Consider the following 57671-nt stretch of genomic DNA (forward strand, 5'->3'; position numbering starts at 1 on the left):
GGGCCCCCCCCGGCGGCGCGGGGCCCCCCCCCCCCCGCCCCGCGCCCCCCGGTCCTGCCGTGAGCGGTATGACACATATCCGACCCGTGAAAGCGCATTGCCCCGAACGCCCGGCTTCGGATTCACATGTTGTAGGCGTTGCCTCATGAGGCGACGACAGGAGAGCCCAATATCGATTCAATGAATCGATCCGATGTTTACTTCTTGACGTACGGAGCGTCACGAGAGTTGACTCGCCTGCACCCGGGTCGCGGTGTTGCGGCCCAGTCAGGGAGGGGCAACCGCGCATGAAGGCAATGACGCGACGGCTCATCGTCGGAACCGCCGCCGTTTCGCTCGCGCTCACCACCGTGGCCGCCTGCGGCAAAACCCATGACAAGTCGTCAGGCGGCGGCAAGGACAAGACGATCGGCCTGCTGCTCCCGGACACCACGACCACCCGGTACGCCAAATTCGACCGTCCCCTGATCGAGGCCAAGATCAAGGAACTGTGCTCGGACTGCAAGGTCAGCTACGACAACGCCTCGGCCGACCCGGCGAAGCAGGCGCAGCAGGTCAGCAGCATGATCGCCAAGGGCGTCAAGGTGCTCATCCTGGACGCGCAGGACTCGGTGGGCATCCAGTCCTCGGTGCAGGCCGCGGTCGACAAGGGCATCAAGGTCGTCGCGTACGACCGCCTCGCGCAGGGTCCGGTGTCCGCCTACGTCTCCTACGACAACGAGAAGGTCGGCGAGTTGCAGGGGCAGGCGCTGCTGGACGCCATGGGTCCCAAGGCCGTTCCCACCTCGAAGATCGTGATGATCGACGGCGACCCGGCCGACCCGAACGCCGCCGCCTTCAAGGAAGGCGCGCACAAGATCCTCGACGGCAAGGTGAACATCGCCTACGAGCAGTCGGGTCTGTGGAAGGACACCGTCGCCAACCAGAAGGTCACCGCGGCGATCACCCAGCTCGGCAAAGCCGCCATCGCCGGTGTCTACTCCGCCAACGACGCCATGGCGGGCGGTATCGCCACCGCCCTCAAGGGTGCGGGCATCAACCCGCCGCTGACCGGTCAGGACGCCGAACTCACCGCGATCCAGCGGATTCTGGCGGGCACTCAGACCAGCACCGTCTACAAGGCGTACAAGCCGGAGGCGGACGCCACCGCGCAGATCGCGATCGACCTGCTGAACGGCAAGGATGTCAAGTCCGTGGCCGACGGCACCGCCAAGAGCGGTTCCGGCCAGGACGTCCCGGCGAAGCTGCTGGACGCCATATCGGTGACCAAGGAGAACATCAAGGACACGGTCATCAAGGACGGTCTCTACACCACCGCCCAGATCTGCACCGCCGAATTCGCCCAGGCGTGCAAGGACGCCGGCATTCAGTAGGAGACGCTTCGAGCGGGACGCGCATCCGACGGATGACGCGTCCGGCGAGAAACCTCCGGCAGCGGTTTCGACCGGCCGGGTCAGGGGCGCGTACCGCGTACGCCGTATCCCTCGGCCCGGCCGGTGGTCACACCGCCGAACCCTTCGGGGGCAGCGCGCCGCCGCGCGGACCGTCGGACTCCCAGCTCACGAAGCGCCCCGACTCGCGGACCAGACCGGTCATGAACCACAGCACCACCGCCGAGTCGTCCGTCCACCCGAGAACCGGGATGACGTCCGGGATCGCGTCCAGCGGCGAGACCACGTAGATCGCCGCCAGGACCGTGAAGGCCAGCAGCTTGGCGCGCGACAGGCCCGGATAACGGCGGTGCAGAACCGCGCTGACCAGACGCGGTGTCGCCACCAGCCGCCGGAACAAGCCCGGTTCGCCCGGGCGGCGCGTCTCGCGGTACAGGCCCCACGCGGAGCGGCCGGTGCGCAGCGGCACGGGCGCCCTGCTCGGCTTGCGGTCGCTTCTGGCCATGGCGGCGGCTCCTTCGGCGTACGGACGGACATGGATACGGGGCGAGGCCGAGTGGAGACCTGACGGCCTCCGGTCGGGCGGGGACCTCACGGCCTCCGGTCGGTCGGGAACCTCCCGGCCTCACTGTCACCGCCTACCCCCGATCCGGCCGTGCGTGACGCCGCCACGCCCGACGGGAGGCGTCCGAGAGCGAATCGGGTCATCGGGTTGTCGGATGTCCGTAAGGCTTCGGGCGCCGCCGCCCTCACAAACTCCTCACGTTGAGCGCCGACCGCCTGGGCAGGCGAGTACCCATGGGCCCGGTACGTGGGCCCGACACTCCGCACCCGACGAAAGGCGGTGTCTCCGTGAGCTGGCAACACCAGGCCGCATGCCGCACCGAGGACCCCGAACTCTTCTTCCCCGTGGGCAACGCCGGACCGGCCAAACTCCAGGTGCAGAAGGCCCAACGGGTCTGCGCGGACTGCCCGGTCAGGGAGACCTGCCTGAGCTACGCCCTCGACATGGGCGAAAGCCTCGGCGTGTGGGGCGGCACCAGCGAGGAGGAACGCCGCACCCTGAAACGTCGGAGGTCTCGGCAGCAGGCCGCGGTGGCCCGCGCGTCGGCGGGCACCGCGGAGCCGCATGTCACGCACCGCGCCCCTTGACCGGCGTCAGCAGATCCCGCTCCAGGACGACGGACAGCGACAGGGTCCGGTATCCGGCGGATTCGAAGAGCACGGTGACCGTGTCGTCCGCGACGCCCATCACCTCGCCCTGACCCCATTTGTCGTGCAGGACCCGGACGCCGGGCGCGTACCGACCGTGCGAAGCGGCCGCGGCCCCGGCGTCCGGCCGTCCGCGGTCGCGGCGCCAGATACGTGCCCGGCTCCCGCCCCGCGCGGCTGCCGCGGCTGACTCCCGGCCGCCGGAACCGGACTCCGCGTCCTGTCGGGAGTCGCCCCGCGAGCCCGTACCGCGCAGGACACCCGCGTGACGGTCCCTTTCGGGGGCCGGGGCGCCGGGTCCGGCCGCCGAACCGCACGTGTCGCAGTTGCCGCAGCCTCCGGGGAGCGCCTCGCCGAAGTAACCCAGCAGGAACGCCCGCCGACAGCCGTCGGTCTCCGCGAAGCCGCGCATCATGTCCACGCGGGACTGCTCCAACTGCCGGTGGCTGTCGGCGGTTTCCAGCGCCCGCTCCACCGCGGCCTTCCGCGCCGCGGCCGTCGCGCACTCCGGCGTCAGCGACACCTTCCCGTCCGCCGCCGTACGGACCGCGCCCGCCTGCCCCAGCAGATTGAGGACACCCGTCAACCGGCTCGCCGTCAGGCCGGTGTCGCCGCGCAACGCCGTCACGGAGACCGCGGCGGGCTCCTCGGCCGCCTTCTTCCCGGCCGCCTTGCCCGTCGTCCGCTCGGCCGACCGCTCGGCGAGCTGGTCCGCGACCAGGGTGAGGGCGTCGGCGTCCGGGCGGCCGGAGGAGAAGAACCGCCGCAGCCCCAAGTCCTGCGGCCGGTAGGCCATGTACGCCCGCGCCGGTTCCCCGTCGCGGCCCGCGCGGCCGATCTCCTGGTAGTACGCGTCGAGCGATCCCGGCACCGAGGCGTGCACCACGAACCGCACATCGGGCTTGTCTATGCCCATGCCGAACGCCGAGGTGGCCACGACGACCGCCAACTCCCCGCGCTGGAAACGGTCCTGGACGGACGACCGCTCCGCGGCGCGCAACCCCGCGTGGTACGCGGCGGCGGACACCCCCGCCTCCCGCAACTCCTCGGCGTACGACTCGGATTCGCGCCGGGTCGCCGTATAGACGATGCCGGAGCCGGTCTCGGCGCCGACGCGGTCGAGGACCGCGCGCCGCTTGGCCTTCTCCTCCTGGAAGTAGCCGACCGCCAGATGGATGTTGGGCCGGTCGAACCCGGCGATGACCTCCTGGGCGCCGCGCATGCCCAGCAGTTGAAGGATCTCCGCGCGGACCGGCGCCGCCGCGCTCGCGGTGAGTGCCAGGACCGGCGGCCGGCCGATCCGTTCGCGTACGGCGCCCAACCGCAGGTAATCAGGGCGGAAGTCGTGGCCCCAGGAGGAGACGCAGTGCGCCTCGTCCACCACGAACAGCGCGGGACGGGCCTGCTTCAGCCGCAGGATGACGTCCTCCCTGGCCAGTTGCTCGGGCGCGAGGAAGATGAAGTCCAGGTCGCCGCTCTCCACCCGGTCCCAGGTCTGCGCGTTCTCCGCGTCGCGGTGCGTGGAATTGACCGATGCCGCGCCCGGTCCTTCGTGCTTGAGCAGCCCCTCGACCTGGTCGCGCTGGAGGGCGATCAGCGGGGACACCACGACCGTCGGCCCCTTCAGCAGGACGCCCGGCACCTGGTAGACCGCCGACTTCCCGGCACCGGTCGGCATCACGACCATGACGTCCTGGTGCCGCATCACCGCCTTCATCGCCTCCAGTTGCGGCGGGCGCAGGCTCGGCCAGCCGAACACGTCACGTGCGCAACGCCGTAGCCGACGGGCGGTCGATCCGAACATGCTGCTCCCTGCGGTCGTGGTGGTTGAGGCGGTCGGTCGATGAAGGTCGGCCGATGAAGGTCGGTCGATGAAGGTCGGGCGTCGGAGGGGGAGGGCGCCGGGGCGGTGTCGTGGGTGCGGGTGACCGTCGGCGGCGCGATCGGGCAGACGGAAGGCGCCCTTCCCGGGGTCGGGTTCCATGCGGAACTCCTCAAGGAAAGGCGCCTGCGTTCATATCATCCGGATGCCGGGTGTGGCCGGGACCAGGACTCATGGATCACCGACGGCGCGGGCTCGACCTGTCGAGAGCGGCGATGCCGACAGCGGCCAGACCGATCTGGATGAGCCACTCGATCCAGTCGACTCCGCTGGTGTCGTCGACGTTGAGACCGTGGGCGATGGCGGCTCCGATGATGGCCGCCACGATGCCGATCAGGATGGTCCAGATGACGCCGATGTGCTGACGGCCGGGGACCACGAGCCGACCGAGCACGCCAATGATAATGCCGATGATGATGGCGCTGATGATGCCGGAGATCTCCATGACGTCCCTTCTTGTCGTACGTGGCCACCCACGTGCGTTCTCGGGGGTCGTCTGCCCTTGAAGGACGCGAACACGCATTCGGCCCCGGGCGAGGGGGAGTTGGGCCCAAAGGGGTGCTTCACGCGGCCGGGTCCGAGGGGTTCGGGCCCGCGGCCTCCCGGCGTGAAGCGTTCTGGCATGCGGTGTTCCGGAAGGGAGCGTCCCGGCATGGAGCGTCCCGGCCGCCGGCCCTTGCGGGCGGCGACCGGGACGGGGTGCTCAGGAAGCGGTCCGACTACTTGCAGTCGTCCTTGGCCTCGGGGTGCCAGACGTGACCCTCGTGGCCCCAGTGACCCATGCCGTCGTGGTTCGCGCCGTCCCAGTCGGCGCTCTCGTGGTGACCGCCGCCGTTGTAACAGGTGTTGCCGAAGGCGGGGTTCAGCGCGCCGATCAGGTTGATCGAGTTGCCGCAGGCGTTGATCGGCACGTCGATCGGGACCTGGATCAGGTTGCCCGACAGGACGCCGGGCGAGCCGATGGCCGCGCCGGTGGCGTCGGCGTCAGCGGCGGCGACGCCGCCACCGGCAAGCACGATCCCGCCGACGAGCGCGGCCAGGACGGCGCCGTTGCGCATGAGCTTCATGGGTACTCCTTTGGTGCTGGTGGTCTGCACTGAGCCCACCGGCATGCGGAGTGTGATCATCCGCCTTACCGGTGTCCGCACTCAGAGTTCGCCACCCGTCGTCGGCCCGGTGGCTGCCGCGCCCGCAAGTCACTCGTCCGGACGGCAGCGAACACCGCTCCCCGGGTGAGCCCGCGGCCCGACTGCGCCGGACGGCTCTGCCGAACGCCTCTGCCGAACGCCTCTGCCGAACCCCTCGGCCCGGGGCCTCGGCGGTATCGAACGGTCGGAACGCGGGCGGACGGCGACGGTTCAGGAGTCGTCGGGGTGAGGCGGTGTCAGCTGGGCAGACGAGCCGACAGGCCAACCACCGGAGGACACCATGCCGCTGACGTTCCGTAAGTCGTTCCACATATTTCCCGGCGTACGTATCAACGTGAACCGGAAGTCGCTGTCCCTCACGCTCGGACGCAGAGGCGGCGCGCACCGCACCTGGTCGACCACGGGACGGCGGACGACCTCCGCGGACCTGCCGGGCCCCTTCGGCTACCGGCACACCGACCGGCGCAAGTGATCGGCGCGGGCGACCCGCCCCGCCCGTCTCGGAGACCCGTCTCAGAGACCGGAATCCCGCACGAGGGCTCGCGGCGCCTGGCAACGCCAGGCGCCGACGAGCAGCTCCCGCAGCTCGTCCTCGGCGACGGCCTTGAGCCGTACGAGCACGGCGGGGAATCCGTTGTAATGCGGCTCGGTGAAGAACTTCGCCGGGTCTGAGGCGAGGAGCGCCTCCTTCTCCTCCTGGCCCGCGACCCGGACGGCCACCACGTCGGTCCGCGGGACGCGGGCCTGCTTCGGGTCGGTCCGCTCCAGCCACACCCAGGCGAATTTCTTGTGCCTGCCGCCGTTCGGCACCGATACGGACATCCCGTCGTCCGCCGCCACCGCCTCCGGCAGGGTCAACGCGATCCGGCGCACATCGTGATGATCAGCCATCTCCGCATCCTCCATGGAATGCGGGTGCCCGCGCCCGTGGTGGCCATGCCCCGCCGGGAAATCCGCCGGGCGGCGTACCGGCGGCCGGTATGTGAGCGGCATGTGATCCGCGGGCGGGGGCACACGGAGCCTCAGAGGTCGAGGACCTGTCCGGTAGTACCGCCACCGGCCGCGTCCCGTCGTTCGGCGAAAAGAGACTCGATGCCCGACTCCTGCTGCCACACGGTGACGGCGTCGATGCCGCTGCCCAGCGGCCACTGGCTGCGGATTCCGGCGTGGATGGCCTACGACCCGCAGGACTGCCTCGCCGTGCGGATGACCTTCGGCCTCGGCGGCCCCGAGACCGCCACCTGGATCTTCGCCTGGGACCTGCTGGCCAGGGGCCTGACCGGAGCCGTCGGCCTCGGCGACGTCCGGGTCACGCCCTCGGCCGGAACCGGCTCCCGGCTGCTGATCCGCCTCGGCCGTCCCGGCCAGGACGCCCGCGTCGAGCTGGACGCCGCCCCCGTGCGCCGCTTCGTCTCCTTCGCCCGGGAGCGCGCCCCGCTCGACACCCGGACCGTCCGGTCCGCCCTGGACGCCGAGCTCTCCCGCATCGTCGAACGCGCCTAGGGCCTGTCCGGCGGTCAAGTCTGGCGCAGCGGCACGTAGGTGTCGGCGGTCAGGCCGAAAGTCCAGGCCACGCCCTCCTTCGCCGTGCTGGTGCCGGGCGGCACCCGCAGCCAGTACGTACGGCTCGTGCCGTCCGGCTCCGGCGTGGAGTTGACGACCTCGACCATCGTCACGTCCTCGTCCCCGGTCAGCGCGATCCGCCAGAGGATGCCGGTCTCGTCCCGGTGCACGGGGACCGCGCCCGACTCGGTCAGATAGCGGTCGTAGCCGTAGTGCTCCAGCATGACGCGGCGCAGCTCCGCGTTCTCCTCGCCGCGTATCCGCTCAGGCGTGAGGGTGCCCAGCTCACGCAGGAACTCGGCGGGGACCGGCATGCCGCGCCAGGCGTGCAGCGCGAAGCCGTCGGGGAAGGCGAGCGCGGGACCGTCGGCCCGGTCGAGGCGGCCCGCCTCGTCGCGGTGCAGCTCGGCGGGGCGCTCGCAGACGATCGCGACCCGCTCGTACGGCCACCACCAGCCCGCCGAGCGGGCGACCGCCGCCAGCCCGTCCAGCGGGGAGCCCTCCCGCGTGTCGAACGCGCACAGCCAGGCCGCCTCGTGCTGACCGAGGACCGCGTCGAGCAGCAGCAGCCGGATCTCCGGCTCCTCCTTCCGCCCCCGCGCCAACTCCTCGACCACACCGGCCCTGATCCGGCCCGCCAGCGCCTGCGTCCCCTCCCACAGCCGCGCCCCGGTCGCGTTCCACCGCTCGCTCCAGCCCGCGGGGCCGAGCGCCGCGTGCAGCCGGGCCCGCTCCGCGGCCCACGGCCGTCCGCGCACCTCGTCCCGCACGCTGTGGCCCTTGCCGCGCGTCCCCTGAAGCGCGGCCTCCGCGCGCAGCATCGCCACGGCCGCGCGCGGCGATCCGGCCCAGCGGACGCGCTCCGGCTCCGCGAGCCCCGCGCGCCGGTACGCCAGCCGCACCCCCGCCTCGGCCGCCGCGCGGTCCGCGGATCCGGTGGCCACGGCGGCCTGCCTCCACTGCTCGACGGTCGACATGCCGTCCCCTCCCATGAGTTCTGCTCCCTGCCCTCGACGTGCTGTCCTGCCGTGCCCGCGCGCCCGGCCCCCGGGCGCCACCGCGGGAAGCTCAGTCGGCGACCACGCGGACCGAGCCCGGTACGTACTCCCGCTGCCGCACCACGCGGTACCAGCCCTTGGGCAGCGATATCGCCGCGTGCTCCTCGTGCACGACCCGTCCGCCGTCCGGCAGATGCAGCAGCATCGGCGCGAACGGGGCCGGCGGGCTGAAGAGCCGTCCCGGTCCCATGACGGCGTGCGCGTGACCCGTCACCTCGCCCAGCGCGAGGACGAGCCGGCCGCGCGCGTCCCGCGGCTCCTGCGGCGCGTCGTCCATGTGCGGCGGCAGCGCCGCCTCCTCGGTCGGCGCGATGAGGACATCACCCTGCCGGTACATCGCTCTCCCTCCGCGCGGCGCTCCGTGCACCGCGTCGACACCGACCGTAGGCGCGGGGTCTGACAACGGCTCAGAGTCGGCCCGGCCGCAGCCGTTGTCAGTGCGGCTTGGTAGAACTTGCTCACACATCGGCCGGTGATCGCCGCGGCCGAATTCGTACGGCCGTCGAATGTCGAACGTCAGGAGCAGGCGGACATGACCATCGGGAACCACATGCGGGAGCTGCACGGCCTGCCCACCTTCGACTTCCCCGGACCCGACGACAAGGGCACCGACCTGCCGGAAGCGGACGCCGCCGCCTGGCGGATCGGCGTCGACTCCTACGACAGCGAGGAGAAGTGGGAGGACGCCTTCGCCCGGTTCACCCAGGCCGTCGACATCACGCGGGTGCGCGCGCTGATCGTCGGTTCCTGGAGCGAAGCCTACGAGAGCGGACCGGAACCGCTGATCGCGGCCATCTTGTCCGTGAAGGACCGACTGCCCGCGCTGCGGGCCCTGTTCCTCGGCGACATCGTGGGCGAGGAGTGCGAGATCTCCTGGATCAACCAGGGCGATGTTACCCCGCTGCTCGACGGCTTCCCCGAACTGGAGTCGTTCGGGGTACGCGGCGGACAGGACCTGGCCTTCCCCGCCGTGACGCACGCCCGGCTGCGCTCGCTCACCGTCGAGACCGGCGGCATGCCCGCGCAGGCCGTCCGCGGCATCGCCGCCAGCGACCTGCCCGCGCTGGAACACCTCGACCTGTGGCTCGGCACCTCCGAGTACGGCGGGGACAGCGAGATCACCGACCTGGCGCCGTTCCTCACCGGCGCGCTGCTGCCCAAACTCCGCTCGCTGGCCCTGCGCAACAGCGAGATGCAGGACGAGATCGCCGCGGCCCTCGCCTCCGCGCCCGTCGTGGCCCGGCTGGAGACCCTCGACCTGTCGATGGGCGTGCTGACCGACGAGGGCGCCACGGCGCTGCTCGCGGGCCAGCCCCTCACCCACCTCAAGACCCTCGACCTGCACCACAACTACCTCACCTCGCCGGTCGCCCGGCGCCTGCGGGAAGCCCTCGAACCGTCGGGCGTCCACGTCGAACTGGACCGCGACGACGCCGACGAGGAAGTCGATGACGACGACGAGACCGTGTGGCGTTTCGTCGCCGTCGGCGAGTAGCCGGTCGTTCCGTCAGCCGTCCAGCCGGTCGCCGCCCGGCCGATGACCACCGCCGGGCGGCGGACCGGTGACCGGTGACCGTCCATCAGCGCCGGGCACGTGGGCGACCAGGGGAGAGGGGGAAGGTGACGTGAGAGACGAACCGCGCTTCGCGGTCGTCGGCAACCCGGAGAACCGGCGGGTCAGTCTCTTCGCGCGCGCCGCGACCGAGGCCGGGCTGCCCGCGCCCCGCGTTGTGCCCTGGCGCGACGTCCTGCGCGAGGGCGGCGCGACCTTCGCGGCGGACGAGGTCGTACGGCTCGACTCGCCCGGTGAGGACGCCGAAGTGGACCGCGCGCTGCGGGACATGGACGACCCCACGCGGGTGGAGGGCAGCGCCCGCTGGTACGCCCGATTCACCGCCGCCGTCCGCACCCTGGACGGCGGCAGGCGGCTGGACGACCCGGACGAACTGGCGGTGCTGTTCGACAAGCGGCGCTGCCACCGGAGGCTGGCCGAGGCCGGGGTGCCCGTACCCGCCTCGCCCACCTCGGGTGCCGCCGCCCCCGCGGTGCGCGGCTGGGCCGACGTACGGGCGCTGATGCGCGAGCACGCCATGCCGCGCGCCTTCGTCAAACTCGCCCACGGATCGTCGGCCTCCGGGGTGCTCGCCGTGGAGACGGCGGGCGGCGGGCGCGTCCAGGCCACCACGTCCGTCGAGTCGGCGGACGGACGCCTGCACAATTCGCTGCGAGTGCGCCGTATCACCCGCGAGACCGAGATCGCCGCGCTGGTCGACGCGCTCGCACCGGACGGCCTGCACATCGAGCGCTGGCTGCCCAAGGCGTCGCTGCACGGGCGCGTCGCCGACCTGCGGATCGTGGTCGTCGACGGCCGCGCCACGCACGCCGTGGTGCGCACCAGCCGCTCGCCGCTCACCAACCTCCACCTGGGCGGCGCGCGCGGCGACCTCGGCGCCGCGATCGAGGCCGCGGGCGTCCGGTGGGAGCAGGCACTGGAGATCTGCGAGCGGGCCGCCGCCTGCTTCCCCGGCACGCTGTGCGTCGGCGTCGACCTGCTCCCCGCGATCGGCTGGCGGCGCTTCGCGGTCGGCGAGGTCAACGCCTTCGGCGACCTGCTGCCGAGGCTCACCGGACTGCCGGGCAGCGGAGCGGAGGGCGTGGACACCTACGCCGCCCAGATCGCCGCCGTACGCGCCCGCGCCGCGTCGCCGACCGGAGTCCGACCGCCGTACGCACCGGTCGCGTACGAACCGGCCGCCGATGAATCCGCCGCCTCGCCCGAACCGGCGCCGCACGAACAACCCCCACTCGTACCGGCACCGCGCGGCGCGGCACGTACCAGCAGGCCACGAACCGTCGCACCACCAAGCGCCGAGGACCCGACATGCGACCCTCTGACGCTTCCGCGCCCGCCCTCCTGGGCGGCGGAGGCCCGGACATGAACGAGGTGGTGGGCCGCGACGACCTCCTCCTGATCACCCTCGACACGCTCCGCCACGACGTCGCGGCCGAGTTGGCCGCGGCCGGCCGCATCCCGCATCTGGCGCGCCATCTGCCGGGCGGGCGCTGGGAGCAGCGGCACGCGCCCGGCAGCTTCACCTACGCCTCGCACCAGGCGATCTTCGCCGGATTCCTGCCGACCCCGGCGGCGCCCGGACCGCACCCCCGGCTGTTCGCCGCGCGCTTCGCCGGGAGCGAGACCACCGAGGCGGGCACGTACGTCTTCGACACGCCCGACCTGGTGTCCGGGCTCGCGGCGGCCGGATACCGCACCGTATGCATTGGCGGCGTCGGTTTCTTCAACAAGCGCGGCGCGCTGGGCGACGTCCTGCCGGGACTGTTCCAGGAGAGCCACTGGGAGCCGGAGTTCGGCGTCGCCTCGCCCACCTCCTTCGAGGCGCAGGTCGCGCGCGCGGAGCAGGTCGTCGCCGAACTGCCCGCCGACCAGCGGCTGTTCCTCTTCCTCAACGCGTCCGCGCTGCACCAGCCCAACTGGTTCCACACACCGGGCGCCACCCGCGAGGCCGGTGACACCCGCGCCACGCACGCGGCGGCGCTGGAGTACATCGACCGGCACATCGGACGTCTTTTCCACGCCATGGCGGCCCGCCGCCGCTGCTTCGCCATCGTCTGCTCCGACCACGGCACCACCTACGGAGACGACGGCTACACAGGTCACCGCCTCGGCCACGAGGCGGTCTGGACGGTGCCCTACGCCCACTTCTTCCTGGAGCCGTCCTCATGAACGCGCCGATCTCCACGACCACACCGACCACCACGACCGCGCCGACCAGCACGACCGCGCCGACCAGCACGGCCACACCGGTCTCCACGGCCACGCCCGCCGACGCGCCGTCCCCTGACCAGCCCGCGCCCCCCGCCGACAGTCCCTACCAGAGCTACGTCTACGCGTATCCGCACAAGACCGCCTACCGCCCGCTGCCCGACCGGCCCGCGCTGAGCGGCCTGTGGCAGGCGGAGCCCAAGGACGCGCTCTCGCTCTATCTGCACATCCCGTTCTGCGAGGTCCGCTGCGGATTCTGCAACCTCTTCACCCGCATCGGCGCGCCCGGCGAGCTGACCACCCGCTATCTCGACGCGCTCGACCGGCAGGCCACCGCCGTCCGGGACGCGCTCGGCGACAGCGAGCCGCTACGGTTCGCCACCGCGGCCTTCGGCGGCGGCACCCCCACCTTCCTGACGGCCGCCGAACTGGAACGGCTCTGCGACATCGCCGAGCGCCGGATGGGCGCCGACCTGCGCGCGATCCCGCTCTCCGTCGAGGCGTCGCCCGCGACCGCCACCGCCGACCGGCTCGCCGTCCTCGCCGACCGCGGCGCCACCCGGCTCAGCCTCGGTGTTCAGAGCTTCGTGGACGACGAGGCGAAAGCCGCCGTACGGCCCCAGCGCCGCGCCGACGTCGAAGCCGCGCTCGCCCGCGTCCGCGACGCCGGTATCCCGGTCCTCAACATCGACCTCATCTACGGCATCGACGGCCAGACCCCGGCCAGTTGGCGCACCTCGCTGGAGGCCGCGCTGCGCTGGCGGCCGGAGGAGCTGTACCTCTACCCGCTGTACGTACGGCCGAAGACCGGCCTGGAGAGCCGCACCGCCGTCAGCGACCCGGCCTGGGACGAGCAGCGGCTGCGGCTGTACCGACAGGGCCGCGACCACCTCCTGACGCACGGCTACGAGCAGGTCTCCATGCGGATGTTCCGCCGGGCCGACGCCACGCCCCAAGGGCCCGACGACCACGCCTGCCAGACCGACGGCATGATCGGCCTCGGCTGCGGCGCCCGCTCCTACACCTCCACGCTGCACTACTCCTTCGACTACGCCGTCGACATGCGCGAGATCCGCGCGATCATCGACGAGTACACCACCACCGACGACTTCACCCGCGCCGCCCACGGCCGCCGGGTCGACGCCGACGAGGCCCGCCGCAGGCACCTGCTCCAGTCGCTGCTGCAAGCCGACGGCATGCCCCTGGCCGACTACCGCGACCGCTTCGGCACCGACGCCCACGCCGACTTCGCCGCCGAGATCGACCGCTTCGCGGCCCGAGGCTGGCTCGACGACGAGGCCCCCGCGACCGGCCGCATACGGCTGTCCCCCGAAGGACTCGCCCACTCCGACGCCCTCGGCCCCGAACTGTTCTCACCCCGGGTCCGGGCGGCGATGGCCGCGTACGAGCTGAAGTGAGGACGCCGCCATGGATCTGACACTGCTCTACCGCGGCCCGCTCGCCTCCTGCGACTACGACTGCCCGTACTGCCCCTTCGCCAAGCGCCGCGACAGCCCCGCGCAACTGCGCGCCGACCGCGCCGCGCTCGCCCGCTTCGCGCACTGGGCGCGAGAACAGCGGGGCGACCGGCTGTCCGTGCTGTTCACCCCGTGGGGCGAGGGCCTGGTCCGCTCCTGGTACCGGAACACCCTGGCCGAGCTGTCGCACGAGCCGCACATCGACCGGGTCGCCATCCAGACGAATCTGAGCTGCCGCACCGACTGGCTCGCGGACGCCGACCCCGGCACCCTCGCCCTGTGGTGCACCTACCACCCCGGCCAGACCCCGTACGACCGCTTCCTGCGCAAGACGCGCGAAGTGGCCGACCGCGGCGTCCGGTTCAGCGTCGGCGTCGTCGGGCTGCCGGAACACCACGCGGACGCCGCCCGGCTGCGCGCCGCGCTGCCCGGCCACGTCTACCTGTGGGTGAACGCCGCCGAGGGCCACACCTACACCGACGCGGAAGCCGACGCCTGGACGGCCCTCGACCCGCTCTTCCCCTACAGCCGCCACCCGCACCGCTCGGCCGGCCTGCCCTGCCGCACCGGCGAGTCCGTCCTGTCGGTGGACGGCGACGGCACGGTCCGCCGCTGCCACTTCGTCCGCGCCGAACTGGGCAATCTCTACGACGGCTCCTACCGGGCCGCCCTGGCCCCCCGCCCCTGCCCGCTGGCCGTCTGCGACTGCCACATCGGCTATGTCCACCTGGAGTCGCTGCCGCTCTACGACGTCTTCGCGGGCGGAGTCCTGGAGCGCGTCCCCGCGGACCGCACGGCCACCGCGCCGGAAGCGGGCGCCGCGGGCGGCAGGGCCCTGCTGCCGCTGATCTGACCCGCCGTCACCCTCGGAGGCCGCGGGGGACGGCGGCGGACCCACGGGGAGAACGGGCAGGTGGGCCGCGCGCCGGATAGTCTTGGGCGGTGGGCAGCGAACCGAGACCGCAGGCCGGAACGGCCGCTGAGCTGATGAAGGCCATGACCCGGCTCCGGGCCCGGCTGCGGGCCGAGTCGGCGACGGACGACATGCGGTGGACCTGGTCGCAGATCACCACGCTGGGGCGCATCGTGGACGAGGGCCCCACCACGGCGAGTGATCTGGCCGCGGCCGAACACGTACGGCGGCAGTCGATGGCCGAGACGCTCGCGGCGCTGCGCGACGGCGGGCTGATCACCTCGGGCAAGGACCCCGCCGACGGCCGCAAGACGCTCCTGCACGCGACGGCCGAGGGCCGGGCGCTGGTCGAGACCATCCCCGCCGTCCGGGAAGCCTGGCTGGAGGCGGCGGTACGCGATCTGCTCCGGGCCGACGAGCGCAGGACGCTGCTGAAGGCGGCCGAGATCATGAACCGCCTGGCGGACAGCGACCGTTGACCCGCCGCCGGGGTCCGGCCTCCTACAGCACGGCCCCCATGCGCCATGGCACGATCTCCTCGGCCCCGAAGCCGAGCGCCTCGGACTTGCTCGGCGCGCCGGAGGCCATGTCCACCAGCGTCTCGAAGAGCCGGGTGCCGTACCGCACGTGCTCGTCGCGGGACATCGCCGGGCCGGCGTCGAAGTCCATGTCGCCGCTCATGTGCTGGTAGAGCCGACTGGTGGTGCTGATCTTCAGACAGGGCACGGGCCGTGAGCCGAACAGCGAGCCGCGACCGGTGGTGAAGGCCAGCAGATTCGCCCCGCCCGCGACCATGCCGGTGGCCGACACGGGGTCGTATCCGGGCGTGTCCATGAACGTCAGACCGGGCGCCGTGACCGGCTCCGCGTAGCCGACGACTCCGTTGAGCGGGCTGCTCCCGCTCTTGAGCACCGCACCGAGCGACTTCTCCCAGATCGTGGTGATGCCCCCGGCCCTGTTGCCCTTGGAGGGATTGTTGTCCAGCGCGGCGCCGTGCCGGGTGACGTACCGCTGCCACCACGCGATCAACTCGTCGAGCCGCTCGGCGATCGCGGGCGTGGCGGCGCGGTCGCGCAGCAGGTGCTCGGCGCCGTAGATCTCCGGGGTCTCGCCCAGGACGACCCGCCCGCCCGCGGCGGCCAGCAGATCGGCGGCGACGCCCAGCGTCGGATTGGCCGTCAGCCCCGAATAGGCGTCGCTGCCGCCGCACTGGAGTCCGAGGGTGAGTTCGTGCAGGCCGACCGGCTCGCGGGCCAGCGTCGCCAGGGCGCCGACCATCTCGGCGACGCGGTCGAGGGCGGCGTTCACGGTCGCCGCGGTGCCGCCGAGCGCCTGGATGGTGAGCGTGCGCACGGCCGGATCGTCGCCGAAGACGTTCTCCGGCTGGTTCACCTCGCAGCCGAGACTGACCGTCAGCACACCGGCGATGTTCACATGGCGCGCGTAGCCGCGCAGGGTGCGCCGCAGCAGGTCGTCGCCCTCGGTGCCCTCGGCCATGCCGCAGCCGAGGTCGTGGGTCAGGGCGATGACGCCGTCCAGGCCCGGCGCCCCGGCGTGGCGGTCGTTGGCGGCCTGGGCGATCATCCGGGCCACGGTCGCCGAGCAGTTCACCGTCGGGAGCACGGCCAGGTAATTGCGGGTGGCGGCACGGCCGTCGGCGCGCCGGTAACCGAGGAAGTGGTCGCGGGTGGCCTCGGCCGGGGGCCGCCAGGCCGGGGGAGCGGGCCGCGGCGCCCCGGCGCGGGCGGTGGCGTCGCCGAGGCCGAGATTGTGGACGTGTACGTGTTCGCCGGGCCGGATGTCGCGGGCGGCGACACCGATGACCTCCCCGTACTTGCGGACCTCGGCGCCCGCGGCGATGGGGGAGACGGCCACCTTGTGGCCCGCGGGGATGTCGTCGGCGGCGGGGACCACACCCCGCGCGACCCGTACGGGCGTGCCCGCCGCCACGTCCGTCCGCACCAGCCCGATGTTGTCAATGCCGGGCCGTGCGACCAGCGGGACGGCCGGTTCACCGGCCGTCCGCGCGGGCGCCGCCGCGCCGGTGTCCGTTCCGCGCACGTTCGTCATGCGCACACCGGCCGGACGGAGTTCGGAAGGAGACCCGCGCCGGAATCCGGCGGGAGATCCCCGAACACCGAGGGAAAGCTCACCCACTCATCCGCTGTGTGCGCTGATTCAGGGTCCCGTTCCGCGAATCCACCGCGGCGGATTTCCGGCAACACTTCAATTGCGCACAGGGGACTGGAAAGTGGGATGTCCATACCTCAGGACGATACGTGCGCACCGCGGCGACAGTGAAGCGTGGATGTCGGAACAGCCCTATTCGGAAAGCGGATCGGCCCAGTTCAGAGCCGGGAGGCGGGGCACTGCCCGGACAACACCGCCGACCCGTATCGCATATGGGCCCGATCCGATTTCCGGATACCGACTTCACGTCGGGAGCGGGGCTCAAGCCTGCTTGCCGAGCGCGGACAGATCATCGGTGGTGATGACGTCCGCCTGGCTCGGGAACACCTTCTCGGTCAGCACGCGGTGGACCTCCGGATCGGGGTCGCCGGTCGCGTCCTTGAGGACGTAGAGCCGGTAGTCCTCGTCGGCGGCGTGCCGCACGGTCGAGAGCACCACGCCCGAGGTGGAGAGCCCGGCGAGGACGAGGGTGTCGATCTCCTGGCCGAGCAGCGTCGGGTGGAGTCCGGTGGCGGCGGAGAACGCGCCGACCCTGACCTTGCGCACCACGACGTCGCCCTCCCGTACGTCGAGCGCGTCGTGCAGGTCCGCCTCCGGGCTGCCGTCGGCGAGGAACCCCTGCCGGGCGACGGGGGCGAAGGACTTGTTGCGGTCGGGCACGGCGGCGAAGTCCTCCGGCGCGAAGGCGACGCGGACGTGGACGACGCGGATGTCCAGCGAACGTGCCCAGGCCAGGGCCTGTTGGGCGCGGGCGAGCACGGCCTCGCCGTCGGGAACGGCGGCCAGGACCGCGGGCTGGAAGTCCATCAGCAACAGGGCGGTACGGGAGGCGACGACGGGCTGGGCGGGGGTGGTCATGTCGGTACTTTCTGAGAGACGCGGATCACCTGAGCGGTGCGGTTCAGCGGTGTGGTCGTGTGGGGCGGGGGGATCGACCGTCGCCGCGGAGCCCTGTCGGACACCGGCCAGGTGGCGGTCGAAGACGGTCATGAGGAGGACGACGGCGCCGATGGCGACCAGCGACCACGAGATGCGGTGCAGGCCGGTGTCGTCGACGCGGCTGTGGAAGGCGATCCCGGTGATGGCCGCCGAGGCGATCGAGCCGATGTACCCGAAGGTGCGCAGCAGCCCCGAGGCCGTGCCGACGCTCTCGGGCGGGGACTCGCGGTAGAGGACCGTCTGGTTGGCCACGGTGCTCGCCCCCGAGGTGAGGCCGAACAGCGCGGTGACGGCGACGACGGCGGCGACCGGTGTGTGCGCCGTGAGCGGCAGGGCGGCCGCCGCGCCGAGCAGCAGCAGGACCGCGGAGCCGATCAGCACGCCCCGCACCGATGTGCGGCGCGAGGCGATCCGGGCCGTGACGGCCGACAGGGCGCCCATCGGGACGAGGACCAGGCCCGCCTGGTACGCGGACAGCCCGTGCGCGGCCTCCAGCCACTGGGTCAGACCGTAGAGGATCACATAGGTGCCCATCAGCGTCAGCCCGTTGCGCAGATACGTGCGGGTCAGCGCGGGCTTCGAGGCGAGCAGCCGCACATCGAGGAACGGACGGGCGGCCCGCAGTTCCCAGGCGACGAGTGCTCCCGCCAGGACGACCGCGGCCGCCAGCGCGGTCCAGTCCGGCGTGGGCAGCCCGGTCAGGAAGACCAGGAGCGAGGTGAGGGCGCCCGCGAAGCCCGCCATGCCGACGACGTCGATGCGTACGGCCAGCTCGCGCGGTGAGCGGCCCCCGGCGCGGGCGGGGTCCTTGTCGATCCACAGCAGCGCCATCGCGAAGGCGGCACCGGCGGCCGGGACGTTGACCAGGAACGCGGTCTGCCACCCGAGCCCGCCGACGAGCAGCCCGCCCACGGCCGGGCCGATCGCCACGGTGGCCGCACCGGCGACCGCCAGACCGCCGAGGACGTTGCCCGGCGGATCCTGGAGACCGACCGCGGTCGCCCGGCGGCGGATCAGCAGCATCGCGGAGGGGTAGGCGGCGGACGTGCCCGCGCCGATCAGGACGCGGGAGAGCACCAGGACGGGCAGATTCCAGGCGATCGCGCCGATCACGCCCGCGGCGAGCACGATGAGCGTGCCGGTCAGGAACACCCGGCGCGGGCCGAACACCTCCGCCAGCCGTCCGGCCGCGGGCTGCGCTATCGCACTGGTCAGATAGAGGCTCGAAATCAGGATCGCGGTCCGCCCGACCGGTATGTCCAGCGAGGCGGCGATGGGGACCAGAGCCGTCGCGATCACGGAGCTGTTGACCGGATTGAGCGCGGCCCCCGTGTACAGCGGGGTCACGAAGCGCGCGCCGAAGGGCTTTCCCCGCCCGTCGCCGTGCGCCCCGCTGACGGGTACCGGTACGGCACCGCGTGCGATGACCTTCACCGCGTGACTCCTCTCGCTTCCCGCGCCCGCCGGTCCCCTGCCGCCCGCGCTCGGGCGTGGTCCAGGGCGGGTCGCAGCGGCCTCAAATAGGCAGGCTGCCTGTCGAATAGATTAGCAGGTTGCCTGCCTATCTGTGAGGGGTCTCCTTGCAGGGTCCTGCTCGGGGTCCCGTGCGAGGTCCCCGTGTGGGCTCAGGACATGGCGAGGGCCCTGGTGGCATTCCGAACGGCCGCTGGGCGCGGCGGCCCGCGCCGTCATCAGAGCCGTGCTGCACGCACCCCGGCCGGAGGGGACGAACGCCGTGCCACCGCTGTGAATTGGGCCGTGCGCGACCACGGGAAACGGCCCATTCGCAGCCCGGATCCCCGCCATCCGCTATCCGCCGTTGACAGTGGCCACGGCTGCGGGCGAGGTTGTCCGGCAGGGGCCGCCGTGACTGCCCGGAACAGCACGCAGAAGAGGCACGCGGCCGAAGAACACGCGGGAAAACGTGGAAGTCACGCGGAAACGGAGTCGTCATGGGCAGTGTGCGGACCTACACCGATCTGGATGTCGCGGTGCGCAGCGACACCTCCGAGGTGGGGGAGGGCCCTGTCTTCGACCCCAGGACCGGCCGGCTGGTGTGGGTCGACATCTACGGCGGCACGGTCTACGAGGACGACCTGGCCACCGGGCGGCAGACCGTGACGGAGGTCGGTGTCATGGTGGGCGCGGTCGCGCCGCGGGCCCACGACGACGGGTTCGCCGCCGCCGTGGCCGGCGGATTCGGCTTCGTCGTCGACGGCGTGACCACCGTCGTCGACCCGGTCCTGCCGGAGCCGAACCTGCGGATGAACGACGGCAAGGTGGACGTCCGCGGACGGTTCTGGGCGGGCAGCAACGACATGCGGTTCGCCCCCGGCCAGGGACGGCTCCACCGCTGGGACGCAGACGCCCCGAGCGTCGTCGTCGCGGACGGGCTGGTCCTGCCGAACGGACTGGGCTGGAACGCCGACAACACCGTGATGTACCTGGCCGACAGCTACGCCCGACTGCTCTACCGCAGCGCGTTCGACGCCGACTCCGGGGAACTGGGCGGCCTTGAGGTCCTGACGAAGACCGAGGGCTCCGGGGTCCCCGACGGCCTGGCGGTCGACGTCGACGGCTGCTTCTGGACAGCCATGCACGGCGGCGCCGAGGTACGGCGCTACGACCCGGCGGGCCGCGTGATCGGACGCGTACCGGTGCCCGTCCCGCAGCCCACGAGCTGTGCCTTCGGCGCCGACGGCAGGCTGTACGTCACCTCGGCCCGCGAGGGCCTGTCCGCCGAGGATCTGGAGCGCTCCCCGCTGTCCGGCTCCGTCTTCGTCGTCGCCACGGACACGCGCGGCGTCCCCGTGGCGGCCTTCCGCGGCTGAGACGGGAAGGCCGCTCCGGGGGCGTACGGCGGCGGCGTCCGGGCGACCGGCTCAGGCCGTCGGCGGAAGGGGCCGTACGCTCGCCGGGAGCGGCGTGCGGCCCTGCGCGTTGAGGAAGGCGCAGACGGCCGCGTTGCTCGAACGCCGGCGGGGCCAGAACAGCGCGACGTCCCGGTGGGCGGTGGGCGACTCGATACGGCGGACGGTGAGACCGTCCGTCGTCGTTGTCTCCACGGCCAGTTGGTTGATGATCCCGATGCCGAACGCCGACCGGACAAGGGCGATGAGCGTCGCGGGATGATCGGTGAGATAGGCGATGTCCGCCTTCGACTCGTACTCCCCGAGCATGTGCCGCAGGTCGTAGCCGCCGCCCTCCTCCTCGGAACCGGCCGGATTGCCGATGAGGGGCCGGGAGAGGATGTCGTCCACGCGGACGGTCGCCTTGGTCGCCAGCGGATCGTTGTCCCGCATGACCGCGACGATGTCCTCCCGCCAGATCGTGCGGTGGCACAGCGTGGGCTCGCGCATCTTCGGCAGCGTCGGCCGGAAGGCGATGTCGACCGTGCCCGTCGCGACGGCCTCCTCCAACGTGGCCGCGGTCCCTTCCCAGAGCTCGACGGTGAGACCGGGATGGTCGGCCTTGAGGACCTGGAGGAGCGTCGGGAGATAGGTGGAGCTGACCGACGGGTAGCTGGCCACGGTGAGGTGAGCGACGATCTGGTCCTGCGTACTGCGGGCGGCGTCGACACCGCGCTGGAGTTCCTGGAGCGCCGCCCGCGCGTGACCGTAGAAGAGGTCACCCGCCTGCGTGGTGCAGACCGGGCGGGCCTTGCGGTCGAAGAGCGTGACCCCCAGGGCGTGTTCCAGCGCCGCTATGTGCGCGCTGACCCGCGACTGCGAAAGGTGCAGAGTATGCGTGGCGGTGCCGAATCCGCCCCGGTCGGCGACCGCGAGGAAGCTGCGCAGCCACGCTGTCTGCAGCGACATCGCGTCGCGGGGAACCGTGGTCCCCTGCTCGGACGGGACGTCGTTGTCACCTGTGGACAGGGTCACTGACGGTTCCTTTCGTGTGCGGCCAAATTACCCGATCGCCCCCCGGGCCACTACGGGCGTGCAGGACATCAATGCCTGATCAGCGCGGTCCGGCCGGGGACCGGGGCTGCCTCTCGCGGACGGCGTCGTCCGCGAGAGGCGGCCCCGGCGGACCCCGGACCGTCACTCCCCGGCGTACGGCCGGTCCCCTTCCGAGGACGGCTCACGCCGCGGTCAGGCCGCCGTCGACGATCAGCGCCGCGCCGTTGATGAAGCGGCCGTCCGGGCCCGCGACGAAGGCGATCGTGGCGGCGATCTCCTCGGGCGAGCCGAGCCGTCCGTCCAGTTGGCGGGCGGCCATCGCCTGCCGGGCCGCGAGCGGATCGGGGGCGTTCGCGACGATCTTGTCGATCCACTCGGTCGCGACGGTGCCGGGGCAGACCGCGACGCACCGGATGCCGTCCTTGGCGTGGTCCACCGCGATGGCCCGGGTCAGCCCGACCAGCCCCGCCTTGGAGGCGCAGTACGCGGCCCGCCGGGCGAGGCCGACCTGGCCCGCGACCGAGGCGACGTTGACGACCACGCCACCGCCGTTGTCGAGCATGAGCGGCAGCATCGCGCGGGTGGTGAGGAAGGGCCCGGTGAGATTGACCGACAGGACGCGGTCCCAGTCCTCGTCGCTGGTCTCCAGCACCGTCGCGGCGAGTCCGGTGCCCGCGACATTCACCAGCAGCGCGGGCGTCCCCAGCGTGACGGCGACTTCCCTGGTGACCGAGCCGACCGCGTCGGGATCGCGCAGGTCGACAGGGAAGGCGCGGCCCGTACCCCCCGCCTTCTCGATCTCCGCGCAGGTCCGCGCCAGGCCGTCGGCGTCGATGTCCAGCACCGCGAGGTCGTATCCCGTGTCCGCCAACCGGAGCGCCGTGGCCCGGCCGATGCCGGACGCAGCCCCGGTGACCACCGCGACCCGCGGCTCCCGGGCGCTCACGAGTACGCCAATCCGGGAAGCGCGCCGTCCATCGCGTACCCTCCGTCGACGTCGAGACCGGCTCCGGTGGTGTAGCACGCCTCGTCGGACGCCAGGTAGCAGATGGCCGCCGCGATCCACTCGGGCGGCGCGATGCCCAGCGGCACGCGGGACTCCAGCGCCCGCTCGACGGCGGGTGTGTAGATCGGGTCGCTCATGCCGGTACGCACCGGCCCCGGCCGTACGCAGTTGACCGTGATGCCGTGCGGGGCGAGTTCGGACGCCATGGTCCGCGTCATCGCCTCGAGACCGCCCTTGGTCGCGGTGTACGGCGCGGCGCCCGGTTCGGAGACGACGGCGTGCACCGACGAGACGTTGACGACGCGTCCGGGAGTCTTCGTGTCGACCATCATCCGCGCCACCGCCTGGGCGAGGAAGAACGGCGCCGTCAGGTTCACCGCGAGGACGCGGTCCCAGTCGGCGCGGCTCACGTCGAGGAAGGGCGCGATGCGCAGGATGCCCGCCACATTGGCGAGCACGTCGACGCGCCCGAAGCGCGACCGCAGGGTGTCGGTCAGGACGTCGGCGGCGTCCGCCGCCGCGACATCGAGGGTGAGCGTGCTCAGCCGGTCGCGGTCGGGCTCGGGCCACGGTGCGTCATGGCGGAGGTCGACCGCGAGCACCTGGGCGCCTTCGGCCAGCAGCCGTACGGCGGTGGCCCGGCCGATACCGGAGTTGGCGCCGGTGACCACCGCGACTTTGTGGGTGAATCTCATTGATCGCCTGCTTCTTTGTCCATGGGTCGAGTTGTTGAGTGAGGTACGGCGACGGCGACGGCGGCGGTCAGGCGGTGGCCGACCGTGGGCGTACCCAGCGCACCAGACCGTCCCCGCAGGCGGCGACGAAGATGAGCGCGCCGGTCACCATCTGCTGGTCGTAGGAGGCCAGTCCGAGCAGGCTCATGCCGTTGGAGAGGAAGCCGAGGAACAGCACCCCTGTCGCGGTGCGCAGCAGGCTGCCCCGGCCGCCGAACAGACTGGTGCCGCCGAGGACCACGCCGCCGACGATGTTGAGCAGCAGGGGGCTGCCCATGCTCGCTCCCGCCCCGGCCAGTTCCGAGGTCAGCACGACACCGGCCAGCGCCGAGAACAGACCGGCCACCGCGTACACGCTGGTCTTCATGAGGGGGACGTTGACCCCGTTGATCCGGGCGACCTCCTCGCTGGCTCCCAGCAGCAGGACCCGGCGGCCCCACGCCGTGCGCGTCAGGGCGACCTGTGCGACCACGTACAGCCCGACCGCCATCCACACGGCGTACGGCACACCGCCGGGCCCGTCGATGCTGAAGTCGACGAAACCGGTCGGGACGGGGGCGATCGTCCTGCCGTGGCTGAGCAGCGTCGTGGCGCCGCTGACGACGTACAGCGCCGCGAGCGTCACCGCGAACGGCACGACGGGCAGCCTGGCGACCAGCAGTCCGACCAGCACACCGATGGCCGCCCCGGTCAGCAGCGCGAACGTGATGCCCGCCGCGACGCTGTCGGTCGTGGTGATGACCCACGCCCCCGCGACGCCGCTGGCGCCGATCACGCTCCCGGTGGACAGGTCGATGCCGCCGGTGAGGATCACGAAGGTCGCGCCGATGGCGGCGATCGCGACGACGGCCGACTGGCTGAACACATTGGTGATGTTCGACGACGTCAGCAGGCCGTCGGTGGTCAGGCTCAGGACGGCGATCAGCACGGCGAGGGCCGGCAGCATCGACAGATCGCCGAACCAGGCGGGACGACGGGCCGGATCACGCAGCCACGACAGGCGGCCCGGACGCGATCCGGTGTCGGCGGTCTCAGGCACCGCAACCCCACACCTGGGAGCTGACGGCCGCGAAGTTGGCCTGGTTGAGAGTCACGCCCGCGCTCTGGACCGTCTTGGGGTTGACGGTCTGCTTGGCCAGCGCCGTGGCGATCGACGCGACGGCCTCCTTGCCGAACTGGTCGACGCGGGTGGCTATGTCGGCGTCGAGGGTCTTGTCCTTGATGGCCTTGCAGCCGTTCTCGTCACCGTCGATCGTCACCAGGAACACATGCTTGGGGTCGCCGATCGGGGCGAGCCGCTTGGCGGTGGTGAGCGCCGACTGCACCGACGGCAGAAGGAAGTCCGACGGAACGAAGATCGCGTTGATGCCGGAGTCCTTCTGCAGCGCGTTGGAGGTGCCGTCCAGCGCCTGGGACGGGTCCCAGTTGGTGGGGACCCGGCTGACCACCGTGACGTCGGGGTTGCCGTCCAGCGTGTGGTCGAAGCCGTCCCTGCGGCCGATCGCGTTCTGGTCGGTGAGCGCGCCCACCAGCTCCAGCACCTTCAACGGCTTGGACTTGGCCGCCGCGGCGAACTCGTCCGCCGCCAGCTTGCCGTCCGCCTTGGGGTCGCCGGTGATCTGGAACGTGATGTCCTGTTCGTCGGCGACCGCCCGGTCGATGGTCACGAAGGGAACGCGGCGGGCCTTGGCCAGGCTGATCGAGGAGGCGATCTGCTTCCCGTCCTGCGCGATGACGATGAGCGCGTCGACCTTGCGGGTCTGGATCAGATCCTGGATCTGCGACGCCTGCTTCTGCGCGTCCTGGTCCGCGACGGAGAAGACGACCTTGTAACCGGCCGCTGCCGCCGCCTTCTCGATGGAGACCTTCTCCGAGGTGCGGATCGCGTTGAGCAGATCGAAACTGACCCCGATCGTGCCGTGCTTGCCCCCGGACGTCGATCCCGCCCCGGACTTCGAGGACGAGCCACAGGCCGTCAGCGCCAGGCAGGCCACGGCCGCGACGGCCGCGCATCTTGTGATCAGGTTCGGCTTCATCTGAGCTCCTTCAGTTTCGTTGCGCCGGCCTCCGCGGGCACGGTCCGGGGGCCGTCCGACGGAGAGGTACGGGTCGGACCGAACAGCCGGACCGGATTGCGCCACCGGACGGCGGCGGCGAGAACAGCGACGAGCAGAACGGCGCCCCGGACGATGTCGAAGACATAGGGAGAGGCCCCGGAGAACACCAGTCCGGTCTGCGCGGTCGTGAGGACGAGGGCGCCCAGGACGGTGCCGGTGATGCTGCCGCGGCCACCGAACAGACTCGTCCCGCCGAGGACGACGGCCGTGATGACCGTCAGTTCGTAGCCCTGGCCGATGGACGGCTGAACGGCGCCGAGGCGGCCGGTCTGGGTGAGGGACGCGAGCGCGGCCAGCAGCCCGGCCAGCGCGTACGCCCCGACGGTCACCCACTTCACCGGCAGGCCCGCGTTGACGGCGGCGTCGCGGTGGGAACCCACCGCCTGGAGATACCGGCCGAACAGCGTGCGGCTGAACACCCAGCCCCCGCCGAGCGCCGCGGCCGCCGCCAGCCAGACCGGCGCGGGAATCCCCAGCACCGCCGATGTGCCGATGTCCCGCAGATTCGCCGGGAGGTTGATGTTCTGCTGGCCGGTGATATGACCCCCGGCGCCGCGGAACACCTGGAGAGTGGCGAGGGTGACGATGAGGGCGGGCACCCGGCTCGTCGCGACCGCGGCGCCGTTGAGCAGCCCCATGCACACCCCCGCCGCGGCGACGGCGAGGAACACCACGCCCGCGGGCCTGCCGATCAGGGCGTCGCTGGACTCGACGGCGGCGGCCAGGAACAGCATCGAGCCGACGGACAGGTCGATTCCCGACGTGATGACCACGTAGGTCGCGCCGACCGCCGCGATGGTCAGGGGACTCGCCTGTACGGCGATGTTGCGGAAGTTCGCCGTACCGGCGAAGCCGTCGTAGGACACCGACAGAACGATCAGCAGCACCGCCAGCACGGGCAGCAGCGGCTGTCGCCGCACCAGCGCGCGGGGGCCGTCGTACAGCCACGAAGGGGTTCTCATCGGACGCCGCCCGTGGCGAGCCTGATCACCGTTTCCTGAGTGGCCTGGGACCTGTCGAGAATGTCAACCAATCTGCCGTCGTGCATGACCCCGACGCGGTGGCTGAGGCCGAGCACTTCCTCCATTTCCGAACTGATGAGCAGGATGGACGATCCGCTGTCGGCCAGATCGATGAGAAGACGGTAGATTTCCGCCTTGGCGCCGACGTCGATTCCCCGGGTCGGCTCGTCCAGAATGATCAGACGTGGTTTCCTGGCAAGCCACTTGCCGATGACGACTTTCTGCTGGTTTCCGCCGCTGAGTGAATTCCCACCGGATTCCAGGCCGCCGCGGGCGACGAGCCCGACCTTGGCGGCGAGTTCCTGGGCCAGACGCCGTTCGGCCCGGTGGTCCAGCCAGCCGCCCTTTCGCGCGGCGGAGACCGAGCCGAGGTCGACATGGGAGAGACTTTCCCGAATGGGCCGCTCCAGAAAGAGCCCTTCGTGCGCGCGGTCCTCGGTGACGAACGCGATTCCGGCCGCGATGGCCGCGCGGACATCGCCGCGGCGCAGCGGCTGCCCCGCGATCTCGATCCGCCCGGTCCTGCCGCCGAGCCCGAAGACGGCCCTGGCGACCTCGGTGCGACCGGAGCCCATCAGCCCCGCGAGCCCGAAGATCTCGCCCTTGGCGATGTCGAACGAGACCCCGCTGACGCGTGCGTCGTCGTCGAGGTCCCGCACCGAGAGCATGGTCTCGGACCGCGGACGCGGAAGCGCCGGGTATCCCCGGGCGAGTTCGCGTCCCACCATGAGGGCTTCGAGCGCGCTGCGGTCCAGTTCGCTCGTCGGGCGGTCGCCGACGACCTGTCCGTCCCGCATCACCACGATGCGCTGGCTGAGCCGCGCGATCTCCTCCAGATAGTGCGAGATGTAGAGAACCGCCACTCCGTCGGCGCGCAACTGCTCGATGATCCGCATGATCAGTTCGCGTTCCGCGAGGTTGAGCGAAGCGGTCGGCTCGTCGAAGACGATGGCCCGCGGTTCGGTGGCCAGCGCCTTGGCGATCTCCACCAACTGCCGCTGCCCGGCGGACAGGTCCCGTACGAGCGCCTCCGGGCCGAAGCGCGCGCCGACACGGTGCAGGACGGGGGCCGCGAGCCGCTTGAGGTGTCCTGGCCTGACGGTCAGCGAGCGGCCGTCGCGCAGCCGGCCGATGAGGATGTTCTCGGCGACCGTGAGATCCGGGAAGAGACTGGTCTCCTGGTGCACCGTGGCAACACCTGAGCGCTTTCTCGCAGCGCCCGTTCCGGCCGCCGCACCGCCCGTCCCGCCCGCCGCACCCGCCTTGTCGGCGTCGGCGCCGGGCCCGCCGAAGTCGACCCGCCCGGTGTCGGGACGCAGGATTCCGCCGATGATGTTCTTCACCGTGGATTTCCCCGCGCCGTTCTCACCCGCCAATGCGACGACTTCGCCGCCCGATACGGTGAAGGACACATTCTGGACCGCCGCGACACCGCCGAACGACTTCGACACATTGCGCACCACGATCGCCGGCGCCCCGCCCGTCATCCTCGGCTCGCAATTCCGGCAGACATGTTTCCTCCGTGAAGTGATGGGGGACGTCCCGGTACACCTGATCTGACGCCCCGGTACACCTGATCTCCGGACGCCGTATATCGGCCTGTCAGGATGCGGATGACGCTAAGGCCAAGAGTCGTGCGTGTGAAGTTCGTGTTTCGGGAGGCGTCAATCCGTTAAGCGAATGGCCCGGAGCGGCGGCTTCCGCCGCCTCCTGCACGGTGCCGCCGCCCGCCGACTCGGCGAGCGCCGCCGGCCGCGGGGTGGAGTCTCCGCGACCGGCGGCGCATGTGCCCGGCAGGCGTCCTCGTCACAGGAGCTGCCATTTCTGGTTGGTGCCGTTCCCGCAGGACCAGAGCTGGACGTTCTGGGCGCTGTAGAGGTCGGCGTCCAGGCAGAGGTGCGAATCGACGCCGCGGACCGTGCCGTCGGAGAAGAACAGCCACTGCTGGTTGGCGGTGCCCAGACAGTCATGGCTGATGACATGAGTGCCGTTGGTCTTGCCGAAGCCCTGGGCGTCCAGGCACTTCGTCCCGTTGTAGACGCTGATCGCGCCGTTGGACTGGCGTGTCCACTGCTGGTTGTCGCCGGCGCCGCAGCCCGCCACCTGGAGCTGGACGTCATTGACGTGGGACGCGCCGGGGATGTCGAGGCACGCGGTGTACCCGACATCGCGCAGCCGGGTCGTGCTCGCACCGGACGCGCCCCAGGCGTATTCGAGGCGGTTGACGGCCGTCTGGTTCGGGACCCACAGCGGCAGATTCTGGGTGCCGCCGCCGTACGCGCTGTAGAGCCTGAGGATGTTCAGCGAGTCGTGGTCGGAACTGGTGGTCCTGCCGCCGATGCCGTGGCACCAGATCGTGCCCAGGTTGTACTGGCGGGCGACATCGGTGACGGCCCGCAGGAAGGCGACTTCCTTGGGCGTGGTGCTGCTGGGCGTGGCGTCGTAGTTGATGCCGTTGTCGGCGTCGGCGCCGAACTCCTCGATGACGGTGCGCGAGGAGCAGTTGCCCATGTAGGTCTTGATGTCGTTGACCCAGTCGCTGTACGACCGCGCGCCGTAGGGGAAGGCGTAGCGGTGCATCGCGAGATAGACCCCGTTGAAACGGGAGTCGTTGCACAGCGGCCTGAGGTCGCTTCCCCAGCCGCCGCCGTCGGCCTGGGCCCCCTCGATGAACATCCGGCTCCTGGGCAGCCCGGCCGCGCTCGCCCGGGCGATCCAGTTGGCGGCGAAGTCGAGCCACTGGGGAGTGGTCATGCCGACGGGCTCGTTCATCGGGTCGAAGGAGATGAGCGGATTGCTCAGATACCGGGCGATCTCCGTGTCCCACATCTGATTCCAGGTGGGCAGGTAAGCGCTGGTTATCGTGTTGCTGCCGTCCTCCGACCAGTAACAGAGAATGACCTTGAAGCCCTTGGCCGTCGCCGCGTCGATCACGGCGTTGTAGGTGTTCCAGTTGACCGTGGCGGGATTCATCGGCAGCCGCACGGTGTTGGCGCCCAGAGTGCTCTGGAACGCGGCGAACATACCGTCGGCCTTGGTCCTGGCGGAGTTGTAGTCGTCGTTGGCCGACAGGCCCTGGAGAACGAGCCTGTCGAAGGTGAAGTTGTCCCCGAGGCGCGACCAGTGCACGCCGTGGAACTGGCTGGGGTTGAGGGGGGTTTCGGCGGCGGTGGCCGACGTCGCGGCGGTCACCGTCATCAGCGGGACCACGGTGAGCATGGCCAGGGCGGTCAGCACCCAGGTCAGCAGACGGCGGCTCATACGGGGTGGAGCGGGTGCGATCACCATGGGGTGGGGGGGTGACATGACGTCCTCTCCGGCGTGGCGCGAATTGCCGAACACTGCCCGACGTGGGCGGCAACGCGCCGTCGACAAGTTGGGGATGAACGTATCGACGCCTCCCATCTGCGTCGATCGCGTCTTTCGGAAGGCGGTCATCCGCGGGACGAATAGCGGGAGTTCTCGACGGTCGGGCCGCCGATAATCCGCACCCGTTATGCGAATGGCGGCCATTCGGAATGCGGAATGCCCGCTATTCGGTGCGACCGCGCCGCGTCACCGGGGCCGTACGGGACCCGGCGGACGGGACGCGGCGGCCCCGCGCGCGGATCTGTCCGGCGGCCCGCCGACGACACCCCCCCTGGACACCCGTGCCGGGGCGCGGCGAGGATGGCCGTCGAAGATCCAGCAGCAGGAGGAAGCCCGATGACCGCTCACCCGCTGCCCGTCAGCAGCCCGGCCGCGCAAGGCGTCGACGCCCGCGGAGTCCACGCGTTCCTCGACGCGATCGAGGCGGCGCCCGGTGTCGAACCGCACGGCCTGATGATCCTGCGGCACGGCCGCGTGGTCGCCTCCGGCTGGTGGGCTCCCTTCACCGCCGACCGGCCGCACCGGCTCTACTCGATCAGCAAGAGCTTCACCGGATCGGCCGTGGGCTTCGCCATCGACGAGGGACTGCTGGACCTGGACGCCCGGGTCATCTCCTACTTCCCCGAATTCGACGCCGACATCACCGATCCCGGAAGCCGCGCCATGAAGGTGCGACACATCGCCTCCATGGCCAGCGGTCACCTGTCCGAGACCGTGGTCCAGGCGCACGCGATCGACGCGGAAGAGCCCGTCCGCGGCTTCCTGCTGATCCCGCCGGACCGCGAGCCGGGCTCGGTGTTCGCGTACAACCAGCCCACCACGTACACCCTCGGCGCCATCATCCAGCGCGCCACCGGACAGACGCTGACCGAGTACCTGCGGCCCCGGCTGCTCGATCCGCTCGGCATCGGCGAGACGCTGTGGGAGCGCGACAGGGCGGGCCGCGAGCTGGGCTACAGCGGGCTGCACGCCGCCACCGACGCGGTCGCCCGACTCGGCCAGCTCTACCTCGACAAGGGCGTGTGGGAGGGCGAGCAGCTCCTTCCGGCGTCCTGGGTCGCGCAGGCGACCCGCGCGCACGTCGACAACGGCGACGGCTCGCCCGAGGCGCGGAACTCCGACTGGGCGCAGGGATACGGCTTCCAGTTCTGGATGTCGCGCCACGGCTACCGCGGTGACGGGGCGGTCGGGCAGTTCTGCGTCGTGCTGCCCGAGCAGGACGTGGTGATCGCGATCACCGCGAACACCGATCTCATGCAGTCCGTGATGGACATGATCTGGGAGCACCTGCTGCCCGCCTTCGGGCCGGAGCCGGTGAGCGCCGCGGGGCAGGACGCGGAGGAGAGCGCCGAGGACGCGGCGCTGCGCGAGCGGCTGTCCCGGCTCGTCCTCCCGACGGTCGAGGGGGAGGCGGCGCCCGCCGACACCGAGGCGTGGTCCGGGGTGCGGTTCGCGCCGCGCGACGGCGAGGCCGAGGCCCAACCGAGCCTGACGGCGGTGGAGTTGACGGCCGACGCCGACGGCTGGATCCTCACGCTCGACCAGGCGAAGAACGACAAAGAGCCGCCGTTCGCGCTGCGCTTCGCCGGGACCGGCTGGGCGGTCGCCGAACGGCCCGCCGTCCCCGTACCGACCGCGGTCAGCGCGGGCTGGACCGACGCCGACACCTTCGTCGCCGAGCTGGGATTCCTGGAGACCCCGCATCACTTGACGCTCACGTGCTCGCTCGCCGCCCGCGACTTCACGGCGGCCTGGCACGGGAAGCCGCTTCGTCCGACACCGCTCAGCTCGTTCGGCGTGCCCCGCTGACCGCGCCGCGTCCGGCCCGGCGGCGAGGCCGCGTCCTCACTCGCTGACGGCGGAGACCTTCGACGGAGGCGGTGCGGCGGGGACGGCGGGCGCGTCCGGGACGCCGCCGTCCCGCCGGTCCCACAGCGCCAGCAGCGGCGTGGCCATCACCGTGGTCACGAGCGCGACCAGGACGAGCACGGTGAACATCGACCGCGTCACCACGCCCTCCGCCAGCCCGACGTTGATGGCGATGAGCTGCATCAGCCCGCGCGCGTTCATCAGGGTGCCGACCCGCAGCGCCACGGGACCGCTCTGCCCGGCGAGCCTGGCGGCCAGCCAGCACGCGCCGAACTTCCCGACCACGGCGGCCAGCGTGCAGCCCGCGGCGAACAGCAGCAGCGTCGGGTCGGTCAGCAGACCGGTGTCGGTGTTCAGCCCGGAGTACGTGAAGAACAGCGGCAGCAGCAGGACGCGGCTGACCGGCGCCGCGGCCTCCAGCGTACGGTCGATCCTCGGCGCCCTCGGATACGCGACGCCCAGGCTGAAAGCGCCGAAGACCGCGTAGAGGCCGATCCGGTCGGTGTACCAGGCCGCCAGGCACAGCAACAGCAAGGTCACCAGCAGCAGTTGATCCGAGGGCAGCCGCTCCGCGATCCGGATCGCGGGACCGCGCAGCCGCACCAGTGCGAACAGCACCACCGCGAGACCGGCCGCGCCCGCCACCGCGAGCACGACGGGCCCGGAGGTGCCGCGCGACAGGCTGAGGACGCCCGCCAGCAGAATCCACGCGACGACGTCGTCCAGCGCGCCGGCCGCGAGCGAGATGGTGCCGAACGCCGTGTCGGTCAGGCCGCGTTCGGTGATGATCCTGGCCAGCATGGGGAACGCGGTGATCGACAGTGTGACGCCGACGAAGGGCGCGGCCACGTACATCGGCACACCGGCGGGAGCGGTGTGCACCGAATCGCGCACGGCCCACACCAGCGCGGTGCCCAGTGCCAGCGGTACGAGAATCCCGGCCGTCGAGATCAGCGCGGCGGGTCTGGCCACCGGTTTGATCCGGTCGACGCGGAATTCGTACCCCGCCTGGAACATGAAGAGCACCAGACCGAGTTGCCCGGCCACGTACAGCACGGGCCGCAGGTCTGCGGGGAAGACGGCGTGCTCCCACGAGGGGGCGACGAGGCCGAGTACGGAGGGACCGAGGAGTACGCCCGCGATCATCTCGGCCACTACGGGCGGCTGGGCGAGCGGGCGCAGCGCCCAGGCGGCGATCCGGCAGGTGAGGAGGATGACGACGACGGCGAGCAGGAAGGCGGGGCCGAGCGCGGTCGCGGACATGGCGGGCTGCCCTTCGGCGGGTGCGGATTCATGGGGGGAGGCAGTGCCTGTGACTGCCGGGGTCAGTGGGGGTGAGGACAGCGGTCCGCGGGCCCGCCGGACGCGTCGTCGTCCGGGCCGTGACCGCCCGGACGCGCGCCGGTCAGCGGGCGGCCCTGCGTGTCGTGCGCGGTGAACCACCGCTCTGTCGGCCGCTGCCGCCGCGCGTCCAGCACCATCCAGGTGCCGAAGGCCAGTTGGAGCAGACTGCGGCCGACGTCCTCCCAGCGGTCGCGGACCCGCAGGAACGCCCGGACGGCGGCGATCCGGTACCGCGGCAGCGGCCGGTCGTGGCGCACCAGCAGGCAGGGCGCGCGGTGCGGGATGGAGCGGGTGTGCGACACCGCGGTGTGCAGGGTGAAGCGGGCCAGCACCTCGCGGGTCGCGGCCCGCATGATCAGCGGGGCGAGCCGCCAGGCGGGGCAGGGCCGGTTCGCGGCCACCCCGAAGGGGATGTGGTGCGCGTGCTTGGCGGACGTCCGATTCCACCGCTCCGGGTCGAACGTGTCCGGATCGGCGTACCCCGTCGCGTGGTAGGCGGGATAGTCGAAGCACAGCACCGTGCCCGCCGGATAGCGCGCGCCGCCGCCGAGGTCGATCTCCTCGGCCGTGACGCGGTGCGCGATGCCGAACAGCGGGTACATCCGCAGCGTCTCGTTCATCACGTGGGACAGGTACCGGTCGTCCTCGGGGTGGTCCGCCAGCCGCTGCTGGACGTCGGATTCCGCGGCGAGCATCAGCAGCAGATGCGCCATCGCCTCCGACATCTGCACGACCGCGGTGTTGAAGAAGGTGCCCTGGAGGTAGTGCGCGCGGTCCTTCGGCGACGCCAACTCCGCGGGCAGCGCGTGCGGTACGTCCCCCGCGGCCAGCCTGCGCAGCAGGTAGCGGGTCAGCCGCTCGCGCCGCCGCATGTGCCGAAGGCGGGTGTTCTTCAGGGAGTTGATGACGTCCTCGGCATTGGCCACGATGAGCCGGCGCGCGTGCGGCGGGCACGGCTCGCGGAAGACCAGGCCGTAGAAGAACTCCGCCCAGACCGGCATCATCAGATCCCGCAGCCGCACCAACGCGGCGTCGCCCGGCACGAGTTCGTCCAGCACCCGCGCCGTCCGCCGGGCCGCGGCCGCGGCGAGTTCGGCGCTGGTCCCGGCGAGGATCGCGGCGGTGGTCCGTGCGACGGCGTCGTAGCGGGGCCCCGGCTCCAGATGCTCCTGGTGGACCTCGGGACCGGGGGAGAGCCAGTACCAGAACAGATCGGACAGTGCCGCGCCCTTGCTGCGACCGCTGGCGGCCGGATGCTCGTACAACTCGGTGAAGCGGTCCGCGGCCACCTCCGCGTTGGGGACGACCACGCCCTCCGGGCCGTTGATCCGGGCGAAGACCCTCACCCGCAGGGCGACGACGGTCCGCGGCAGCCAGTAGGGGACGGACAGCGCGAGCGCCGCCGCCCCGGCGCGCCTCAGCACGCCCTCGCCCCCCGCGCCACGACCTGATCGCGTGCCGGGCCGCGGCAGTCGGCGCTGCCGCAGAGCGTCAGCACATGCGCCAACTCGGCCCGCAATTCCTCCAGTACGGCGGTCACGCCCGCCTCGCCGTCCGCCGCGAGGCCCCACAGCACGGGCCTGCCGATGCCGACCGCCGCCGCGCCGAGCGCCAGCGCGACCACCACGTCGCAGCCGCCGCGCACTCCGCCGTCCAGCAGCACGGGGACGCGCCCGCCGACCGCGTCGGCCACCGCGGGCAGCGCCTCGACGGTGGCCGGTGCCGCGTCGAGCTGACGGCCGCCATGGTTGGAGACGATCAGCGCCTGTACGCCCTCGTCGACCGCGCGCCGGGCGTCGGCGGGGTGCAGAACGCCCTTCAGCACAACCGGCAGGCCGGTGACGTCCCGCAGGCGGCGCAGGTCGTCCCAGGACAGGGCCGGTGACATCGCGATGTCGCGGGTGCGGCCGGGCGGCGCGCCGGGCAGATCCCGCATGTTCTCGGCGGCCAGTCCCGGCGGCAGGTCGTGGAAGCCGTTGCGCTCGTCCCGGCCCCGGCGGCCGAAGACCGGCGAGTCCGCCGTGACCACCAGCGCGGTACAGCCCGCCTTCTCCGCGCGCCGGACGAGCGCGGCGGTGACCTCGGCCTCCGGCTGGAGATAGAGCTGGAACCACACCACGGCGTCGGACCGCACCGAGCGGGCGGCGGCGGTGACCTCGTCCACGGCGGTGGTGGCCGCCTGCGAGGTGATCAGTACGGTGTCGGCCGCCGCGGCAGCACGCGCCGTGGCGCGTTCGCCGTCCGGATGGGCCAGCCGGTGGAAGGCGGTGGGGGAGACCACCACCGGCATCGACGCCCGGCCGCCGGGCAGCGACACGTTGGTGTCCGGGTGGCCCGTGCCGGTCAGCACCCGGGGCAGCAGGGCCAGCCGGGCGAAGGCGCGTTCGTTCTCGGCCAGGGCGGTCTCGGTGCCCGCGCCGCCCTCGTAGAAGTCCCAGTGGACCGGGTCGAGTCGGGCACGGGCTCTGTCCCGCAGCGCCGACAGCACCCCGTTCACGACGGGTCGGCGGCGGGGACGGGGGCGTCACCCGTGACGGGATGGTCCGTCAGAAAGCGGACGAGCGGGGCGCGGTGGACCTCCTCGCTGTCCCACTCGTTCTCCAGATTCTCCGTGATGTGGTGCTCCGCGACCGGCTTGCCGTTCTCGAACAGCCGCACCACCGGGTGGAGATAGCGGCCGTCGAGCCCGGCGGTCGCCTGCTGCGACACCCGGCCCACGGAGATGTCGAACGGATTCACCTTGTCGTGGTCGGCGCCGTATTCGAGGGTGACCGTCAGATAGCGGCCGACGTCTCCGAAGACGCCGTCGCCGACCGCCTGGTGGAGATGGTCGACCGGCACCTCCTCGTGATAGCCGACCGATTCGCCCGACGGTCCTCGGGAGGCGATGACCGCGTCGCCGAGGAAACCGAAGAGCTGCCACAGGGCGGAGCTGCGGTTCACCCGCTCGATCACCGCTTCGGCGATCGTCCCAGGGAGTCCGGCGGGGTCGGTGCGGTCGGTGCGGTCTGTGCGGTCTGTGCGATCGGTGCGGTCGCCGGGACCGGCGGGATCGGCGGCCAGTTCCCGGCGCGGCCACGGCCGGTCGTGGTAACGCTGTTCCAGGATGCGGTGCAGCGCGCGGACACCGTAGCGGAAGCCGTGAATGAAACCGCTGGTGGACTTCTTGAAATCCCGCACCTGAGTGATCGTGCCGGCGAAATACAGATCGGGTACGTTCGGGGATTCCCAGGCGTCCGTCTGCGCTGGGAATCTGTCCTTGATGGTCAGTTCCGGGCGGCATTCCTCGGCGAAGACCGAGGCGTCGAAGCGGAAACCGGTGGCAAGGATAACCCGGTCGTAGGTGATCTCCTTGACCACCTCGTTCACCCGCGCGAATTTCACCGGGACCCGGTACGGGCCGCCCTCGCCGTCCCTGGTGATGCGCATGATCTCCCCGTCGAGCAGGGCATTTTGCGACTTGAGCTGATACGTGTCCAGGAAATTGTTGTTCACCGCCCGCAGATGCCCCACGAAATGGGTCTGCCAGGCGAGCCGCAGCGAGCCGGGTCCCGCCACATGGATGACCGAGGCCGTCTCGATGAGGTTGTCGGCGGTCTCGAAGGCCGAATTGCCCCGCCCGATGATCAGTACCCGCTGCCCGGTGAACCCGGCCGGGTCGACCGGCATCAGGTCGTACCGCTCGGCCAGTTCCACGCCCTCGATGGGCGGGATGTAGGGGCGGGACACGCCGGTCGCCATGATCAGCCGCCGGGCTCTGCGGACGGTGCCGTCCTGGTCCACGGTCTCGAAGTCCCCGCGCGGACCGCCGTCCTGCGCCGGTCGCCGGGAGATACGGGTGATCCGCGTGCCGTAGCGGATCCGCAGGCGGTGGGTGTCGGCGAAGTCGGCGAGATAGCCGACCATGTCGTCGGCGTCGGGGAAGTACCGGGGCGTGACCGCGGTGAACAGCGGCGAGCCCTCGTCGGACAGCAGTGAGTTCCAGTCGGTGCGCAGATTCAGCTCGGGATCGTCCCAGCCGGTGTGCACCTTGTTGATGGATATGAGTTTCCTGTGTCTGGGAAACCTCGTGAAGAAGGTGCCGGGAGCCGCGCCCGCCTCGACGACCAGATAGTCGCGTCCCGCGCGTTCCAGGAAATATGCCGCCTGGATTCCCGCGGGTCCCGCACCGACGACGAGGTAATCGATCCGCTCTTCTCCGGACACTGGGCCTCCCGGCTCCTGAGATGGACGGAGTCACCGTAGTTGAGAGTTAAAGGAGACATCTATAGGCAGGGATGTGATCCATATCACACCATGGTCCTTGGTCTTCGGGCGGATAATTTCAGCTTCGGCGCAAGTGCCCGACGTGTGCCGTGCGAGCCGTGCACACATATGCCCGCCGAGGTTTCCCTCCCGGCATTGCAGTTGTCCGCGGCCGAAACGCGACCCCCGTGACCGCCCCACCGGATCGGAGAGCGCCGTGAACAATCCGGCCGAATCGGTATTTCCCCAGCCACTCGTGGACGCTTTCCTGCTCGATCCGGGCACCCCGGCCTTCGAATTCCGGTCACATCCCGTCAGCCGCGGCGAGGTGCTCGACCTCGTACGCCGCTGCGTCGCGGGACTGCGGGCGGCCGGACTCGGCCCCGGCGGGGGAGTGGCCGTCACCACCGCCGTCACCCCGCGGGGCTTCGCCGCCCAGATCGCCGCCCACCTGCTGGGATGCCGCGTCACAGGGCTGCGCCCCGGACTGACGCCGAGCCAGCTCGCCCATGTGCTGTCCACCGGAATCGACGCGGTCGTCGCCGACGACTCGACCGCGACCCCCGCGCTTTTGGCGGCGGCGGGCACCCGCCCCGTGCTCCACGTGGACCGCGACCTGTCGGCCGCACCGGCGGACACATCGCCCGACGCCCTGACCGCGCACGGCCGCCCCGACGACATCGGCCTCATCACCCTGACCAGCGGCAGCACCGGCCACCCCAAGGGCTGCGCCCAGACCTACCGCGCGCTCAGCGAACACTGGTCGTGGCAGCCCGCGCGGTGGAGCGCGACCACCGCCCGACTCGCCGCCGGATACCGCCGCTACCTCGTCTTCGGCACACTCACCAGCGCCGTCATGCTCGAACACCTCTCCCTGTGTCTGCTCGACGGCGGCACCGCCGTGATCCCCGAACCCCCGCTCACCTTCCCGGAGATCTGGCAGCGCCACCGCATCACCGCCTGCCTGTGCACCGTCCCCCGGCTCTACCAGATCCTCGACACCCTGCGCACCGAGCACATCGACACCAGCAGCCTGCGCGTCCTGCTCGTCGCGGGCTCACCGCTGCCGCCGCACCGGCTCGCCGAGGCCGCCGACCGGCTCGGCACCGCCGTCCACCAGGGGTACGGGCAGACCGAGACGGGCATGCTCGCGCTCCTCACCCCCGAGGATTTGGCCGAGCGGCCGGAGCAAGTGACGGACTCGGTCGGCCGGCCGATGCCCGGCGTCGATGTCAGCGTGCGCGATCCCCAGGGGCGCCCCGTGCGGCCGGGCACACCCGGCGAGATCTGGGTCCGCAGCGCGGGCGCCATGTCGCGCTACTGGCAGGACGAGGAACAGACCCGCGAGGTGGTGAGCGACGGCTGGATCCGTACCCGCGACCTCGGCACCCTCGCGGACGACGGCTATCTGCGCCTGGTCGGCCGCGCCCGCGACGTCATCTTCGTCAACGCGATCCTGCACTACGCGGGAGCGATCGAGTCCGCGCTCGCCGCCCACCCGGACGTCGACCAGGCATATGTGGTCGGGGCTCCCGACGAGACGACCGGTGAGGCCGCCCACGCCTTCGTCGTACCCGTCGTGGGGCGCACGCCGACCGCCGAGGTCCTGCGCGGCGCCGTACGCGCGGAGTTGGGCGAGGCGGCCGTGCCCGCCACCGTCACCGTGCTGGATGCGATGCCGGTCGCACCCAGCGGCAAGCCCGACAAGCGGGCCCTGCTGGCGCTCCTCCCCGGTGCGCACGGTGTCCCGGGTCCGCCCGGCGCCCCGGTGACGACGACCGGCTGAGCGGACTCGCGCCCGCCCAGCCGTCAGTTCACGCGGCTGTCAGTCCACCCGGCCGTCAGTCCGCCCGGCCGGCCGTCAGTTCACCGGGCCGGGCGTTCGGCTCTCCGCTCAGTCGGTTCAGTCGGTGCGCGGACGGATCAGGACGGTCATCGACCGCGCGTGCACCGGCACCACCGCGTTGGCCGGGATGCTCGGTCCGTCCGGGCCGCCCGTGTCGGACTCGACGGCGGTGTCCACGACGATCTGCCAGCCGTCGCCGAAGGCACCGGCCGGGACGGTGAAGTCCACTTGCTCGTCATGGCTGTTGACCAGGACGAGGAAGGAGTCGTCGGTGACGCGCTCGCCGTGCGGGCCGGGCTCGGGGATGCTGTCGCCGTTGAGGAAGGCGCCCACCGCGTGCGCGTCCTCACGCAGCCAGTTGGCCTCCTCCATCTCGCGGCCGTCCGGGCGGAACCAGACCAGATCCGGCGTGCCCTTGCCGTCCCCGCCGCGGAAGAAGCGCCGTCGGCGCAGCACCGGATGCCGGGAGCGCAGGGCGATGACGCGCTGGGTGAACGCCAGCAGATTGCGCCGGGGCTCGTCCAGGTCCCAGTCCACCCAGGCGGTTTCGTTGTCCTGGCAGTAGACGTTGTTGTTGCCGAGTTGGGTGCGGCCCAACTCGTCGCCGTGGGCCAGCATCGGCACGCCCTGGGACACGAAGAGCGTGGCGAGGAAATTGCGCTGCTGCCGGGCCCGCAGGGCCAGGATCTCCTTGTCCTCCGTCCGGCCCTCGGCGCCGCAGTTCCACGAACGGTTGTTGCTGTCCCCGTCGTTGCCGTTCTCGCCGTTGGCCTCATTGTGCTTGTCGTTGTACGAGACCAGGTCGCGAAGGGTGAAACCGTCGTGGGCGGTGACGAAGTTGACGCTGGCGCGCGGGCGACGGCGGCTGCCCTCGTACAGGTCGGAGGAGCCGGTCAGCCGGGAGGCGAACTCCGGCAGGGTGGAAGGGGCGCCACGCCAGAAGTCCCGTACCGAGTCACGGTACTTGCCGTTCCACTCACTCCACAGGGCGGGAAAGTTGCCCACCTGGTACCCGCCGTCGCCGACGTCCCAGGGCTCGGCGATGAGCTTGACGCGGCTGATCACCGGGTCCTGCTGCACCAGGTCGAAGAAGGCGGACAGTCGGTCCACCTCGTGGAACTGCCGGGCCAGCGCGGACGCCAGGTCGAACCGGAAACCGTCGACATGCATCTCGGTCACCCAGTAGCGCAGCGAGTCCATGATGAGTTGCAGCACGTTGGGGTGCCGCATCAGCAGGCTGTTGCCGGTGCCCGTCGTGTCGAAGCAGTGCCGAGGATCGTCGTCCACCAGCCGGTAGTACGAGGCGTTGTCGATACCGCGGAAGGAGAGCGTCGGGCCGAGCTCGCTGCCCTCCGCGGTGTGGTTGTACACCACGTCGAGGATCACCTCGATGCCCGCCTGGTGCAGTGCCTTGACCATCTCCTTGAATTCGGTGACCTGTTGACCGCGCGTGCCACTGGAGGAGTACGCGTTGTGCGGCGCGAAGAAACCGATGGTGTTGTAGCCCCAGTAGTTCGACAGGCCACGGTCGCGCAGATGGCCGTCCTGCACGAATTGGTGCACCGGCATCAATTCGACGGCGGTGACGCCCAGTTCGGTCAGGTGCTCCACGATCGCCGGATGCGCCATTCCCGCGTAGGTGCCGCGCAGCTTCTCCGGCAGCGCCGGGTGACGTACCGTCAGGCCCTTGACGTGCGCCTCGTACAGCACCGACTCGTGGTACGGCCGCTTCGGCAGATGGTCCTCGCCCCAGTCGAACGCCGGGTCGGCGACCACCGAGAGCATGGTGTGGCCGAGGCTGTCGGCGGTGTCGGGCTCGTCCGAGCCGTCGTCGCGGTAACCGAGCAGCGACCGGTGGCTGTCGGGCTGGCCGTCGATGGCCTTCGCGTACGGGTCCACCAGCAGCTTCGCCGGATTGCACCGGTGCCCGCTGTCCGGCCGGTACGGGCCGTGCACGCGATATCCGTACGCCTGGCCGGGACCGACGCCCGGCAGATACGCGTGCCAGACCGATCCGTCCACCGACGCCAGCGGGGTGCGTTGTTCACGCCCGCGCGCGTCGATGACGGCCAGATCGACTTTCTCCGCCACTTCCGAGAAGAGGGCGAAATTGGTGCCTGAGCCGTCATAGGTCGCGCCCAGGGGATACGGAAGTCCGGACCATTTCTGCATTCGCCGAAGCTAACCGCTCCGCGGCACGACGGCGCCGACGCACGCCGCGTCCGTACGGGTGACACCGCGCCCGCGCCCGCAACACCGCGCCCGCGCCCATAACGTCGAGCCCGCGCCTACAACGTCGTGCCCTTGACCGCCGGGCCCGGGCCCACCACGCCCGCGCTCACTTCTTCTGCGGCGTGATCACGGTGACGCCGCCGGCCGACCCGTCGCTGAGGGCGGCCAGCGCGCCCGGCGCCGCGTCCAGGCCGATGACCGAGCCGACCAGCAGATCGGGGCGGAGCGTCCCGGCCGCGACCAGCCGCATCATCTCCGGATACGCGTGCGCGGCCATGCCGTGGCTGCCCAGAATCTCCAGTTCGAGCGCGAGCACCCGGTCCATGGGGACGGCGACACCGCCCGACGGCAGCAGCCCGACCTGCACATGCCTGCCCCGCCGCCGCAGCCCCGCCACGGAGGCCGCACAGGTGGCGGGGGAGCCGAGCGCGTCGACCGAGACATGCGCCCCGCCGTCGGTCGCCGCGCGGACCGCCTCCGCCGTGTCGACATCGGCCCGCGAGGCGTCGACCCCCACCGAGGCGCCGAACTTCCTTGCCAGGCCGAGGGCTTGGGCCGAGGTGTCCACCGCCACCACGCGTGCCCCGCAGGCCACCGCGATCATCACCGCCGACAGGCCGACCCCGCCGCAGCCGATCACCGCCACCCACTCGCCCGGCCGCGTACGGCCTTGCGCGACCACCGCGCGGTACGCGGTGGCGAAGCGGCAGCCGAGCGACGCGGCGGTCGCGTACGGCATGGCGTCGGGCAGCCCCACCAGGTTGACGTCCGCGTGCGGGACGGCGACGTGCTCCGCGAAGGAGCCCCAGTAGGTGAAGCCCGGCTGCTCCTGCCGCTCGCACACCTGCTGGTCGCCGCGGGCGCAGGCGGCGCAGCTCCCGCAGGCGCAGACGAACGGCACGGTCACCCGGTCGCCGACCCGCCACCGGCTGACCCCGGGACCCACCTCCTCGATCCGGCCCGCGAATTCATGACCCGGCACATGCGGCAGCGTGATCCCGTCGTCATGCCCGAGCCACCCGTGCCAGTCGCTGCGGCACAGCCCGGTCGCCTCCACCCGTACGACCACCCCGTCGGGCGGACATCCCGGATCGGCCACCTCCCGAACCTCCGGCACCCGCCCGAATTCCTCGAACACCACAGCCCGCACGTCCGCCACCACCTTGCCGTCACATCAGTCGTCCCGCCCTGCCGTTGCGCCCCACCCTCGCGCACGGCCGCACCCCGCCGCACCCCGCCGCACCCCGTGGGCGTCAGGCCGCGCCCGTGACGCTGACCTCGGTGAGGTGGAAGGAGGTATTGGCGGTGTTGCTGAGGCCGTCGACACGGATGTAGCGCGCCACGGCCGTGAGAGAGAACGTGTCCCCGGCGTCCGTGGCGACCGCTGCGGTGTTCTTGCCGCCGAGGGCGAACCAGTGGACGCCGTCGAGACTGCCGGTCAACGTATAGGTGTAGGCGCGCTTGCCGTCCACGTAATTGCGGACGTTGACCGCCGACAGGTCGTGGGCCGCGCCGAGGTCGACCTGCCACCAGGTGTCGCCGCCGGCCATCGCGCTCGCCCAGTACGTCTTGTTGGTGCGGTCGCCGTCGACCGCCGCGGAGGGCGGGCTGCCCGCCTCGTAGGACAGGGCTGTCGTCGGCCTGCCGAGGCTCAGTACGGTGTCGCCCGAGGTGTCCCGCGCGGTGAACGGTGCCAACGTCAGCCCGTCGAACCGCGCGGCGCCCTGGCGGTGGGTGGACGCGTTGACCGCGGAGAAGAGCAGACCGGCGTCCTCGGCGGGCGCGGCGCCGGGCAGCGACGCCGATCCCACCCGGGTCCAGTCGGTGCCGTCCTGGCTGCACCAGCCGGTGAAGGTGTCGCCGTCGCGGCTGATCCGCAGGTGGACAGGACCGGTGAATCCGCCGCTCGACGCGGAGTGCTCAAGGGTTCCGTTGCCGTCGGCGTCCCACATGAACACGCAGCCGTGCTCCGGCGTGACGGCCAGATCGGCGTAACCGGGGCTTCCCGGCCGCGCGAGGTCCGCGCGCACGACGAGTCCGGCGCGCGCCCAGGGGCCGCTGTCGTCCTGCTCCAGCACCTCCGTGCCGACGGCCTGCCCGGAGGTCAGCCACCGCGGGCGGTAGACGGCGCCGTACTGGTCGGTGGACGCGCCGATGTCCGCGCCGCCCCCTGCCATGCCGAAGACGTCGCCGTGCTGGGCGAAGGCGATCGACGCGGGGGAAGCGGAGGACGCCGTGCGATACGGCTCGGCCACCGGTCCTGACACCAGGACGTCGGTCGTGTCGGCCGCGGTCGCCGACACCGCGTCGTCGGCTCCGCCCGACGACCAGCGCACGGTCGCCGTCAGACGCGCCAGGCCGGCGGGTGCGGCGCCGCTCGGAATCGTCACGTCCCAGGCGGCGGTGGCCGTCCCGCCCGCGGGCACCGACGGCGTGGCACCGCCGACCGGGCGGACGGTGTAGCCGCCCGGCGCGGTCAGCGCGAAGCTCGCGGCGCCGGTGGGCCACAGGGCGTTGTCGTTGGTGAAGACCGCGGTCAGCCGTACGGTCGCGCCGGGCGGCCCGGCCTTCGGGTCCGCGGCCAGGTCCACGTGCCCCGCCGGGTACGCGGCGACCTTCCGCGCCTGCTGATAGGCGTCGTCGGTGGGCGTGCTCCGATAGCGCGCCACCTTGTGGACCCATGTCGAGGCGACCGCGCGCCAGTCGACGGCCCGCGGCGGACCGCCGGTGCTGAGCGCGGTGCGGAGCGAGTCGAAGAACGTCCGCCAGCGCGCCCCGTAGTAGTCCCCGACCAGGCCGTTCCACTCGCGCCCCGCGTAGTCCTGGATCGGATGGGTCTCCGTCCAGTCGCTGACCAGCGTGCGCAGGTCGTACTCGAGGCGCCTGGCCTCCGCGGGAGTCGGCGCCTGCGCGGCGGCCTCCTTCTGCCAGACGCCGAACAGCGACGTGCCGTCGGCGCCCAGGAGCGTGTCCAGCAGATTCAGCTTGGTCATCCACTGCCCGCTGAGCGCGTCGAAGGCGGCGGTGTCGCGGGCGGTGTACGCCTGGCGGATGCGCGGCAGCAGGGTCCGGGTGTCGTTGGACAGCACCTGACGGCCGAGGTCCACGAGGTCGTACGTGTACGCGGTGCTGCCGCGCGACGGCTGTCCCACCTGGAGGAGTTCGCCGAACGCCCGCTGGACGTCCTTCGGGTCGTACGGGACCGAACCGGCCGTCGCGGACAGACCGGGCTGGATCGAGAAGATGCTGCTGGTGTGCCTGGTCCCGGTGTCGCCCGGCCACGCGTACGCCGTACGGCCCAGGATCTGCCAGGCCGCCACCGCGTGCGGGTCGGCGGCCCCGTAGCGCGCCGTGGCGTACGCGGCCATCCAGGTGTCCATGTCGACCGCCGACGACTCCCACGCCAGATCGGCGAAGAACTCCACGGCCACCGGATTGTTGTCGATCGCCTCCGGCATCAACGCGATACCGCTCAGGGCCGTGCCGGGCTTGGCGAGCCACGCATGGAACTTCGTGTTCCACAGCGCCATGCTCGCGCCCATGTTGGTGTTGCCGCCGAAGTTCCAGATCGTGCCGAAGGCGTACGGGGTCCCGAGGTAGTCCTGGTCGCGGTCGGTCGCGCCCGTGGTGTCGGAGTTGCCGTCGAGGACGAGCATGCGGGAGGTGTCGACGGCCCGGAGGGTCTCCTCGCGCGGGTTGCTCTCCCAGCCGAGGATGGCCCAGATCGCTCCGGGGTGGGCCCGGTCGAGGGCGTTCTGTACGGCCCGGGAGGCGTCGCCGACGTTGACGTCGCCCGCCTGGCCGCCCTCGTGCAGCAGGTCCATCTTGTACATCGAGCTGTCGCCGAACAGCTTGCTCTGCTCGCCGTAGAACGTGTCGGCGACCTGGCCGAACAGCGCCGTCGTCGGGTCCAGCCAGTCGGACCGGGGAAAGCCGTTCCAGGTTCCCTGCGCGATCACATGGGCTCCCGCGTTCTTCGCGGCGAAGCCCGGCGGGACGGTGCCGAAGTAGCCGGGCAGCACCGGAGTGAGGCCGAGCTGCCGCAGATAGCCGGTCATCCGGCGGCCGAGCGTCACCCGCTGGTCGAGGAGTTGCGCGCTGATCGGGCCGTTCTCGCAGCACATGTTCTGGAGCAGCCACCACGGCTGGTGGCCGGGCTGCGGGATCCAGGCGCGCATCTCGGCGTCGGAGTAGCCGAAGTGCTGGAAGGTCTTGTCGTAGACGGCCTCCTGCCCCTCGTAGACCAGCATCTCGTTGATGCCGTCGAGCGCCAGCACGTCGATCCGCCGCTGCCACTGCTGCCAGGTCGGATACGCGCCCGCGTACCCCTCGTCGGTGTCGTTGAGGGCGAAACGGTGGGCGACGTTCGCGGACCGGCCGATGGGGGAGGACGGCAGGGGCAGCCGGTCGGGCAGCCGCAGTTGCTCCCCGTTGAGCGAGATGTCGGCGTGGGCGACGACGCGCAGGTACTGGCCGAGTCCCGCGAGGAGCGTGCCGGGTGTGGTGCCGCTGATCCGCACCCGCCCGCCCGCCGCCTCGATCAGATAGCGGTCCTGGCCCGATCCGGCGGCGATGCCCCGCAGGTCGATCTGGCGCGCGTGATCGGGGCCGAGCAGGCGCGTGACGGCGGCTTCGGCGACCAAGGTGTCGACGGCGGAGGGCGCGGCGAGGGTCGCCGTGCGGGCCTTCCCCGTCGTCGCGTCATTCCCGGCGGGAAGCTCCCTCGGCCCGCTCGGCCCGCTCGGCCCGCTCGGCCCGCTCGGCCCGCTCGGCCCGCTCGGCCCGCTCGGCCCGCTCGACCTGTTCGACCCGCTCGTCCCGGCGGACGCGGCGGGTCCTGCCACGACGGCGCCCGTGACGAGGGCCAGGAGGGTCGCCAGGACGGTGAGGAACGCCCTGACGCGTAAGGATCGGCCGCTGACGGCACGCGGGGCGAAGAGACGTGTGGACACGGATCTCTTTCCTGTCGAGGACCGGAACCGTAGGCAAACCGCTCGCAGAGTGAACTCCCCACCCGACCGTCCGTCAACAGGTACCACTCCCGTCACAGGGAGCTGATCTGACGCGCCGTAGGCGACGGCCACCACGGTGACCGGGATGTCCCGGCCAGGACCGCATCCGGCGGCGAGCCGCGCGGGCGCCGTACCGCCGCGCGTGTGCCGGGCAGGGCCGTACGGTCGCTCAGCGCTCCTGCCGCGACGGCGTCGGCGCGGTACGGGGGGCGGTCATGTCGAGCAGGAGCATCGCGTCGTTGCCGGGGGTGCCGGGGGTGCCGGGGGCGGCGGTGTAGATGCCCATGCGCTGGCCCGCGGTGCCTTCGAGGGCCATGCCCTGGAACGCGAGGGTTGTCCTGCCGACCCGGGGGTGCTGGAAGGTCTTGGTGGCGGCCTTGCGACACAGCCGCGGACCTGGCCCGCCCAGTCGGGGAAGACCTCGCGGGCGGCCGGGTGTAGTAGTCGATGCTGACCCCGGAGAGCGTGGCCAGTTCCTCGCGGCGCAGGCCGGGCGTGCGGCGGACCCCCGGACCGGGGGTGAGGCCGGCGGACCGCGGGCTGGTCTGGGTACGACGGGCGCGCAGGAAAGAGCGGTGCGGCCTCGGGGCCGTCCAACGCCCAGCCGCGGCCGGTGCCCGACCGCCCGAAGCTCATGCACCCCAGGGTGATACGGCTGATCTTGAGTCCTGAGCTTCCCAGGTTGGGGTACTCCATGGGTCCATGGAGTACCCGGAGCACGCGAAGAGGGAGGCCGTGACACGGCCTCCCTCCGTCCCTCACCGCATCGGTCCCGCGGGGGAGCGGCTACGGAATGACGAGCGTTTTGAGCGCGGTGCGCTCGTCCATGGCCCGGTACCCCTCGGGTACGTCCTCCAGCGACACGGTCTGGTCGAAGACCCGGCCGGGGTCGACCGTGCCGTCCAGCACCCCGGGCAGCAGCTCCTCGATGTAGGCGCGCACGGGAGCCGGGCCACCGGTCAGGGTGACATTGGGGCCGAAGAGGCTGCCGAAACCGACCGGCGCGTTCGCGTACTGCGGGACGCCGACCCGGCTGATCACTCCGCCGGGGCGGACGACCCCGACGGCCGTCTCGTACGCGGGCATGTGGCCGACCGCCTCCAGGACGGCGCGGGTGCCGTGTCCGCCGGTCAGTTCGCGGACCTTGGCGATCCCTTCCTCGCCGCGCTCGGCGACGACGTCGGTGGCGCCGAATTCACGGCCCAGGTCGGTGCGGACCTTGTGGCGGCCCATGAGGATGACGCGCTCGGCGCCGAGCCGCCTGGCGGACAGCACCGCGAGCAGGCCCACGGCCCCGTCACCGATGACGGTGACGCTGTCGCCGGGACGTACCCGCGCCTGCTTGGCGGCGTGATGGCCGGTGCCGTACACGTCGGCCAGCGTCAGCAGCGACGGAAGCAGCGCGGTGTCGACTCCGGTGGGCAGCTTCACCAGGGTGCCCTGGGCCTGCGGGACGCGGACCGCCTCGGCCTGGGCGCCGCCGACGCCGCCCGCCGCGAAGAAGCCGCCGTGCGGGCACGAGGTGTGCAGGCCCGCGCGGCAGAATTCGCAGGTGTTGTCGGCGAAGGCGAACGGGGAGACCACCAGGTCGCCCACGCTCAGCCCCGAGACCTCGGCGCCCAGGTCCTCGACGACGCCCAGGAACTCGTGCCCCATGGGGACCGGGCCGTCCGTGGCGGACATGCTGTGGAAGGGGTGCAGGTCACTGCCGCACACACAGGAACGGACGACGCGTACGACCGCGTCGGTGGGCTGCTCGATCGTCGGGTCCGGCGCGTCCTGCACGCGCACGTCCCCGGCCTTGTACATGAACGTTGCCCGCATGGGGGTACGTCTCGCTCTCTGCCTGGAAGGGTGCATTCGCAGACCTGCTGATCAGGTCTCTTTCAGCGTGGCACCCACGCGCGGACGGGCCCAGGGAGAGATCTCTCCCCCCTAGGGCCGGACGCGGTCATGGCCGGGGCGCGGGGGAGGACGGGAGCGAGAACGCATGGCGTCCCGAGCCCACGCCGAAGGGCGCCCGGCCGCGGGGAGGCGCACCTCGGCGCGGGTGTTCGGCGGGACCACGGCCGTGACGGAGAGGGTGCCGCCCTCGGTCCGCCAGCCGGCCTCCGCCCTGCCGTACGGCGTCTCGTGCGCGGCGCGGGCCCGGGTGAGACCGGCGCCGGGCACGGGCGCGACGCGGATGTGCCGCCGGCCGGAGGCGACGGCGCCGAGCCCGGCGACCGTGCGGTGCAGCCAGTCGGCGACGGCGCCGAGCGCGTAGTGGTTGAACGACGTCCCCCCGCCCGGATTGACCGAGCCGTCCGGCGGCACGGAGTCCCAGCGCTCCCACACCGTCGTGGCGCCCATGGTGACCGGATACGGCCAGGACGGGCAGTCGCGCTCCAGCAGCATGCGGTAGGCGAGTTCGGGCTCGCCCGCGCCCCGGCCGCGCTGCCGCGCTCACACAACGACGGCGCGGCGGCGGGCGGATGACCGGGGGGTGGGAACACCGAGCAGGTGGGCGGCTCGGCGGGGAATCGGGTCCTCCTCGGCCGGCACTGGCGCACGAGCCTGCCCGTCGGGGCGGCTCGCAGGGGTGCGCGCTCCATGGTGACGGGAACACCTGCCCGCGGGCGGTGCGGAACGGGAAGCGGCGGCGGCCGGGTCCGGCAAGGGCGCTCGCCGCCGACCGGCGCCGTCGCGCCGCGCTCGCGGATTCGCACGCCGGACGCGGTCAGGGGACACCGACCTGGAAAACGTGCGCGAGCCGCGGTGCGGAACGTAGTCTCGAACACGTGAGTCGGCTGACGGGTGTTGAGCAAGAAGAGTGCGTGCGGTGCGCGGAGCTGGAGGCCCGGTTCAGGGATCCGTCGACCGTCAACCCCGGTGCGTATCTTTACGGTTGGGCCACACACCAGCTCGACGACCACGACGCCGAGCCGGAACCCCTGCCCGACTGCCCCGAATGCGGCAAGTACGCGGCGGGACCCGGCACCGTCCACGCGCGGGTGTGGCAGCGCTGGGCGCGGACGCACTACATGCAGTGCACGCTCGCTCCGTACTGGAAGCCGTAGCGGGAGTCCGGCGGAAACCGTTCGCACCGCCACTGAGCTGGGAAAACAGTGTGCTGGGAGTCGGCCGCTGCGGGCTCCGGAACGGTCTCGAATGGCGCAATATGGACATATCGGATGTCATGGTACTAAGCGTGTGTCTCTCGTGACGCACAGCGACCGCCGGGGAAGTCTCACCCCTGGTAGTTCGGCAAAGGAATACGCACCATGTCATCTGATCCCAGCTCATCCCCCGACGAGCGATCCCCCATAGCCACGCGCGACGAGCCCAGGCACACCCTGCTCCGCACCGCGGCGACCACCCGCCCGCTGGCCGAAGTGGCCAGTCTGGTCAACCTCCTCAAGCAGAACGGCGAGTCGCCGAGTCCGGCCGACGAGGCACTGCGGCTGGCCGCCGTGTCCCGACCGGTCGACGAGGTACGGCAGTTGGTCGTCCTGCTCAACGAACCGCCGCACGCGGACGGCGAGGCCGGTACGACCCTGCGCGCGGCGGCCATGGGCCGTCCCATCGAGGACGTCGCCCACCTGGTCACCATCTTCGGCCCGGAGAGCGACGGCTCGCCGATCCGCGGCCCGGAGCCGACCGGCCCCGACACGTCAGGGCACGCCTGGCCGGAACAGCGACCCGAGGGGGAGGGGCAAGGCACCGACGAGCCGCCCGCCACGGGCGGCGGCGCGGGCCGCCTCGCCGGGCGCCGCCCCGGCTCGGGCCCCGCGCGGACCCGCCGCGCGGCGCCCGCCCTGGCCTCCGTCCTGCGCTGGCCCGCCGCCGTCGCGCTCCTCGCGGTCGCCGCGATCCACCTGCCCACCGACATCGCGGGCCTGCGCGCCGGCGACCTCGCGGCGGGTGTGTCCCTGGCCATCACCGTCCTCTGCCTGGTCCTGGCGGTCATGCTGACCGTGCAGGACACGGTCTGGACGTGGGCGGCCAGCGCGACCGCGGCTGTGGGCACACTGGTGCTGCACTCGCTCGCCGCCGGCTTCGGGCCCGTGCACCTGCTCAGGGACAGCCTCGGCCGGTCCTTCGCCGGGTCCACCACAACGGTGCTGGCCTGCGCCGCGGTGGCGGCGGCCCTGGCGGGCTCCGCGCTGCTCCGCAGGCACAAGCCCACGGTCGCCGCGACCGACGCCTGACGGCCCACAGGCGGTGCCAGCGGGCTGACGCTGACGGCCCGCAGGCGGTGCCAGCGGGCTGACGCCCGGCCGGTGCCGCCACGAATGGCGGCGGTCATTCGCCCGTCGGCGTGCGTGCAGCCGCCACGTGTGCCAAGGTAGAAGAGGTCCCGCAGCCACCCCCCCCGGCTGCGGGACCTTCGCTTGTCCGTTCCGCGGGTCCCGCGACGCGACGCCACGGCCCTCGGCCGCGCCCTGTGCGGACGCACGTCCTCCACATACGCGTACGAACCGACACCCCCTGCCCCGGCCCCCGCGCCGGGGCATCGTGCTGCCGCCCGGGCCCCCGCCGGACCCCGACACGCGCCCCCGCCGCGCCCCGTCCTCCCCTTCCCGCCCGTCCCTCCCGTGCCGCCTGGACGATTCGGGCGTTGCCGGGGCACGACAGGGCGTACGGTCACTGGTGCGCCGAGCGGGGCGGCGGCGACAATCTGCTGACCAGGCGATCGACGTGTGCAGCGCACGACGGACCACACCAACGCGCACCGCCGGACGCACGACCGGGCGCACCGCGAGGAGCAGCCGTGATATCCGAGCCGGAACTGACGGGCGGACTCGACGAGCCCACGCCTGCGGACATGGTCTCCGACGGGGACCCCTCCCCCCGACCGGCCGCCTTCGGCCCGGGCGGCAGGCGCCTGTGGGCGGTCGGCCTCGGCGGCGCCCTCGTCGCGTCCGCCGCGTGGGCGGGCGGCCTGTACGCGTACGGCCCGCGGCACAGCGGCGCACCGGACATGCACGGCTACGTCCTGCACGGCAGCCCGTGCGCGGGACTCACCCTCAAGCCGCTCACCGACGCGCTCAAGGCCACCGACACCCAGACCGTCTCACCCGCGGTGGTCCACCTCGGCCCCGCGCTCGACCAGATCCGCTGCACGATCGAGACCACGTCACCGATCCCGCTGCGCGGCGGCACGGCGCGTTACGAGGTGGTCGTCGGCGTCGACCTGCACAAGGCGACCGACCCCGCCGCCGAATTCGAGGACCAGCGCGATCTCGACACCGCCGACCTCATCCCCGTCACGACCACCGAATCCGTCCCCGACCTCGGGGACAAGGCGTACTTCCTCACCATCAACGCGGGGTCGCAGCAGCTCAAAGTCCTCGACGGCGGCGCGGTGTTCACCCTCACCCTCAACGGCTACAACTACCTCGCCACCAGCGTGGACGGGCAGCAGGGCGACAGCACCTCCGAGACCGACCTGCGGGCGTACCAGCCCGCGCTGATCGCCACGGTGCGCAACGTGATGAAGGGGCAGAAGTAGCGGGCACGGCAACGGTGACGTCCCGGACGGACATGACAGTCGGGGCGGAGGCGGCGGCCACGCCGACCCGGGGCCCCCGCCCCTATCGGGTGTCCTTGAGAGCCCCACCGCCGGAGTACCCGCCGGGTCGCGGTCGCGTTGGGTAGTTTTGTGGCACGTCCTTCACAGCGGTCCAGGCCGGACCGCCTCCGGGCCGGCGACCGCCGTCCGGCGGCCCGGCCGCGCCGCCCACGATGCGGAGCAGCGCGATGACCACACCACGAGACCTGATCGTCGTCGCCATGGACGTGCCGCCCGACCTCCTCGTGGACCGCGGCGACCTCTCCCTCGCCCTGGCCGGGGCCGAGCTGATCGACCTCATCGCGGCGAAGGAGCTGACGCTGCGCGGCGACCGCGTGGTGCCCGTACCCCGGCCGGAGGGCGAGCGGCGCACCGCGGACCGGCTGCTGGGGGAGGCGCTGACGGCGTACGAGACGGCGACGCGCTCCGCGGAGGCCGCCGACCGCGACCCGGGCAGGGCGACGGACAAGGCGACGGAAAGAGCGGCGGGCGAGGCGGCGGACAGGCCGACGGGCAAGCGGGCGGAACCGGCCGCGGAGAGCGGCGCGGACGACAATCCGGGGGAGCGCGTCGAGGACTGGCTGTGGCGCCGGGGCCGGGACCTGCCGACCGCGTACATCGCCGCGCTTGAAGAGGACGGCACGCTGGTCCCCGAGCGGCACCGGCGCTGGGGCCTGCTCCCCACCAGCCGACGCGTCCTCGCCGACACGCCGGGTCGGCGCCGGGCGGCCCAGCACTGGGCGTCGGACGCGCCGGTCCTCAGGGCGCTCGCCACCCTCATCGGGGTCAAGGGCGACGAGCCGCCGCCGGACGAGGTCCCCACGGGCAGCCCGTCGCGGGTGGTGCTGCGCGCACTCCGGCACGCCGTCGAGGAGTTGGCCGAGGAGCGCCGTCTGCGCACCACCCGACTCGATCGCGCCAACGCCACCTACCGCAGCCGCGGTTACTGACGGTCTGACGGTCGGTCACCCGCTCCCGATCAATCACGATTTAGGGGAGTGGACGGCCTGTTACGGGGTAGGCGACTCTTGCCCCGTGACACGGGGTGAGCAATTTTCCACGAGAGGCTGTGACGATGTCGGCCCACCCTGCCGCGCTGCGTGAACTGGTCGAGCGGTACGAGCACTTGAATTCCCAGAGCCCCGAGGTCCGCTCCGAGCCGCGGATCCGCGACCTCCTGCGTGACACCGCCTACACACTGTGCGTGGCGACCGGCACCGGCGAGATCGGCGCCGCGCTGGCCGCCGCCCGCGCCCTGCTCGCCGAAGCCGGGGACACCGAGGCGCTGGACGACGAGGCCGGAGACGCGACCACCGCCCTCGAAGCGGCGGCTTAGGGCCCCTCCTGAACCCCACGTCACCTCCAGAACCTCACGTCACCTCCCGCGCCCACGGGCGGCGGTACGCGGACCGGCACATATCAGCTCCAAACCCGTTGTGAACCGGCCCGACGGGGCACACTCACCGCATGGCTGATCTTGACGACGACCCGGTGATGGTCTGCGCCGAATGCGGGCGCACCAGCGACTGGAACCCCACGACCTTCTGCTCGTGGGCGTGCTTCGACACCGAGCCGCGGCCGGGCGCACCCGAGGCGATGGCGTACTTCACCGGCGCGGCCCCCGAGGATCCGGCCGACAGCGAGGAGTGAAGGGCCGCTTACGCGCTGCCCGCGCGTCCCGGCGTGCCGACAAGTCGGTTTCAGGCCGCTGCCCGCGCGTCCCGGCGTGTCGACAAGGCGGTCCCAGGCCGTCGCCAGCCCGCCCCGCCATGCCGTCCTGCCCGCCGCGATACGAGCCCGGCCCGCCCCTGGCGTGACGCTCGCGGTCACCCCCCGACGCGACGGCCGCACCCGCCCCCCTGTCCGATCCCTTGACGCGCGGGAGAGCGCTCTCATATGTTCCCCACGCACCGCATGAATGAAACGATTCACTCGCGTCTGCCGTTGAGTCACCCCCCACCTCGCACGGAGGCCGGAGCCATGTCCTTCCCCCACCCGCCGGGGCGACGATCGCCCTTATCCGCTTCCCGCCGCTTCAGGGTCGCGCTGTTCCTCGCGACCCTGTGCGCCGCCGTCGGCCTGTCGACCACGCCGCCCGCGTCCGCCGATGCCCGCAGCTCCGAAGCCCGTACTGCCGCGGCCCCCGCGGTTCCGGCCGCCGCCCCCACCGGGCTCGCCGGCCGGTCGGCGGGCGACGCGTACATCTACGCCCCGCACAGCAGGACGCTCGCCCCGGTCGCGGTCAAGGGCACGTCCGGGTCCGTCACCTCACCGGGGAACGTGCTGTCGGGCGCCTCGACCCGCATCTCCGGGACGAACGCGTATCTGGTCCTCGACTTCGGCAAGGAGGTCGGCGGGCTGGTGACGCTGAGATTCGCCGGGGCGAGCGGCAGCGGGCAGCGGGTCGGCCTGGCCTTCAGCGAGTCGTCGCTGTACGTCGGCCCGGTCAGCGACTTGAGCAGCGGCACCGTGTACTCCGGTTCCGGCACCGACGGCGCGCTGACCGCGACCGTCGACGGCGCGGGCACGTACACCATGCCGACCGACAAACTGCGCGGCGGCTTCCGCTACTTGACGGTTTTCATGGGGACGTCCGGCTGGGTGGACCTCAACGGGGTCTCGCTGGCGTTCACCGGCGCGGCCGGGATGAGCGACCCCGCCGCGTACACCAACTACTTCTATTCGAGCGACCCGCTGCTGAACAAGATCTGGTACGCCGGGGCCTACACCGTCCAGATGGACACGATCGCGCCCGACACCGGCCGCGCCTATCCGCCGCTCGCCTCCGGGTGGGAGAACAACGCCGTGATCGGCACGGGAGCGGGCATCCTCAGCGACGGCGCCAAGCGCGACCGCGCCGTCTGGCCCGGCGACCTCGGTGTGTCGACGCCCACCGAATACGTCTCGACCCATGACATCGCGTCCACCAAGAACGCCCTCAACAGCCTCTACCAGCACCAGAATTCCTCGACCGGTGAGCTGGAGTACGGCGGTCCGGCCGTCAACTTCTACGGCTCCGACACCTATCACACGTGGACGCTCATCGGGTCGGCGTCGTACTACACCTACTCCGCCGACAAGGCGTGGCTGGACTCGGTGTGGAGCCGCTACCGGCTCGGCATGTCCTTCATCACCGCGAAGATCGACGGCAACGGCCTGCTGAACGTCACCGGGACCAACGACTGGGCGCGCGGCGGCCAGGGCGGCGAGAACATCGAGGCCAACGCGCTGCTCTACGCGGCCCTCACCAGCGGCGCGACGCTCGCGACCGTCGAGGGGGACACGGCGGACGCCACCGCCTGGCGTCAGCGCGCGGCCACCGTGAAGTCCGCCGTCAACCAGCGTCTCTGGAACGGCGCGGTCGGCCTCTACCGCGACAACCCGACCAGCACGCTCTATCCGCAGGACGGCAACTCGCTCGCGGTCTGGTACGGGCTGACCGACAGCGCGGACAAGGACACCGCCATCGCGCATGCGCTCGCCGCCCGGTGGAACGACCACGGCGCGGCCAGCCCCGAGAAGGACGGCGGCGCCATCGGCACCTTCCCCGGATCGATGGAGGTCCAGGCCCACTTCGCGGCCGACGACGACATCAACGCGCTGGCCCTGATCCGCCGCGAGTGGGGCTACATGCTGGGCAGCCCCACGGGCACGGGAAGTACGTTCTGGGAGGGGTTCCGCTCCGACGGGTCCTTCGACTACGGCGGCACGTACATGAGCCTGGCGCACGGCTGGGGGACCGGACCGACCTCCGCCCTCACCTTCTACCTGCTGGGCCTGTCCCCGACCGGCACCGCTGCCTACGACTTCGTGCCGCACCCCGGCGACCTCGCCCACACCGAGGGCACCATCACCATGCCGCAGGGCACGGTGACCGGCTCCTGGGACCGGGACACGGCCGCGGGCACCCTCACCGAGTCGCTGACGAGCCCGGCGGGGACCACCGGCCGGATCGGCGTACCCACCAACGGCTCCGCCGACGCCACCGTCACCGTCAACGGCGCCACCGTGTGGAGCGGCGGCGCCTTCCACCCGGGCGCGGGCATCAACGGCGGGTCGAGCGACGGCCGTTACGTCTACCTCACCGGCGTCCCCGCCGGGACGTACGCGGTGTCCGCCACCGGCCTCGGCGCCCCCGTGCCCTTCGCCACCTCGGTCGCGGGCACGACGCTGCCGACCGGCTACACCCTGTGCGCCGTCGAGGGCGGCACCTGCACCCCGTCCGGCAGCCAGGTCATGGCCTACGGCGCGGGCGCGTACGCCTACCGGTCCGTCAGCGGCGCGACGCTCTGCGCGGCCTCCGCCTTCGGCGGCGCCGACCCGGCCTACGGCGTACTGAAGTCCTGCTACCTCGCCCCGTCCGGCGGCCCCGCGGGCTACACCTCGTGCGCGGCGGAGAAGGGGACCTGCGCGGTCAGCGGCACCCGGGAAGTCGCCTACGGCGCGAACGGCGCCTTCCGCTTCCAGGTGGTCACCGGCAGCGTCGCCTGCACCAACGACGCCTTCGGCACCGACCCGTTGTACAACACGGCCAAGAGCTGCTGGGCCGCCCCGAACGGGCCGCCCGCGGGCAACTGGACGCAGTGCGCGGCCGAGAAGTCCGTCTGCGCGGTCACCGGATCGCAACCCGTCGCGTACGGCGCCGCGGGCGCGTTCTGGACCGGCCGCTCCAACGGCCCGACGACCTGCGGCAACGACACGATGGGGGTCGACCCGGTCTTCGGCGTGGCCAAGAGCTGCTCCACGTACGCGGGCGCCCCGCCCGGCTTTCCGGCGACCTGCTCGGCGGAGAACGGCAGTTGCGCCTTCACCGGCCGCAGGACCGTGGCGTACGGGGCGGCGGGCGACTACCTCTACGCGACGTTCACCGGGGGCACGCCCTGCACCACCGCGGCCTTCGGTGGCGGTGACCCGATCCCGAACGTCGCCAAATCCTGCTACCTGACGTCGTAGGGCGGACCCAAGCGGCGGACCGCGCAGGGGAGTTGCGAAACCACGCAAGTGGAATCCATGCATCCTGCGCGGTCATTTCTCGACCACGTCTTCCCCAAGGCGAACTGACGAAGGCAAAGCGGAGGTAGAGACTTCGTCCGGTCCCTGTATTGACGTGACCGCGTCACCCATAGTGGCGGTTCGGTGCCTCAGTCACCCCACCTGGCACCGCAGGCACCACTGCATCCGCAGGCCCCCAGGTAACCCACCACAGGAGGCAGTTCGTTGCGCATCACCCTGAATCCGGCGATACGTCGCGCCGGTCTACCCCTCACCGCGGTCGCCGCTCTGGCCGCTTCCGCGCTGGCCCTCACCCCGTCCGCCGTCGCGCAGACGCCGGCCGCCGCGCAGCCCGTCCACACCGCGCGGGCCTGTGCCACGCCCGCCAAGGCGGGCGACATGGCCTGTAAGGCGCTGCGCGTCACCAGCGGCACCGTGCACGCCGCGCGGACCACCACGGTCTCGCCGGACGCGGCCACCGCCGCCACGCCGTCGGGCTACGGTCCCACCGACCTGCGCGCCGCCTACGGCCTCACCTCGGCGGCGTCCACCAACGGCAGCGGCGAGACGGTCGCGATCGTCGACGCGTACGACGACCCCAACGCCGCCAGTGACCTGGCCGCCTACCGGTCGTACTACGGTCTGCCCGCCTGCACGGTGGCCAGCGGCTGCTTCAAGAAGGTGAGCCAGACCGGCTCCACCACGTCCCTGCCCAGCGCCGACTCGGGCTGGGCCGAGGAGATCTCCCTCGACCTGGACATGGCCAGCGCCATCTGCCCGAAGTGCAACATCCTCCTGGTCGAGGCCAGTTCCGCCTCCATGGCCAACCTCGGCAAGTCGGTCAACGAGGCCGTCGCCCTGGGCGCGAA

At 71.9% G+C, this 57671-nt stretch carries 48 protein-coding genes and 1 pseudogene (1 of these 49 running past the window's edge); 22 read left to right on the plus strand and 27 right to left on the minus strand.

The window, feature by feature from the left end; genetic code table 11:
* The first annotated feature begins 287 nt into the window (after positions 1–287).
* Entirely contained in the window at positions 288–1373 is a 1086-nt protein-coding gene (locus ABZX65_RS33760) for a substrate-binding domain-containing protein (protein WP_355348987.1), read from the plus strand.
* A 127-nt stretch (positions 1374–1500) separates the two neighbouring features.
* Here the strand turns inward: ABZX65_RS33760 and ABZX65_RS33765 are convergent, their stop codons facing one another.
* The gene (locus ABZX65_RS33765; protein ID WP_355348990.1) at positions 1501–1896 is read right to left on the minus strand and encodes a YkvA family protein; all 396 of its coding nucleotides are present in this window, start codon (positions 1894–1896) and stop codon (positions 1501–1503) included.
* A gap of 347 nt (positions 1897–2243) precedes the next feature.
* Here ABZX65_RS33765 and ABZX65_RS33770 point away from each other — a divergent pair, with 347 nt between their 5' ends.
* Positions 2244–2543: a WhiB family transcriptional regulator gene (locus ABZX65_RS33770; protein ID WP_355348993.1), complete on the plus strand. Its 300-nt coding sequence runs from the start codon at positions 2244–2246 to the stop codon at positions 2541–2543.
* On the opposite strand, the gene ABZX65_RS33775 is transcribed toward ABZX65_RS33770, so the two are convergent.
* The 3 genes from ABZX65_RS33775 to ABZX65_RS33785 form a co-directional block, all read right to left on the minus strand.
* The gene (locus tag ABZX65_RS33775; protein ID WP_355348996.1) at positions 2524–4407 is read right to left on the minus strand and encodes a RecQ family ATP-dependent DNA helicase; all 1884 of its coding nucleotides are present in this window, start codon (positions 4405–4407) and stop codon (positions 2524–2526) included. The genes ABZX65_RS33770 and ABZX65_RS33775 overlap by 20 nt on opposite strands.
* Positions 4408–4663: 256 nt before the next feature.
* Positions 4664–4930, minus strand: a complete 267-nt coding sequence (locus ABZX65_RS33780; protein ID WP_355348999.1) for a GlsB/YeaQ/YmgE family stress response membrane protein — start codon at positions 4928–4930, stop codon at positions 4664–4666.
* A gap of 274 nt (positions 4931–5204) precedes the next feature.
* On the minus strand, positions 5205–5552 hold the full coding sequence (locus ABZX65_RS33785; RefSeq protein ID WP_355349002.1) for a chaplin: 348 nt from the start codon (positions 5550–5552) through the stop codon (positions 5205–5207).
* Between the two features lie 361 nt (positions 5553–5913).
* Between ABZX65_RS33785 and ABZX65_RS33790 the strand changes: the two genes are divergently transcribed.
* Positions 5914–6105, plus strand: coding sequence for a DUF4236 domain-containing protein (locus tag ABZX65_RS33790; RefSeq protein WP_188283018.1), 192 nt, complete (start codon positions 5914–5916; stop codon positions 6103–6105).
* 41 nt (positions 6106–6146) lie between these two features.
* On the opposite strand, the gene ABZX65_RS33795 is transcribed toward ABZX65_RS33790, so the two are convergent.
* Positions 6147–6524 (minus strand): MmcQ/YjbR family DNA-binding protein, encoded by a 378-nt coding sequence (locus ABZX65_RS33795; RefSeq protein ID WP_188283019.1) that lies wholly within the window; start codon positions 6522–6524, stop codon positions 6147–6149.
* Between the two features lie 201 nt (positions 6525–6725).
* Here ABZX65_RS33795 and ABZX65_RS33800 point away from each other — a divergent pair, with 201 nt between their 5' ends.
* The gene (locus ABZX65_RS33800; RefSeq protein ID WP_355349006.1) at positions 6726–7136 is read left to right on the plus strand and encodes an SsgA family sporulation/cell division regulator; all 411 of its coding nucleotides are present in this window, start codon (positions 6726–6728) and stop codon (positions 7134–7136) included.
* A gap of 14 nt (positions 7137–7150) precedes the next feature.
* On the opposite strand, the gene ABZX65_RS33805 is transcribed toward ABZX65_RS33800, so the two are convergent.
* Together ABZX65_RS33805 and ABZX65_RS33810 are read right to left on the minus strand one after the other, a co-directional pair.
* Positions 7151–8173 carry a DUF6745 domain-containing protein gene (locus tag ABZX65_RS33805; RefSeq protein WP_355349114.1) on the minus strand — a complete coding sequence of 341 codons (1023 nt, stop codon included), beginning with the start codon at positions 8171–8173 and terminating at the stop codon, positions 7151–7153.
* Positions 8174–8264: 91 nt separating this feature from the next.
* Positions 8265–8591: a hypothetical protein gene (locus tag ABZX65_RS33810; protein WP_355349009.1), complete on the minus strand. Its 327-nt coding sequence runs from the start codon at positions 8589–8591 to the stop codon at positions 8265–8267.
* 195 nt (positions 8592–8786) lie between these two features.
* Between ABZX65_RS33810 and ABZX65_RS33815 the strand changes: the two genes are divergently transcribed.
* The 6 genes from ABZX65_RS33815 to ABZX65_RS33840 all read left to right on the plus strand — a co-directional run bounded on the left by ABZX65_RS33815 (position 8787) and on the right by ABZX65_RS33840 (position 14905).
* Entirely contained in the window at positions 8787–9749 is a 963-nt protein-coding gene (locus tag ABZX65_RS33815) for an STM4015 family protein (protein ID WP_355349012.1), read from the plus strand.
* A gap of 130 nt (positions 9750–9879) precedes the next feature.
* Positions 9880–11193 (plus strand): STM4014 family protein, encoded by a 1314-nt coding sequence (locus ABZX65_RS33820; RefSeq protein ID WP_355349015.1) that lies wholly within the window; start codon positions 9880–9882, stop codon positions 11191–11193.
* Positions 11190–11996, plus strand: a complete 807-nt coding sequence (locus ABZX65_RS33825) for an STM4013/SEN3800 family hydrolase (RefSeq protein WP_355349018.1) — start codon at positions 11190–11192, stop codon at positions 11994–11996. The genes ABZX65_RS33820 and ABZX65_RS33825 overlap by 4 nt, the downstream gene beginning before the upstream one ends.
* Positions 11993–13453, plus strand: a complete 1461-nt coding sequence (locus tag ABZX65_RS33830; protein ID WP_355349021.1) for an STM4012 family radical SAM protein — start codon at positions 11993–11995, stop codon at positions 13451–13453. Before ABZX65_RS33825 ends, ABZX65_RS33830 begins: the two co-directional genes overlap by 4 nt.
* Positions 13454–13463: 10 nt before the next feature.
* Complete coding sequence (locus ABZX65_RS33835; RefSeq protein ID WP_355349024.1) at positions 13464–14366, plus strand: STM4011 family radical SAM protein; 903 nt, start codon at positions 13464–13466, stop codon at positions 14364–14366.
* An 89-nt stretch (positions 14367–14455) separates the two neighbouring features.
* Positions 14456–14905, plus strand: coding sequence for a MarR family transcriptional regulator (locus ABZX65_RS33840; RefSeq protein WP_355349027.1), 450 nt, complete (start codon positions 14456–14458; stop codon positions 14903–14905).
* A 22-nt stretch (positions 14906–14927) separates the two neighbouring features.
* Here the strand turns inward: ABZX65_RS33840 and ABZX65_RS33845 are convergent, their stop codons facing one another.
* Both ABZX65_RS33845 and ABZX65_RS33850 read right to left on the minus strand, forming a co-directional pair.
* The gene (locus tag ABZX65_RS33845; RefSeq protein ID WP_355349030.1) at positions 14928–16496 is read right to left on the minus strand and encodes an altronate dehydratase family protein; all 1569 of its coding nucleotides are present in this window, start codon (positions 16494–16496) and stop codon (positions 14928–14930) included.
* A 381-nt stretch (positions 16497–16877) separates the two neighbouring features.
* A complete protein-coding gene (locus ABZX65_RS33850) occupies positions 16878–18989 on the minus strand; it encodes an MFS transporter (RefSeq protein ID WP_355349033.1) in 2112 nt (703 codons plus the stop codon).
* A gap of 518 nt (positions 18990–19507) precedes the next feature.
* Here ABZX65_RS33850 and ABZX65_RS33855 point away from each other — a divergent pair.
* Positions 19508–20386 (plus strand): SMP-30/gluconolactonase/LRE family protein, encoded by an 879-nt coding sequence (locus tag ABZX65_RS33855; protein WP_355349036.1) that lies wholly within the window; start codon positions 19508–19510, stop codon positions 20384–20386.
* A 51-nt stretch (positions 20387–20437) separates the two neighbouring features.
* Here ABZX65_RS33855 and ABZX65_RS33860 read toward each other — a convergent pair whose 3' ends face one another.
* The 7 genes from ABZX65_RS33860 to ABZX65_RS33890 all read right to left on the minus strand — a co-directional run bounded on the left by ABZX65_RS33860 (position 20438) and on the right by ABZX65_RS33890 (position 27751).
* Positions 20438–21439, minus strand: coding sequence for a LysR family transcriptional regulator (locus ABZX65_RS33860; protein WP_355349039.1), 1002 nt, complete (start codon positions 21437–21439; stop codon positions 20438–20440).
* A gap of 202 nt (positions 21440–21641) precedes the next feature.
* The gene (locus ABZX65_RS33865; RefSeq protein ID WP_355349042.1) at positions 21642–22406 is read right to left on the minus strand and encodes an SDR family oxidoreductase; all 765 of its coding nucleotides are present in this window, start codon (positions 22404–22406) and stop codon (positions 21642–21644) included.
* Positions 22403–23161 (minus strand): SDR family oxidoreductase, encoded by a 759-nt coding sequence (locus tag ABZX65_RS33870; RefSeq protein WP_355349045.1) that lies wholly within the window; start codon positions 23159–23161, stop codon positions 22403–22405. The genes ABZX65_RS33865 and ABZX65_RS33870 overlap by 4 nt, the downstream gene beginning before the upstream one ends.
* 67 nt (positions 23162–23228) lie before the next feature.
* The gene (locus ABZX65_RS33875) at positions 23229–24239 is read right to left on the minus strand and encodes an ABC transporter permease (RefSeq protein ID WP_355349048.1); all 1011 of its coding nucleotides are present in this window, start codon (positions 24237–24239) and stop codon (positions 23229–23231) included.
* On the minus strand, positions 24232–25236 hold the full coding sequence (locus tag ABZX65_RS33880) for a sugar ABC transporter substrate-binding protein (RefSeq protein ID WP_355349051.1): 1005 nt from the start codon (positions 25234–25236) through the stop codon (positions 24232–24234). The genes ABZX65_RS33875 and ABZX65_RS33880 overlap by 8 nt, the downstream gene beginning before the upstream one ends.
* Positions 25233–26279: an ABC transporter permease gene (locus ABZX65_RS33885; protein WP_355349054.1), complete on the minus strand. Its 1047-nt coding sequence runs from the start codon at positions 26277–26279 to the stop codon at positions 25233–25235. The genes ABZX65_RS33880 and ABZX65_RS33885 overlap by 4 nt, the downstream gene beginning before the upstream one ends.
* Positions 26276–27751, minus strand: coding sequence for a sugar ABC transporter ATP-binding protein (locus tag ABZX65_RS33890; protein ID WP_355349117.1), 1476 nt, complete (start codon positions 27749–27751; stop codon positions 26276–26278). The genes ABZX65_RS33885 and ABZX65_RS33890 overlap by 4 nt, the downstream gene beginning before the upstream one ends.
* Between ABZX65_RS33890 and ABZX65_RS33895 the strand changes: the two genes are divergently transcribed.
* Complete coding sequence (locus tag ABZX65_RS33895) at positions 27669–27899, plus strand: hypothetical protein (protein WP_355349123.1); 231 nt, start codon at positions 27669–27671, stop codon at positions 27897–27899. The genes ABZX65_RS33890 and ABZX65_RS33895 overlap by 83 nt on opposite strands.
* Before the next feature lie 246 nt (positions 27900–28145).
* Here ABZX65_RS33895 and ABZX65_RS33900 read toward each other — a convergent pair whose 3' ends face one another.
* A complete protein-coding gene (locus ABZX65_RS33900; RefSeq protein ID WP_355349057.1) occupies positions 28146–29600 on the minus strand; it encodes a ricin-type beta-trefoil lectin domain protein in 1455 nt (484 codons plus the stop codon).
* Positions 29601–30044: 444 nt separating this feature from the next.
* Between ABZX65_RS33900 and ABZX65_RS33905 the strand changes: the two genes are divergently transcribed.
* A complete protein-coding gene (locus ABZX65_RS33905) occupies positions 30045–31517 on the plus strand; it encodes a serine hydrolase domain-containing protein (protein ID WP_355349060.1) in 1473 nt (490 codons plus the stop codon).
* A gap of 36 nt (positions 31518–31553) precedes the next feature.
* Here the strand turns inward: ABZX65_RS33905 and ABZX65_RS33910 are convergent, their stop codons facing one another.
* The 4 genes from ABZX65_RS33910 to ABZX65_RS33925 all read right to left on the minus strand — a co-directional run bounded on the left by ABZX65_RS33910 (position 31554) and on the right by ABZX65_RS33925 (position 37127).
* Positions 31554–32840 (minus strand): cation:proton antiporter, encoded by a 1287-nt coding sequence (locus tag ABZX65_RS33910; RefSeq protein ID WP_355349063.1) that lies wholly within the window; start codon positions 32838–32840, stop codon positions 31554–31556.
* A gap of 62 nt (positions 32841–32902) precedes the next feature.
* A complete protein-coding gene (locus ABZX65_RS33915; RefSeq protein WP_355349066.1) occupies positions 32903–34345 on the minus strand; it encodes a cytochrome P450 in 1443 nt (480 codons plus the stop codon).
* Entirely contained in the window at positions 34339–35418 is a 1080-nt protein-coding gene (locus tag ABZX65_RS33920) for an alpha-hydroxy acid oxidase (RefSeq protein ID WP_355349069.1), read from the minus strand. Before ABZX65_RS33920 ends, ABZX65_RS33915 begins: the two co-directional genes overlap by 7 nt.
* A complete protein-coding gene (locus ABZX65_RS33925; RefSeq protein WP_355349072.1) occupies positions 35415–37127 on the minus strand; it encodes an NAD(P)-binding domain-containing protein in 1713 nt (570 codons plus the stop codon). The genes ABZX65_RS33920 and ABZX65_RS33925 overlap by 4 nt, the downstream gene beginning before the upstream one ends.
* Before the next feature lie 295 nt (positions 37128–37422).
* On the opposite strand from ABZX65_RS33925, the gene ABZX65_RS33930 reads away from it, so the two are divergent.
* A complete protein-coding gene (locus ABZX65_RS33930) occupies positions 37423–38952 on the plus strand; it encodes a fatty acid--CoA ligase family protein (RefSeq protein ID WP_355349075.1) in 1530 nt (509 codons plus the stop codon).
* 117 nt (positions 38953–39069) lie between these two features.
* Here ABZX65_RS33930 and glgX read toward each other — a convergent pair whose 3' ends face one another.
* The 6 genes and pseudogenes from glgX to ABZX65_RS33960 all read right to left on the minus strand — a co-directional run bounded on the left by glgX (position 39070) and on the right by ABZX65_RS33960 (position 48653).
* On the minus strand, positions 39070–41184 hold the full coding sequence (gene glgX / locus ABZX65_RS33935; protein ID WP_355349078.1) for a glycogen debranching protein GlgX: 2115 nt from the start codon (positions 41182–41184) through the stop codon (positions 39070–39072).
* A 166-nt stretch (positions 41185–41350) separates the two neighbouring features.
* Positions 41351–42394, minus strand: coding sequence for a zinc-dependent alcohol dehydrogenase family protein (locus ABZX65_RS33940; RefSeq protein ID WP_355349081.1), 1044 nt, complete (start codon positions 42392–42394; stop codon positions 41351–41353).
* A gap of 103 nt (positions 42395–42497) precedes the next feature.
* The gene (locus ABZX65_RS33945) at positions 42498–46196 is read right to left on the minus strand and encodes an alpha-N-acetylglucosaminidase TIM-barrel domain-containing protein (protein WP_355349084.1); all 3699 of its coding nucleotides are present in this window, start codon (positions 46194–46196) and stop codon (positions 42498–42500) included.
* A 229-nt stretch (positions 46197–46425) separates the two neighbouring features.
* Positions 46426–46822: pseudogene (locus tag ABZX65_RS33950) on the minus strand (hypothetical protein).
* 220 nt (positions 46823–47042) lie between these two features.
* The gene (locus ABZX65_RS33955; RefSeq protein ID WP_355349087.1) at positions 47043–48080 is read right to left on the minus strand and encodes an alcohol dehydrogenase catalytic domain-containing protein; all 1038 of its coding nucleotides are present in this window, start codon (positions 48078–48080) and stop codon (positions 47043–47045) included.
* Positions 48081–48191: 111 nt separating this feature from the next.
* Positions 48192–48653 carry an alpha-L-rhamnosidase C-terminal domain-containing protein gene (locus tag ABZX65_RS33960; RefSeq protein WP_355349090.1) on the minus strand — a complete coding sequence of 154 codons (462 nt, stop codon included), beginning with the start codon at positions 48651–48653 and terminating at the stop codon, positions 48192–48194.
* 383 nt (positions 48654–49036) lie between these two features.
* Here ABZX65_RS33960 and ABZX65_RS33965 point away from each other — a divergent pair, with 383 nt between their 5' ends.
* From ABZX65_RS33965 to ABZX65_RS34000, 8 genes are all read left to right on the plus strand, one after another.
* Positions 49037–49315, plus strand: coding sequence for a hypothetical protein (locus ABZX65_RS33965; RefSeq protein ID WP_355349093.1), 279 nt, complete (start codon positions 49037–49039; stop codon positions 49313–49315).
* A gap of 204 nt (positions 49316–49519) precedes the next feature.
* Positions 49520–50446 (plus strand): hypothetical protein, encoded by a 927-nt coding sequence (locus ABZX65_RS33970; RefSeq protein WP_355349096.1) that lies wholly within the window; start codon positions 49520–49522, stop codon positions 50444–50446.
* Between the two features lie 563 nt (positions 50447–51009).
* Positions 51010–51750 carry a hypothetical protein gene (locus ABZX65_RS33975; RefSeq protein ID WP_355349099.1) on the plus strand — a complete coding sequence of 247 codons (741 nt, stop codon included), beginning with the start codon at positions 51010–51012 and terminating at the stop codon, positions 51748–51750.
* 248 nt (positions 51751–51998) lie between these two features.
* A complete protein-coding gene (locus tag ABZX65_RS33980; RefSeq protein ID WP_355349102.1) occupies positions 51999–52760 on the plus strand; it encodes a GPP34 family phosphoprotein in 762 nt (253 codons plus the stop codon).
* A 125-nt stretch (positions 52761–52885) separates the two neighbouring features.
* Positions 52886–53146 (plus strand): DUF5133 domain-containing protein, encoded by a 261-nt coding sequence (locus ABZX65_RS33985; protein WP_355349105.1) that lies wholly within the window; start codon positions 52886–52888, stop codon positions 53144–53146.
* Between the two features lie 131 nt (positions 53147–53277).
* Positions 53278–53460, plus strand: coding sequence for a hypothetical protein (locus ABZX65_RS33990; RefSeq protein WP_355349108.1), 183 nt, complete (start codon positions 53278–53280; stop codon positions 53458–53460).
* A 330-nt stretch (positions 53461–53790) separates the two neighbouring features.
* On the plus strand, positions 53791–56763 hold the full coding sequence (locus ABZX65_RS33995; RefSeq protein ID WP_355349111.1) for a trehalase family glycosidase: 2973 nt from the start codon (positions 53791–53793) through the stop codon (positions 56761–56763).
* Positions 56764–57201: 438 nt separating this feature from the next.
* Positions 57202–57671 carry the 5' end (the start) of a peptidase S8 gene (locus tag ABZX65_RS34000; protein ID WP_355349120.1) on the plus strand. 613 nt of this gene lie beyond the right edge of the window, so 470 of the gene's 1083 nt are visible here — the first part of the coding sequence; it begins with the start codon at positions 57202–57204; the stop codon falls past the right edge of the window.

This window comes from Streptomyces sp. NPDC003300 (assembly GCF_040610915.1).
Classification (GTDB): domain Bacteria; phylum Actinomycetota; class Actinomycetes; order Streptomycetales; family Streptomycetaceae; genus Actinacidiphila.

What these genes read in the sequence shown, in the direction of transcription:
- ABZX65_RS33760 (WP_355348987.1), top strand. Translation starts at nt 288, where the DNA reads ATGAAGGCAATGACGCGACGGCTCATCGTCGGAACCGCCGCCGTTTCG.
- ABZX65_RS33765 (WP_355348990.1), bottom strand. Translation starts at nt 1,896, where the DNA reads ATGGCCAGAAGCGACCGCAAGCCGAGCAGGGCGCCCGTGCCGCTGCGC.
- ABZX65_RS33775 (WP_355348996.1), bottom strand. Translation starts at nt 4,407, where the DNA reads ATGTTCGGATCGACCGCCCGTCGGCTACGGCGTTGCGCACGTGACGTG.
- ABZX65_RS33780 (WP_355348999.1), bottom strand. Translation starts at nt 4,930, where the DNA reads ATGGAGATCTCCGGCATCATCAGCGCCATCATCATCGGCATTATCATT.
- ABZX65_RS33785 (WP_355349002.1), bottom strand. Translation starts at nt 5,552, where the DNA reads ATGAAGCTCATGCGCAACGGCGCCGTCCTGGCCGCGCTCGTCGGCGGG.
- ABZX65_RS33790 (WP_188283018.1), top strand. Translation starts at nt 5,914, where the DNA reads ATGCCGCTGACGTTCCGTAAGTCGTTCCACATATTTCCCGGCGTACGT.
- ABZX65_RS33795 (WP_188283019.1), bottom strand. Translation starts at nt 6,524, where the DNA reads ATGGCTGATCATCACGATGTGCGCCGGATCGCGTTGACCCTGCCGGAG.
- ABZX65_RS33800 (WP_355349006.1), top strand. Translation starts at nt 6,726, where the DNA reads ATGCCCGACTCCTGCTGCCACACGGTGACGGCGTCGATGCCGCTGCCC.
- ABZX65_RS33805 (WP_355349114.1), bottom strand. Translation starts at nt 8,173, where the DNA reads ATGTCGACCGTCGAGCAGTGGAGGCAGGCCGCCGTGGCCACCGGATCC.
- ABZX65_RS33810 (WP_355349009.1), bottom strand. Translation starts at nt 8,591, where the DNA reads ATGTACCGGCAGGGTGATGTCCTCATCGCGCCGACCGAGGAGGCGGCG.
- ABZX65_RS33815 (WP_355349012.1), top strand. Translation starts at nt 8,787, where the DNA reads ATGACCATCGGGAACCACATGCGGGAGCTGCACGGCCTGCCCACCTTC.
- ABZX65_RS33825 (WP_355349018.1), top strand. Translation starts at nt 11,190, where the DNA reads ATGAACGAGGTGGTGGGCCGCGACGACCTCCTCCTGATCACCCTCGAC.
- ABZX65_RS33830 (WP_355349021.1), top strand. Translation starts at nt 11,993, where the DNA reads ATGAACGCGCCGATCTCCACGACCACACCGACCACCACGACCGCGCCG.
- ABZX65_RS33835 (WP_355349024.1), top strand. Translation starts at nt 13,464, where the DNA reads ATGGATCTGACACTGCTCTACCGCGGCCCGCTCGCCTCCTGCGACTAC.
- ABZX65_RS33845 (WP_355349030.1), bottom strand. Translation starts at nt 16,496, where the DNA reads ATGACGAACGTGCGCGGAACGGACACCGGCGCGGCGGCGCCCGCGCGG.
- ABZX65_RS33855 (WP_355349036.1), top strand. Translation starts at nt 19,508, where the DNA reads ATGGGCAGTGTGCGGACCTACACCGATCTGGATGTCGCGGTGCGCAGC.
- ABZX65_RS33870 (WP_355349045.1), bottom strand. Translation starts at nt 23,161, where the DNA reads ATGAGATTCACCCACAAAGTCGCGGTGGTCACCGGCGCCAACTCCGGT.
- ABZX65_RS33880 (WP_355349051.1), bottom strand. Translation starts at nt 25,236, where the DNA reads ATGAAGCCGAACCTGATCACAAGATGCGCGGCCGTCGCGGCCGTGGCC.
- ABZX65_RS33885 (WP_355349054.1), bottom strand. Translation starts at nt 26,279, where the DNA reads ATGAGAACCCCTTCGTGGCTGTACGACGGCCCCCGCGCGCTGGTGCGG.
- ABZX65_RS33895 (WP_355349123.1), top strand. Translation starts at nt 27,669, where the DNA reads ATGATGTTCTTCACCGTGGATTTCCCCGCGCCGTTCTCACCCGCCAAT.
- ABZX65_RS33900 (WP_355349057.1), bottom strand. Translation starts at nt 29,600, where the DNA reads ATGAGCCGCCGTCTGCTGACCTGGGTGCTGACCGCCCTGGCCATGCTC.
- ABZX65_RS33905 (WP_355349060.1), top strand. Translation starts at nt 30,045, where the DNA reads ATGACCGCTCACCCGCTGCCCGTCAGCAGCCCGGCCGCGCAAGGCGTC.
- ABZX65_RS33910 (WP_355349063.1), bottom strand. Translation starts at nt 32,840, where the DNA reads ATGTCCGCGACCGCGCTCGGCCCCGCCTTCCTGCTCGCCGTCGTCGTC.
- glgX (WP_355349078.1), bottom strand. Translation starts at nt 41,184, where the DNA reads ATGCAGAAATGGTCCGGACTTCCGTATCCCCTGGGCGCGACCTATGAC.
- ABZX65_RS33955 (WP_355349087.1), bottom strand. Translation starts at nt 48,080, where the DNA reads ATGCGGGCAACGTTCATGTACAAGGCCGGGGACGTGCGCGTGCAGGAC.
- ABZX65_RS33960 (WP_355349090.1), bottom strand. Translation starts at nt 48,653, where the DNA reads ATGCTGCTGGAGCGCGACTGCCCGTCCTGGCCGTATCCGGTCACCATG.
- ABZX65_RS33970 (WP_355349096.1), top strand. Translation starts at nt 49,520, where the DNA reads ATGTCATCTGATCCCAGCTCATCCCCCGACGAGCGATCCCCCATAGCC.
- ABZX65_RS33980 (WP_355349102.1), top strand. Translation starts at nt 51,999, where the DNA reads ATGACCACACCACGAGACCTGATCGTCGTCGCCATGGACGTGCCGCCC.
- ABZX65_RS33985 (WP_355349105.1), top strand. Translation starts at nt 52,886, where the DNA reads ATGTCGGCCCACCCTGCCGCGCTGCGTGAACTGGTCGAGCGGTACGAG.
- ABZX65_RS33990 (WP_355349108.1), top strand. Translation starts at nt 53,278, where the DNA reads ATGGCTGATCTTGACGACGACCCGGTGATGGTCTGCGCCGAATGCGGG.
- ABZX65_RS33995 (WP_355349111.1), top strand. Translation starts at nt 53,791, where the DNA reads ATGTCCTTCCCCCACCCGCCGGGGCGACGATCGCCCTTATCCGCTTCC.